The organism is Paraconexibacter sp. AEG42_29, assembly GCF_040581415.1.
Classification (GTDB): Bacteria; Actinomycetota; Thermoleophilia; order Solirubrobacterales; family Solirubrobacteraceae; genus Paraconexibacter.
Window position 1 is genome coordinate 1,729,430 of sequence record NZ_CP114014.1, and the last position, 56,217, is coordinate 1,785,646.

Consider the following 56,217-nt stretch of genomic DNA (forward strand, 5'->3'; position numbering starts at 1 on the left):
GTCAAGACATGGCAGGGAGAACGAGGATGAGGCGCCGGTTCGGCGTACTCACCGCGGTGGCCGCGGGCATAGCGCTCAGCGCCACGTCGCTGGGCGGCAGCGCCGCGCTGGCGCAGAGCGATCCGAGCGGGCTGGGCGATCTGCCCATCAACCCGGAGTGGCTCGTCAACACGCTGAGCCGGGCGACGACGACGACGTCGGTCAAGAACAACACGTCGCCGGAGTCGATCGCGAACCGCGACAGGGCCAAGGCGGAGTGGAACGCGGCGCAGGCGGCGTTCAAGGCGAAGAAGGGCAAGCAGCCCGATCCGCGCGCCAAGCCGGAGTACTCGGTGGTCTGGTCCTCGAAGAACAACATCGCCGACGTGCACGCCGACGTCATCTCGAAGTTCGTGCAGGCCTCCACGGTGAACCCGCAGGGGCTCGCGGACCTGCTGAACCCGCAGTTCCTGCCCGGCCTGGACGGCTTCCAGGTCATCGACCAGCGCAAGCTGAACATCGACGGCACGCCGAACATCGAGTACGGCAAGGTCGTCAACCTCGTGCAGCTGCCGCTCCCCTGGGGCATCGAGAACGAGGCGCACCACATGCAGTACCAGTGGGAGGACGGCGACCTGATCTACGCCGGCTCGCTGTTCCTCGGCACCACGTTCGTCCTCGATCCGGCGGACGTCCCGAACCTCACGCTGAAGAACATCATCGCCCCGACGGAGTACCCGCAGGGCACGATCGCCGACGCGTACGAGAAGAACGCCGACGGCCGGTTCGTGCTGACGCTGATGGGTGGTCCGCTCGCGAACTTCGGTGGTTCGCCGGGTGCCCTTGCGACGTTCAAGCCGGACGCCAAGAAGGGCGCGGTCCTCGAGTCCGTCGTCCAGGCCGGCAACATCGGCGGCGTCCTGACGGGCAACGAGGGCGGCATCAAGGAGCCGTGCTCCGTCCGCGAGGGTCGCCCGCTGGGCACCTGCGCGAACCCGCACGGCATCGAGTTCCGCCCCGACCTGGGCGTCGGCTTCACCTCCGACTACGCCGAGCCGCGCGAGATCGTGCTCGACCCGGTCAAGACGATCGACAAGTACGCGTTCCGCCCGACGGTGCGCTCGTGGGACATCACCAACAGCTCCAAGCCGAAGCTCCAGGGCGTGGCGCACGTCCCGAACGGCCCGCTCGAGCCCGCCCAGCGCGCGCATGAGCAGTACGGGATGATGGAGGCCGCGAAGACGTGGCCCGACGCCGCCAAGAAGTACAACGGCATCGACTCCAAGGGCGTCTTCACCGGCTCCATGTGCGGCGGCGGCGTCTTCTTCGTCCCCGACATGACGAAGATGAAGGGCGACTTCTCCGACCAGATCCACCAGGTCTGGAACGACGGCCTGTCGCAGATCCTGCTGACCGGCCAGGCCGGCAAGTTCGCCGACGAGCCGGGTGGCTGCGCCGGCGGTGCGTGGCACCAGGTCGCGCCGAACAACAAGTTGTTCTTCCGGGCGGTCCAGGGCCGCAACGCCGGCGGGGACAACTACTTCGACCAGGGTCAGAAGAAGATGATCTACGACCTGGACATCTCGCCGCTGACGAAGTCCGCGCAGGACGGGAAGATCACGTGCGACATCTCGCGCGGGATCGACACGAACGGCGACGGCAAGAAGGACCTGACGGGCATCCAGCTGTTCAACAAGCTGGCCAAGGGCGAGAAGGTCGCCGACTGCCCGTTCCTGGTGGACACGCTCGAGGTGCACGACATCACCTCCGGCGGCCCGCACTGGGCGGCGCTGGACAACCACTCGTTCGACCAGAACGGCGTGCCGTGGCGTCTGTCCTTCTCGAACTACTTCGTGTCCCGCACCGGAGTGGACGGCGATCACCGCTTCTACGACGTGGACGTCACGCCGGAGGGCAAGCTCTCCTACGACGACGACTTCCGCGATGAGAAGACCGGTGCGCTCGGCGTGAACTTCAACCGCCGCAACTGGCCCGGGAGCCCGGACGTCGGGTTCTACAAGCCGCACTCGATGGTCTGGGTGTGCCCGCCCGGCATCTGCGCCGACAGCGAGCCGCGGGCGATCCGCAGCGCCAAGGCGACGGCGAGCAGCGCGAGCACGAAGTCGTGCAAGGGCGCCCGCCGGTTCACGGTGACGTCGGACACGTTCCCGAAGGCCACGAAGATCAAGAAGGTCACGTTCACGCTGGCCGGCAAGGTGCTGAAGGCGAAGAAGGCCAAGAACGGTCGCTTCCAGTCCACGGTCGACCTGCGCGGCTCGAAGAAGACCGCGGTGAAGCTCGTGCTCAAGTTCACGACGACCAAGGGCAAGACCATCACCAAGACCCGCACGTACCACCCGTGCACGGCGGCCAAGAAGGCCGCCACGACGAAGAAGTCGTAGTCCCGTAGTGCTCCGTCGCACCCTCGCGGTTGCGGCCGTCGTGCTCGGCGCCCTGTGCGCCGGGCCGGCGGCCGCGGTCGCGCATCCGCTGCTGCTGCAGACGGCTCCCGCCGCGGAGCTCGTCGCTCCGCGGTCCCCGGGGGCCATCCGCCTGCAGCTGAGCGAGCCCGTGGTGGCTCGAGGGTCGCGCATGGAGGTGACCGGTCCCCGTGGCGTGAAGATCGCCACGGGTCCGGTTGTCCGCTCCGACGACGACAAGGGCCTCTCGGTCAAGCCGAAGCGCCCGCTCAGGTCGGCGGTCTATCGCGTCCGCTGGACGGCCTACGGCGACGACGGCCACCTCGTCCGCGGCGACTTCTCCTTCGGTGTCGCCGGCAAGAACGGCGTTCCCCCGGCCGGCGCCGAGCGCCTCGGCGGGATCGGCGCGAGCGGCCTCGGCGGCGAGCAGACCGACCAGGACGGCTTCGTCGGCACCCTTGCCCGCTGGCTCGGCATCGCTGCCGCCTCGTTCCTCTTCGGCGCCGTCGCGCTGCTCGTCGCCTTGCGACGCCGCGACCGCGCCCCGGCGGCCGACGCCGCCGAGCCGTCGACCGTCGACGCGGCCGCCGGCCAGTTGCGGCCGCTGCTGCCCCTCACCTTCCTGCTGGCCGCCGTCGCCGCCAGCGAGTCGATCATCGCCCGCATCGTCAACACCGCCGACGGCAGCGTCGACATCGGGCTGCTGACCTCCGGCGCGACCGGGCTCGCCGAGTCCGCGCGCGGTCTGGTCATCGTCCTCGCCGCGGTCGCGCTGGTGCTCGTCTCACGGCGCGGGCGCGAGAAGCACCCCGACGCGGCCGCCACCGACGACGATGACGCCCGGCCGGTCGACGACGGGCGCCGCGACCGGATCTACGGCGTCGCGGGCGTCGCGCTGCTGCTCACCTACGCCTACTCGGGCCACGCGCTCGCCGGCGTCGGGGCGTTCGGGCTCGTCGCCCAGGGCTTCCACGTCATCGCCGCCGGGCTCTGGCTCGGCGGACTGCTCGCGGTGCTGGCCGCCACCCGGGACGGTGCGCTGCGGCCGCTGGCCGGCGCGCGCGCGTTCGCCCCGCTCGCCGCCGGCGGGCTCGGCCTCGCGATCGTGACCGGCGTGATCGCGGCAGTCCGCGAGGTCGATCGCTGGTCGCTGCTGCGGTGGTCGGACTACGGCCGCGTCGTCATCGTCAAGAGCGTGCTGGTCGGGCTGGTGACGCTCGCCGGCGCGTGGGCCGCGTGGCGCTCGCGGCGGCCCGACAGCCCCGGCCCCGCGGTCCGCGGCCTGAAGTTCGAGGCGGTCGGCGTGCTGGCGGTCGTGGCGCTGGCCGCGACGCTGGCCGGGCTCGCGCAGGGACGCGGCCGCCCGCTGCCGGCGCAGTCCGGCGTGCTCGCGCCCGGCCCGGCGTTCGCGACGGCGCTCCTGGGGACCGGCAGCGGCAAGGTCACGCTGACCCCGGGCCGCAAGGGGCCCAGCCGGTTCGTCGTCAGCCTCGACGGTGCGAAGAGCGCGCCCGCACGTGTCTCGGTGCGGCTCGCGTGCGCCTGCGCGCCCGGCAAGGACATCCGCGCCGACCTCACCCGCAGCGCGGGGACGACGTGGAAGGCGGACGTCGACCTTCCGGCCGAGGGCCAGTGGTTCGCGTACCTGACGGTCGACAAGGACACCTCGGCGTCGCCGGTGTCGCTCGCCGTCGGCCTGCCGCGGACAGACGGCTCCACGCCGAGGGACCTGCTCGTCGTCGCGGACCTCAGCGGCACCGGCGCGGCGCGGTGCCGGTCGCACCTGCTCGGCCTGCAGCTCGCGGTGGCGCGCATCAACGCGGAGGGCGGGGTCGACGGCGGGCACAAGCTGCAGCCGCTGGTCATCGACGACGGCGGTGACCGGGCCACCTCGACCCGCCTCACGACCGCAGCGTTCAGGGATAGTTCCCCGGTGGCGCTGGCGGGCGCCTGCGGTGACGGCGCGGACGGCGCGGTGGCCGCAGCGACCAAGGGCGGCATCCCCGTCCTGGCCGGCGACCCCGGCACCTCGCCGACGACCACGCCCGGCGTCTTCCGTGTGGCCGCCGATCCCTTCGCGCAGGGCTACGGGCTCGTCCAGTACGTGGGCCTGCGGGTCGTCCCGATCAGCGCCCCGGGGGTGCGCCGCGTGGAGGTCGTCGCCGGCGACGACGCGATCGGCCGCCGGTTCGTCGCGGGCGTCAAGGCCCAGGCGGCCACCGCCGGCGTCACGGTCGAGGTCCTGCCCGCCGGGTCGCTGGCGAAGCGCTCGACCGCGGAGCTGAAGGCGCTCCTGGACCGCGAGCGCGTCGCCGCGCTGTTGTTCGACGGCCCGCGGGGCGGCGGCCCCGACGCCGACGCGCTCATCCGCCTCGGCCGCGGCAAGTACGACTTCCCGCCCGCGCCGATCCTGGTGTCCGAGCGGGTGCTGAGCGAGGGGTTCGTCGTCCGCGCCGGCACGCTCGGCCGCATCGGGGTCATCCAGGGCGCGAGCGAGGTCTCGACGCAGACCGCAGACGCCGTCGCCTACTCGCGGGCGATCCGCACGCTGCACGTCGGCGAGACCCCCACGTTCGACGGGATCCGCGGGTACGTGACCGGGCTGGCGCTGCGATCGGTCGTGGAGGACGACCAGCCGCTCGACGCCGGGAACCTGGAGCGCAAGTTGGTGTCGCCGTCGGTCTTCACCGACGCGCTGCTCGCGCCCTGGAGCCCGAAGGCCACCGGACGCGGCACGCTCGCCGTGATCGTCGTGTCGCCGCAGTTCCTGGCGTCGGGGATCACGCCCGTGGCGCAGGGCGGCCAGCGGTTCGACGGGACGTACTTCCCCGACGGCGCATGGATCAACGCGAGCGTGACCGCCTACGGGCCGGGGGCGCCGGTCCCCAGCCAGAACCCGACGGCGCCGGTACCCCCGCAGACCCCGCCGGCGGCACCGGCGGCACCCGGCACTCCCTGAACGCGGCGCGCAGCCTTCCGTGCAGGCGCGCGGGAGGCCGCCGAATACCCTGGACGGTCCCGTGTCCGTCGTCGGTCGCAGCCTCCGAGCGCTCGCGCGCAGCTGGCAACAGCGCTCTGTCCAGATCGCCTCGCTGGGCGCGCTCGCGCTCGTCCTCGCGTTCTCGGCGGTGGTGCCCTTCGAGCGCAGCCCGGAGCGCTCGGCCCGGGCGGAGCGCGCCCCGCAGCGGACGCTCAGCGAACCGCCCGCCCGGCGCATCGTCGGCCCCGAGAAGCTGCCCGCGCCGAGCCCGGCCGACGCGGAGACGACCGCCGTCCTCGCCGTGGGCAAGGCGGTCGGGCCGATCCGCCACGGCGGCGGCGCGCGGCACATGGTCGCCCTCACCTTCGACGACGGGCCCGGCCCGTTCACCGGGCCGCTGCTGGCGGTCCTGCGGCGGACCAACACCCCGGCGACCTTCTTCCAGGTCGGCCGCAACCTCGACGAGAACCCGCTGCCTGCCCGGGCCACCACGCTCCTGGACGAGGTCGAGCTCGCGGATCACACGTACACGCACAACTCGCTGGTGACGATGGACTTCGGCAAGCAGCAGGACGAGATCGTCTCGAGCGCCGCGACGATGCAGGCCCACGGCGAGGCCGCGCCGCGCCTGTTCCGGCCGCCGTACGGGGCGTACAACCAGGACACGCTGCGGCTCATGAACGAGCGCGGGATGGCGATGATCCTGTGGTCCGTCGACAGCGAGGACTACACGCGGCCCGGGGTCGACCGGATCGTCGACAACGTCATGAAGGCGGTGAAGCCCGGCTCGATCATCCTCATGCACGACGGGGGCGGCGAGCGCAGCCAGACCGTCGCGGCCGTCGCCAAGATCATCAAGCGCCTGCGGGGGCGCGGCTACGGCCTCGTGACGGTGCCGGAGCTGCTCCTGAAGGACCCGCCGCAGAAGGCGGACCAAGAGGTGGCCGTGGTCCCGCCCGGTGCCGGCGAGGGCGCGGGCTGACGAGGACGGGGCGGGCGGGTCCGTCCTTCGCGCAGAAGGGGCCGTTGCGGTCGGGGTGTTGGCGCCGAGGGCCTGGTGGTCGGGGGTCGGTGGCGCTGGCGCCGAGGACCTGGTGCTCGCGTGCTGGTGGCGCTGACGCCGAGGACCGCCCCGGTCGCGGCGGCTGTGGGAACTGCGGGCTGCAGACGGTGGTATGCGCTGGGCGGTCGCGGCGGCCTGGGTGCGGGGCTGTGGGCGGGGTGGCCGGCTGTGCGAACCGCGGAGATCGGGGACCTTGTCCCTCAGCGCATGCCATGCATGCTTCAGCGCGCAAGGTCGACTCCGCACCCGCGACATCGGGGTCCTCGGAGGATGTGACGGGGCTTGCCCCCTAAACCCTCCACGCGTCCTGGCCACGTCTGGGCGGCAGTGCGTCCTCGGAGGATTCGGCGGGGCATGCCCCCCAAACCCTCCACGCGTGGTACGACGCCCAGCCTAGGAGCTCCGCTCCCGCTTGGCTGCCACCGCGGCCCGCCCGCGGAGCCACGGCACACGCCGTCGCCAAAGCCGGTCGCGACGTCGTTGAGGCTGTTTCGCGTCCTACGAGAGTGCTTGCTTCTTCGCGGCAACCGGAACATCTGATTGCCCCGAGGCAGCGGGCGCGCTCAGGCGTTCCGGCTGTCCCAGGAGAAGCCGCGGATGGCGAAGAAGACGCCCGCGGCCGCCCACAGCCCGATCACGCCGAGGCCACCCGCGTTGTCCCCCAGCGAACGGCCCGTGACCATCGCGCCCGAGAGCCCGTCGATGATGTGGGTCAGCGGGAGGGCCCGGGCGATGTCGCGCAGGAACGCGGGGGCGTCCTCCGCGTCGTAGAAGACCCCGGAGATGAAGATCACCGGCAGGAAGACGAAGTTCACGAACGCCGGTGCGGCGTCGAAGTTCGGGATGACGTGCGAGTAGGCGACGCCGAGCGCGGCCAGGCACGCGACCCCGGCCGCCACGTAGACGACGAGCTCGAGGTAGTCCTTGGGCCAGTCGACCCCGAAGAACAGCTTGCCGGCCACGACCACGATCGCGACCTGGATCGCCGCGTTCGTCACGGCGTGCGCCGCGATCGCGCCGAGGTAGCTGCCCGAGGGCAGCGGCGTCCCGCGCATCCGCTTCAGCACGCCCTGCTCGCGCAGGAAGGTCAGGTTCATGGCCAGGGCGCTGAACGTCGTCGACATGACGGACATCCCCGCGATGCCGGGCACGATGACGTCGAGGTCGTCCTGGTTGCCGCTGAGGATCGCGCCGAACAGGCCGAGGAACAGCAGCGGCAGGAAGAAGTTGAAGAAGGCGGCGGTCGGGTTGCGCCAGAACATGCGGCGCTCGAGGCGGTACTGGCGCCAGGTCAGGGCGAGCGCGTCAGACATTGGCGGCCTCGGTGCGGACGGGTGGCTGGTCGGCCGGGCCCGAGTCGTCCGCGGCGGTGAGCTCGAGGTAGACGTCCTCGAGCGACGGCCGGACGACGGTGAGGTCCGTGACCGCGCCGCCGCGCGCGAGGGCCTCGCCCGTGAGCTCGTGGACGAGCGCCGTGGGGTCCGCCACCTCGCGGGTCTGGGCCTCGCCGCTGCCGTCGCGCCAGCTGACCCGGACGCGGGTGGCCGAGCCGACGCCGAGCTCCGACGGGGTGCCGATCGCCAGGATGCGGCCGTCCTTGATGATCGCGACGCGGTCGGCCAGCGCCTGCGCCTCGTCGAGGTAGTGCGTCGTGAGCAGGACGGTCTTGCCGAGGTCCCGCAGCGAGCGGATCGTGTCCCACGCCTGCCGCCGGGCCGCCGGGTCGAAGCCGGTGGTCGGCTCGTCCAGGAAGATCAGCTCGGGGTCGCCGATCAGGGCGAGGGCGAAGTCCAGGCGCCGCGCCTGACCACCGGAGAGCTTGCGGACGTAGGTGTCGCGCTTCTCCTGCAGGCCGGCCAGCGCGATGACCTCGTCCACGTCGCGGGGGTTCGGGTACATCGCCGCCCAGTGCGCGACGGCCTCGCGGGCGGTCACGAACCGGTACATCCCACTGCTCTGGAGCACGATGCCGACCCGCTCGCGCAGGGCGCGGGGGCGCTCGCCGGGGTCCATGCCCAGGACGCTCACGGTGCCGGAGGTCCGCTCGCGATAGCCCTCGAGGATCTCGACCGTCGTGGTCTTGCCGGCGCCGTTGGGGCCGAGCAGGCCGAAGACCTCGCCGCGCTCGACCGCGAAGTCGATACCGCGGACGGCCTCGTGTCCGGCGTACGACTTGTGCAGGTCAGAGACCTCGATGGCTCGGGGGACCGTGCTCACGACCGCCAATGATGGCAGTGTTCCCCCTGATGACGCCCGCGCGTATCGCCTGCATCGACGTCGGATCGAACACCACGCGTCTGCTGGTGGTCGAACGCGAGGACGGTCAGCTGACCGAGGTGGGTGGCCTGAAGGTCTTCACCTCGCTCGGTGCGGGCCGTGCCGCAGGGGAGCCGCTGCACGCCGAGCGGATCGCCGCGGTGGTCGAAGCCGTGGGGGAGCAGCTGGCGCACGCGGAGGCCCTGGGGGCCGGTTCGGTCGACCTGGTGGCGACCTCCGCCGTGCGCAGCGCACCCAACGGGGACGCCGTCGTCGCCGCGATCCAGGCGGCTCACGGCGTCGAGCTGCGGGTCCTCGACGGCGAGACCGAGGCGGCCTACGCGTTCGCCGGGGCGACGATCGGCCTGGCCGGCGTGGAGCCGGACACGCTGCTCGCGGTGGTCGACGTGGGTGGCGGCTCGACCGAGCTCGTCCTCGGGACCCTCGCGGGCGGCCCGTCGTGGTCGGTGTCGCTGCCGATCGGGTCCGCGCGGCTGCCGCAGTGCGCCAACCCGCCGTGCCCGGACGACCTGGCGTCCCTGCGGGCGCGTGTGCACGAGGCGTTCGCGGCGATCCAGCCGCCCGGCGTGCCGCTGCTGGCGCTGGCGGTCGGCGGCAGCGCGACGTCCGTCCGGCGGCTCGTGGGGGAGGAGCTGTCGGCGACATCGCTCGTCGCCGCGCTGGGCGTGCTCTGCAGCGGGACCGTCGCCGAGATCGCCGCGCAGCACCTGATGGAGGAACGGCGGGTCACGCTGCTGCCGGCGGGCCTGGTGCTGCTGGGCGCGGCCGCGGCGACGCTGGGCGCCCCGCTGCGGGTGGCGAGCGGCGGCCTCCGCGAGGGCGTGCTGCTCGCGGTCCGCTGACCTGAAGCGCCCGCGGGGGCGGCCGCTTGCCCCGCACGGAAAATGACGAGCGGTGGGCAGGCCGTCTGAAACACTGGGCCGACCATGGCCAAGGCACGTCCCGTCGAGGGTCTCCACGCCGACCTGCCGTTCGCCGAAGCCGCGGCGCTGACCGTCCAGGTCCGCGCCGCCGAGGTCTTCGCGCACGCGGACGGGGCGCTGGACACCGGCAACATCAAGCCCGTCCACGACATGCGCGTCGCCACCCGGCGCCTGCGCGCCGTGCTCGAGATCTACGCCGCGTGCTTCCCGGAGGCCGAGCTGAAGGGCGTCATCAAGGACGTCAAGGCGCTCGCAGACGCGCTCGGCGCGCGCCGCGACCCCGACGTCCAGCTCGAGGACCTCGCGGTGTTCGCGGCCGCCATGGACCCGGCCGACTCGCCGGGCATCGACCTCTTCGCCGAGCGGCTCCGCGAGCAGCAGGCCGTCGGCAACGCCGTCCTCGCCGCGGGCCTCCAGCAGGCCGCCGAGTGCGACCTCGCCGGCCGTCTGGACGCGCTGGTCGGCGCTGCACGAGCGGCGGCCGGAGCGGAGGCGGCAGCATGAAGGCCGCACGCGTCAAGGGCCTGAAGCCGCAGGACGGCCTCGCCGACTCGATCCAGCGGATTGTCGCGACCCGCCTGGGCGAGCTGTGCGCCTTCATGCCGGTGGCCGAGGACCCCGAGCGGGTCACCGAGCTGCACGACATGCGCATCGCCGCCAAGCGGCTGCGCTACGTCCTCGAGATCTCCGCGGACCTGTTCGGGCCGTACGCGGCGCCCGCGGTCCTGCGGACCAAGGAGCTGCAGAGCGTCCTTGGCGACATCCACGACTGCGACGTCACGCTGCCGCTGGTCGTCGAGCTGATCGAGCGCGCCCGGGCGGACGACGTGGCGGCGGTCGTGGCCGCGCAGCTGTCCGCGGCCGCGATCGACCTGGACCCGTCGGCCGTCGCGGACGCAGCGCCACACGCCTCGGCGCACCGCGGGCTGGCCTCGATGGCCGTCTACCTGCAGGCCCGCCGCGAGGTGCTGTTCGCCCGCTTCCTGGAGCTCTGGCTCGAGCTCGAGCGCGAGGGCTTCCGGGCCCGCCTGCTGTTCGCGATCGGCGAACGGCCGATCGCTCCCATCGAGCCCGCGACCCCGGTGGCCCCCGCCCCGGTGGCGCCGCCGTCCGAGCCCGACCCGGAGGCCGACCCGGTCCTGGACGGTGTGCTTTCACACGACAGCAACATGGACGGACCCGCGACGCCCCTACCCTCGAACGAGGTATGACTGACCAGAGCCTCGAGACCACCGTCGGCGACTCCGGTGGAGCGCCGCCCGATCTCGACGCTCCTGCGCTCTACGACAACCGCGAGCTCAGCTGGCTGGACTTCAACGACCGCGTCCTGCAGCTCGCCGAGGACCCCGGCGTCCCGCTCCTGGAGCGGCTGAAGTTCACGGCGATCTTCACGTCCAACCTGGACGAGTACTTCATGATCCGCGTGGCCGGCCTGCACGACCAGGTCGACGCCGGGCTCAACGACCGGGGCCGCGACGGCCGCCGCCCGACCGAGGCCATCGACGCGATCCGCGAGCGGGCGCTCGGGCTGCTCGCCCGCCAGGCGGCGTGCCTGGGCCACCTGCGGCCGGCGCTCGAGGAGCACGGGATCCGCATCGTCTCGGTGGACGACCTCGACGAGGCTCAGCGTGCCGACGTGCAGGCGCGCTTCCGCCGCCAGATCTTCCCGGTGCTCACGCCCCTGGCGGTCGGGCTCGGACGGCCGTTCCCGTACATCTCGAACCTGTCGCTGAGCCTTGCCGTCCTGGTCCGCGACCCCGTCACGCAGACGGTGCTGTTCGCCCGGGTCAAGGTCCCGAAGGAGATGCTCCCGCGGTTCGTGACCGTCGGCGATGCCAGCGGCGACGAGGCGACGTTCGTGCCGCTCGAGGAGGTCATCGCCGCGAACCTCGACGCGCTGTTCCCCGGGATGGAGATCCTGGAGCACGGCTACTTCCGGGTCACCCGCGACGCTGACTTCGAGGTCAGCGACGAGGCGGACGACCTGCTGCGCGCCGTCGAGGCCGAGCTGCGCCGCCGCCGCTTCGGCGAGGTCGTCCGCGTGGAGGTGGACGCCCGCATGCCGATCCCGCTCCGCGACGAGCTGACCGCCGCGCTCGGGGTCGAGGACCGCCAGGTCTACGTCGACGACGGGCTGCTGGACTGCAACGACCTCTGGCAGATCGTCAAGGTGCCGGGCTTCCCGGAGCTGCGCGACAAGCCGTTCGTCTCGGTGACGCAGCCGCGGCTGCAGGGGGAGGACGGCGCCCGCGGCGACATCTTCGCCGCCATGCGCCAGGGCGACGTGCTCGTCCACCACCCCTACGACAGCTTCTCCACGTCGGTCGAGCGCTTCGTGGAGCAGGCCGTCGCCGACCCGGACGTCCTGGCCATCAAGCAGACGGTGTACCGGACCAGCGACGACTCGCCGCTGGTGCCGGCGCTCGTCGCCGCGACCGAGCGCGGCAAGCAGGCCGTGGCCCTGGTCGAGCTGAAGGCCCGCTTCGACGAGCGCGCGAACATCACGTGGGCCCGCAAGCTGGAGGAGGCCGGCGTCCACGTCGTCTACGGCCACCCCGCGCTGAAGACCCACGCCAAGTGCGTGCTGGTCGTCCGCCGCGAGGGGGACGGGGTGCGCCACTACATCCACGTCGGCACGGGCAACTACCACGCGACGACCGCCCGGCTCTACACCGACTTCGGGCTCTTCACCTGCGACCCGCAGATCGCGGCCGACGTCGCGGACATGTTCAACTTCCTGACCGGGTTCGCGCGGCCGCGGCGCTACCGCAAGGTCCTCGTCGCCCCGGCGCACATGCGCGAAGGCATCCTGCGGGAGATCGAGCGCACCATCGCCGCGCACGAACGCGGCGAGCACGCGCGGATCGTCATGAAGATGAACGCGCTCGTGGACAAGCGCTGCATCCGCGGGCTCTACGAGGCGTCGATGGCCGGCGTCCAGGTCGACCTCAACATCCGCGGCGTCTGCTGCCTCGTGCCGGGCGTCCCTGGCGTCTCGGAGACGATCAACGTGACCTCGGTCGTCGGGCGCTTCCTCGAGCACTCGCGCATCTTCGCCTTCGAGCGCGGGGAGGACCGGACGGTCTACATCGGGTCGGCCGACATGATGCCGCGCAACCTCGACACCCGGGTCGAGCTGCTGACCCCGATCGAGGACCCGGCGCTGAAAGCCGACGTCATGGACGCCGTCGAGCGCTGCCTCGTCGACGACGTCAACCGCTGGACGCTCGGGTCGGACTCGACCTGGACGCGTGTCGCCCCGGACCCCGCGAACCCTGAGCCGCGCTCGGTGCACCGCGAGATGATGCTGGGCCATACGAGCCGGGCCGCGGAGACGCAGCAGGGCTGACGTCGCCGCCCCGGGCCAGGCCCGGAGCGCGGTAGGACATCCGTCCAGTTGGCGCGTCAGCGCGCTCTTGCGCCCGGGTCGGGACGCCGAAAAGCAACAGGACACCGGGAGGCGCAGGGCAGCCCGGACGTCCCACCCACCCCACTCGTTCGTCCGGCTCAGGAGGCACAGGCATGTCCCATTTCCGTCGTACCGCGCTTGTCAGCGCGACCGCTGCACTCATCTTCACGGCGGCTGCACCGTCGGCCATGGCGGCCGACAGCGCGGCCCCCGGCTCCGAGGCCGCGGCGACCGACGGCCTGCTGGGCCTGCCCGACCTGCCGATCGTCTCGACGCTTCCGATCGTCGGCGGCCTGCTCGGCGGCGGCACCACCGGCACCCCCGCTGCGGGCCTGCCCGCGCTGCCGACGCTGCCCGGCCTCGAGATCCTCAACACGGTGCTGCAGGCGGTTCCGGTGCTCGGGTCCGACCCGGCCGCCGCGCTGGGCACGCTGCCCTCGATCCCCGTCGCGTCCGACCTGCTCGCCGCCCTCACGGGTGCCGCGGGTGGCAGCGGCGGCGACCCGCTCTCGTCGCTCGTGTCGGCGCTGACCGGCCTGACGGGCGCGCTGCCCGCCGGCGGGCTGCCGACGGACACCGTCCCGCTCGGGTCGGCCCTCAAGCCCGCCACGGACCTGCTCCGCCAGGTCGCCGCCGTGGTCCCGGAGCCCACGTTCGCCGCCGCGCTGAAGAGCCTGGCCGACCAGATCGACGCTGTCGGCGACGCCGGCATCTCGCCGGAGCTGCTGACCGTCCTCGCCTCGACGCTTGGGTCGATCTCCCAGACCGACGGCGTCCCCGCCCCCGTCCAGGGCGCGGCCGGCGGCCTCGCTGCGGCCCTCTCGCCGGCAGCCAGCCAGACGACCACCCCGAAGCCGGGCACGACCACGCCGACCACGGGCACCACGAAGCCGGTCGTCACGACCACGACGACCACCAAGCCCGGAACGACGACGACCCCGGGCACGACCGGTGGCACGACCGCCGCGAAGCCCCCCGTCAAGCTCGGCCGCGTCAGCGTCAGCAGCGTGAAGATCGACCGCGCCAAGGGCACGCTCGCCGTGACCCTGAAGTGCCCCGCGACCGGCCCGGCCTGCCTGACGATCGTCACCGCCTACCGCGGCAGCGCGCTCGCCGGCTCGCTCCCGCTGACCTACATCGCCTCGGGCGGCTCGGTCACCAAGAAGCTGAAGCTGAACAGCGCATCCCGCAAGGCGCTGAAGGCGAAGACCACCAAGTTCAAGGTCGGCGCACTGCTCCAGGGTGGGAGCGTCGCGTCCAAGTCGCTGACGACGAAGGCCCCGGCCAAGAAGAAGGCCGCCCGCAAGGCCGCCAAGCGGTAGCCGTCCGGTGTGCGGCCGGCTCGTCCGGCCGCCGCTCCGATGTTGGCTGTGCCCGAGGGCGCGACTCAGGTCGCGCCCTTCGCGCATTCCGGCAGGCCGTACCGGGTCGCGAAGGCGGCGTTCTGCGAGGCGAGCGCGTCGATCTCCTGCGAGAGCGTGGAGATCCGCGTGTCGCTCTGGGCGACGAACGCGGCGGCGAGCTGCAGCGTGAGGTCCTGCTGGCGCCGGCGGTCGGCGAGCCAGGACTTCAGCCGGTCGCGGTCGTCGTCCGGCACCGTCAGCGTGTCGAGGCGGTTCAGGTACCGCTGGGCCGTGGCTGCCCGCCGGCGCACGAGCGCGGCGACGTCGCTGTAGACGGCGGCCGGGTCGTTCCCGCGCTGGGCGATGCCGATGCGCGCCGCGATGGCACCGTCGGCCAGCGCTGCCTGGCGACACACGGGGCCGGCATCGCGGAGGAACGCTGTGCGCAGCTTGTCGTCCTCGCCGCAGGCCGAGACGGCCAGCACGCAGCCGGCGAGGACCGCGAGCGCCCCGCGACGGGACGCCCGGGGAGGCGGTGCTACCAGCCGCCCTTCCAGACGGCGTTCTTGCCGCGGGCCTTGGCGGCCGCCTTGCGGGCGTCCTTGCGCTTCTCCAGGTGCCCCTGGAGCATCGACATCAGGAAGATGAAGAGGGGGAAGAACGCGATCAGGATGAAGCCGGCGTTCGTGACGACCTTGTCGTCCGCCTCGCCGATGGCGCCCTGGCCGGAGTTCTGGGCCATCGCCGTCGGCGCCGCGAGGGCGCAGAAGACGAGCAATGAGCAGGAAGTCAGGAGGAGTCGGCGCATCCCCGCAATCGTATAGAACGCATCAAGCATGAGCCTCCTCGAGTACGAGCGCCCGGATGCCCGGATCGCAGTCCTGCGACTGAACCGGCCGGAGGTGCGCAACGCGATGGACCGGGCGCTGCTCGCCGCGCTGGAGGAGAGGCTGGCCGAGCTGGCCGCGGACGAGGCGCTGGGGGTGCTCGTCATCTCGACCACGAACACCCGCGCGCTGTGTGCCGGGGCGGACGTGGGGGAGGCCCTCAGCGCGGAGGAGGGCGTGGAGCGGATGGAGGCGTTCGCGCGCTTCTACAGCGCGATCGAGGCGTTCCCGGCGGTGACGATCGCCGTCGCGACGGGCAACTGCGTGGGGGCCGGGGCCGAGCTCGTGGCCGGGTGCGACCTGCGGGTCGGCGCCGACAACCTGAAGCTCGCGTGGGCCGGTGCCCGACTCGGTGTCCCGGTCGGCCCCGCGCGGCTGCTGCCGCTGGTGGGGATGAGCGTCGCGAAGGACCTGGTCTTCACCGGGCGCGTGGTCGGAGCCGACGAGGCCCTCAGGCTGGCGCTTCTGCACCGCCTGACGCCCGAGGCCGAGGTCGAAGCCGCTGCGCTCGAGCTCGCGCAGGCCGTCGCGGCGAACAACGGCCCCGGCCTGCGTCACCTCAAGCGGCGCTTCCACGCCTACGCTGATCTGGCGGCCTGCGTGGACGACGAGAACGGCGAGCTGGTCGCGTTCCAGCGCGAGGGCGGCGGGCTCCCGCAGGGCGGCGGCCGGGGCTGAGGCGGCCGCGCGCGTCCCTCGTCGGGGCGAGCAAACTCCGCCGCAGGACCCATACGCGGGGCGCTTCGGAGCTGCGAGAGTGGTGCCATGAGCACCGTTCCGTCCGTCCCCGTCGCCTCGCCGCCGCGCACGCAGGACCGCATGTGGCACGACATGTTCCTGCCGGCGGACGTCGAGCACGTGCGCCCGATGGCCCGCGCGGCCGTCGCCAAGCACCTCGCGCCGCACGCGCGGGAGATCGGCCAGCGCGAGGAGTCGCGGGACTCGTTCCCATGGGAGGCGTTCAAGGGACTGGCGTCCGACGGCTGCTACGCCGTCCCGTTCCCGGCGCCGCACGGCGCGGGCCTGGACCACCCGATGCTCGCGACGTGCCTCGTCACCGAGGAGATCGCGTACGAGTCCTCGTCGATGGCCGGCGTCTACGACGGGCAGTGCATCCTCAACGGCAAGTGCCTGTCGTTCGCCCAGCCGCACGTGCAGGACAAGGTCCTGCCCGCGCTGATCAGCGGCGAGTCGGCGTTCTCGTTCGCCACGACCGAGCCCGACGCGTCCTCCGACCTGTCGCCGACCGCGCTGAAGACGGTCGCCACCCGCACCGACGACGGCTTCATCGTCAACGGCCGCAAGCGCTGGATCACGAACTCGATCGTCGCCGACTGGGTCTGCTGCCTGTGCCGCGACGGCGAGGAGCTCGCGATGACGATGCTGCTCATCGACATGAACGCCGACGGCGTCACGGTCGGCGAGCCGGACCTGAAGATGGGCCACCGCGGCCAGATCACCGCGGACATCGTGTTCGAGGACGTCTTCGTCCCGGCCGACCACGTGCTCGGCGAGGCCGGTCGCGGCCTCGGGGTCGCGCTGGCGACCCTGGCCGCGGGCCGCGTCGGCATCGGCGCCGCCGGCGTCGGCGTCGCGCAGGTGGCCCTCGACTTCGCCGTCGAGCGCCTGCGCACGCGCACGCTGTTCGGCAAGAAGCTCGGGGAGATGCAGCACTGGCAGTTCCGGCTCGCCGAGCACGCGACGAACCTCGAGGCCGCGCGGTCGATGTACCAGAAGGCCGCCGTGCGGATGGACCAGGGCGACCCCTCCGGCGAGCCGGTGGCGTCGATGGCCAAGGCGTTCGGGACGAAGCTCGCCAACGACGTCGCCCGCGACGCGATCCAGGTCCACGGGGGCTACGGCTTCGCTCGCCAGATCGCGGCGACGGGGGAGACGTTCCGCCTCGAGGAGATCTACCGCGACGCGAAGATCCTGGAGATCTTCGAGGGCGCGAACGAGGTCCTGCAGTGGGTGATCGCCCGGCACCTGATCGGGCGGGACGTGACGGGCTGAGGAGTGGTTTGGTGCCGGGGGTGGCGGGCGATCGGTCATGGCCCTCCGCGGCTGGGGCGCCGGAGCGCTTTCGGCAGGGGCTGCTGCCATTCGGCGCCGGACGCCGCTGCGCGCCACGACCGTCAGCCCACCACCCCCGGTGCGAGCTGGTGTTGCTCGTTCGGCGGTACGCAGGCGCCTTCGAGCCGCCGGCCGTGCGCCTGGCGGCAGGGTGCTTGGTCCTATGTGGCCCCATGTGAAGACATGGGGCCCAAGGTTCCTCGGCCCTAGGCCCGGGCCAGGCCGCGCGCGATGACCATGCGCTGGATCTGGTTCGTCCCCTCGAAGATCTGCATGACCTTCGCCTCGCGCATGTAGCGCTCGACCGGGAAGTCCTTCGTGTAGCCGTAGCCGCCCAGGACCTGGACCGCGTCGGTGGTGACCTTCATCGCGGCGTCGGTGGCGACGAGCTTGGCGATCGACGCCTGCTGGCCGAACGGCAGGCCGCGGTCGCGGCGCCGGGCCGCCTCGAGCATCGTCGCCCGCGCGGACACGACCGCGGCGGCCATGTCCGCCAGCAGGAAGCCGAGGCCCTGGTGCTCGATGATCGGCCGGCCGAACGTCTCGCGTTCCGCCGCGTAGGCGACCGACGCGTCCAGCGCCGCCTGCGCGACGCCGACAGCCACCGCGGCGATGCCGAGCCGCCCGGAGTCCAGCGCCTGCAGCGCGATGCCGAGGCCTGCGCCCTCCTCGCCGACCAGGCGGTCCGGCTCCAGCGCGACCGCGTCCCAGTCCAGCGTCGCGGTCGTCGAACCGGTCAGGCCCATCTTGTGCTCGGGCGGCTGCGCGACGAGGCCGTCGGCCTGTCCCGGGGTGAGGAAGCAGGAGATCCCGCGTGAGCGCTCGTCCGACGTGCGGGCGAACAGCGTGTAGAAGTCGGCCTCGCCGCCGTGGGTCACCCACGCCTTGCTGCCGCTGACGTGGTAGCCGCCGTCGTCCTGGCGGACGGCGCGGGCGCGCATCGCGCCCGGGTCCGATCCCGCGTCGGCCTCCGAGAGGCAGTAGCCACCGAGCGTCTCGCCGGCCAGCATGTCCGGCAGGAAGCGCTCCTGCTGCGCCGCCGTCCCGCGGAGGACCAGGGGGTAGCAGGACATCACGTGGACCGACATGCCGACGCCGACGCTCGCCCAGGCGCCGCCGATCTCCTCCAGCGCCTGCAGGTAGACCTCGTACGGCTGCCCGCCACCGCCGAGGTCCTCGGCGTACGGCATCGACAGGAAGCCGAGGCGGCCGAGTGTTCGGAAGACCTCGCGCGGGAACGCGGCGTCGGCTTCGGCCTGGGCGGCCTTCGGCGCGAGCTCGCGCTGGGCGACCTCACGCGCCAGCGCGACGATCTCCTCGGCGTCGGTGTTCGGCAACAGGCGCTCGGCGGGCATGGGCCGAAAGGTACCACGTCCAGTACTGCGGGACATCATCGAGTACTGTCTGGTGCGGCGAGCCGGCCAGTTGGGCGTACCGTCGTCGGTACCACGGTACTGGTAGGTTGCTCGGGTGGACTCCGGCCCGACCGCGACAGCGCGACACCAGGAGCTCCTCGACCAACTCGTCGAGCTGTTCCTGGCCGAGGGCTTCGCCACCTTCACGCTCGCCGACCTGACCGTCCGCCTGCGGTGCTCGAAGAGCACGCTCTACGCGCTCGGGCACAGCAAGGAGACCGTCACCGTCAACGTGCTCAAGCGGTTCTTTCAGACCGCGACGAGCCGCATCGAGGCGCGCGTCGCCGAGCCCGCCGCGCCCGGCGACCAGATCGCCGGCTACCTGCGCGCCGTCGCGGACGAGCTCCGCGTCGCGAGCCCGCGGTTCATGCAGGACGTCGCCGCGCACCCCGCGGCCCGCGCCGTCTACGAGAAGAACACCCGCATCGCCGCGCGGCGGGTCGACGAGCTGATTGCCGCCGGCGTCGCCCGAGGCGAGTTCCGCGCCGTCAACGGTGCCTTCGTCGCCGACGTCGTCGCCTCGGTCATGGTCCGCATCCAGAGCGGGGACGTCGAGCGTGCCGTCGGCCTGCACGACGCCGACGCCTACGACGAGCTCGCGCGGCTCGTCATCTCCGGGATCGTCCGATGACGCCCGGCCACCACCTTCAGACCGCAACAGACCCCAGGAGCCCGACCCCATGAGCACCACCTCCAGCGCCGTCATCTCCGGCGGCGCCTCCGGCCTCGGCGAGGCCACCGCCCGGCGCCTGTCCGCCGACGGCTGGCACGTCACGATCCTCGACCGCGACGGCGACCGGGCCCGGTCCCTCGCCGGTGAGCTGAACGGCGCCGCCATCGAGCTCGACGTCACCGATGCCGACGCCGTCGACGCCGCGGTCGCCGCGGTCGTCGCCGACGGCCACACCGTGCGCCTCGCCGTCTCCTGCGCCGGGATCGGCCCCCCGGAGCGCCTGCTCTCCAAGCGCGGCCCGCACAAGACCGAGAGCTTCGCCGCCATCCTGCACGTGAACCTGTTCGGCACGTTCAACGTCCTGCGCGCCGCAGCGGTCGCCATGGCCGAGAACGAGCCGGACGAGCACGGCCAGCGCGGCGTGATCGTGAACACCGCCTCGATCGCGGCCTACGACGGGCAGATCGGGCAGATCGCCTACGCGGCCTCCAAGGGCGGCATCGTCGGCATGACCCTGCCGGCGGCCCGCGACCTGGCCGACAAGTTCATCCGTGTCGTGACGATCGCTCCCGGCCTCTTCAAGACGCCGCTGCTGGCGTCGCTCCCGCAGGCCGCGCAGGACGCGCTGGGCGCCTCCGTCCCGAACCCGGCCCGCCTCGGCGACCCGGCCGAGTACGCGGCGCTCGTCGCGCACATCGAGTCCAACGTGATGCTCAACGGCGAGGTCATCCGCCTCGACGGCGCGCTGCGCATGGCCCCGCGCTGATCATGGCCGCCACCGAGCCGCTGGTCCTCCTCGAGGTCGACGACGCCGTCGCGACGCTGACCCTGAACCGGCCGGACGCGGGCAACGCGCTCGACCTGCCGCTGATGGTCGAGTTCCGCGAGCGCGCGCAGGACCTCGCCGAGCGCACCGATGTGCGGGTCGTCGTCCTGCGCGCCGCCGGCCGCATGTTCTGCGTGGGCGGCGACCTCGGCTGGATGGCCGAGCACGCCGACCGCCAGGCGGCGCTGCGCAGCCTCGCCGACGAGCTCCACGCCGGGCTGCTCATCCTGCGCGGCCTCGACGCGCCGATCGTGGCGGTCGTGCACTCGACTGCTGCGGGCGCCGGCCTCAGCCTGGCGGCGGGCTCCGACATCGCCATCGCCGTCGACACCGCGAAGTTCACCATGGCGTACACGAAGGTCGGGCTCAGCCCGGACGGGGGCAGCACGTGGCTGCTGCCGCGCCTGATCGGCACCCGCCGCGCGACGGAGCTGATGCTCATGAACCCGACGCTGACGGCCGCGCAGGCGGTCGAGGTCGGCCTCATCACGCGCGCCGTGCCGGCGGACGAGCTGGAAGGCGCCGTCGCCACGGTCGTCGACACGCTCCGGGACGCCTCGCTCGCCTCCAGCAGCGCGGTCAAGCGGCTGCTCGACGCATCCGCAACCTCGACGTTCGAGGACCAGATGCAGCTGGAGGCCGAGTCGATCGCCGGTCTGGCGGCAGGACCCGAAGGCCGTGAGGGCGTCGGCGCCTTCCTGGAGCGTCGCCCGGCGGATTTCCGCGGGGCTGCGGGCTGACCGCCTGACCGCCTGACCGCCTGACCGCGGCGGATCGGTCGTTCGGGTCGCGAAATACCTCCCCCGGGGTGGTGAACTCGCCCGAACGACCGATACCACCGGCCCCGTCGGACCTGGCAGGATCATCCGATGTCGACTCAGATTCCCACTCGTCCCAGCCTCGACGGCGAGCGCTACGACATCTCGGCCCGGTCCTTCTGGACCCAGGACTTCTGGAAGCGGCAGGAGGTCTTCGCCGAGTTCCGCCGCGACTGCCCGGTCTCCTACCACCGGCCCTACGAGTCGACGCTGCTGCCGCCCGACGAGGACACCCCCGGCTTCTGGTCGATCTGGAAGCACGAGGACATCAAGTACGTCTCGCGCAACGCGAAGCTGTTCGACTCCGGTCGCGGGATGCTGATGGAGGACTTCCCGGAGGTCGTGGCGCAGGCGTCGCAGTCGTTCCTCTGCATGGACGACCCCGAGCACGCGCAGCTCCGCGCGATCGTCTCGCAGGCGTTCACGCCGCGGCGCATGCGCAAGATCGAGGACTGGATCAAGGCCGAGGTCGTCGCCGCGGTCGACGACGTCATCGAGCTCGGCGAGGCCGACGTCTCCGAGGCGCTGGCCAAGCAGATCCCCGGCCGCATCTTCGCCGACTTCTTCGGCCTGCGCGACGAGAAGGACCGCAAGTACGTCATGGACGCCGCCGAGGCGATGCTGGCCTGGGACGACCCGCACATCGCCCAGGGCCGCGACGCGCTCGAGGTCTACGGCGACGAGTCGATGAAGCTGCTCGACCTGTGCTTCGACCTGGTCGAAGAGCGCCGCAAGAAGCCGGGCGAGGACCTGCTCAGCTGGTGCGTGCAGGCCGAGGTCGACGGGCGCCAGCTCGAGGACTGGGAGATCGGCGCGTTCTTCACGCTGCTCGCAGCCGCCGGCAACGACACGACCCGCCACTCGATCGCGCACGGGCTCAACGCCTTCTCGCAGAACCCGGATCAGCGCGCGCTGCTGCTCGAGGACCTGCCGGGCCGGTTGGACGGCGCGGTCGAGGAGATCCTGCGCTACGCGGCGCCCGTGCAGCAGTTCCGCCGCAACGCGACCGAGGACACCGAGATCCGCGGGGTCAAGATCGCGAAGGACGACAAGCTCGTCATCTGGTACTGCTCGGGCTCCTATGACGAGGACGTCTTCACGGACCCGATGACGTTCGACATCACCCGGACGGACAACAAGCACCTCGGCTTCGGCGGCGGCGGCCCGCACTTCTGCCTCGGCTCGGCCCTGGGCCGCATGATGGTGAAGTACACGTTCGACGAGGTCTACACGCGGATGCCCGACATCGAGACCGGCACCCCCGAATACCAGGTGAACAACTTCATCCACGGCGTCCACCGCCTGCCGGCGACCTGGACCCCGTCCTAGCGCACAGTCCGTCGGGTACCGTCGTGGGCGCGCATGCGTGCCCACGACGCGACTCCCACCGAGACAGCCCGCTCGCCCGGCGCGCTCCGCGATCCGGACACATCGGAGTGGCTGGTCGCCGGGCAGCCGCTGCAGGACGCCGGCCTGCGCGACCAGATCACCGCGGTCCTTGGCAACGTCGCGGAGCTCGTCCCGACGCTGCCGGCGCCGCAGCCGCGGGACGTCCTCTCGCAGGACGCCGCGGAGGCGGCGCTCGACCAGGCGCTGGAGCACGTCAGCGCCGCGATGGGCGCGACGCTCCCTGCAGAGCAACTGCGGATGCTGGCCGACCACGCCGGCGTGCTGCACGAGCTGCACCGCGCGCTGGGGGAGGTCCGGCTCGACCACCGCTCGCGGGCGTTCACGCGGGTGCAGGAGGCCCTCGGCCGGCTGCGCGAGATGGGGACGGTCGACCAGGCGATCAAGGCCGTGGCCGGCGAGGTCGTCTCGCTCGGGTTCCCCCGGGTCATCGTGTCGCGCGTGACCGACGGCACGTGGATGCCGGAGGCGGTGATCGTCGACGGCGACCAGGATTGGGCGGACGCGATCCTCGCCGCGGGCCGCGCGCAGCCGCAGCCGCTGGACCACATGATCCTGGAGGCGGAGATGGTCCGCCGGCGCGCACCGATGATCGTGCACGACGTCCAGAACGACCCGCGTGCCCACCGCCCGATCGCGGACACCTCGCATTCGCGGTCCTACGTCACGGCGCCGCTCATGCCCGAGGGACGGGTCATCGGCTTCATCCACGCCGACTGCTACTCGATCCGCCGCGACGTCGACGAGTTCGACCGCGACGTGCTGTGGATGTTCGCCGAGGGTGCCGGCTACGCGATCGAGCGCACCGTCCTGCAGGAGCGGCTCCGCGACCTGCGCGACCGGGTCCGCGGGCTCACCGACTCGATCAGCGCGGCGATGGACGAGGTTGTCAACGCCGAGGTCGAGATGGCCCGGCTGGACCGCGCGACCACGGCGGTGACCCAGGCCGCCGCGTCGGCGGTGGTCGTCCCCGGACCCCGGCTGCGGACGCTGCTGACGCGGCGGGAGATCGAGATCGCGCAGCTCATGGCCACCGGCAACACCAACGCCGAGATCGCGCGGCGGCTGGTGATCTCGGAGGGGACGGTGAAGACCCACGTGAGCAACGTGCTGCGCAAGCTGCGGGCGTCGAACCGGACGCAGGCGGTTGCGGCGGTGTCCCGGCTGATGCAGCTCGAGGCGCCGGACCGCTGAGAAAGTTTCCTGGGGCGGCGATGAGTTCCGCGGGAGGCGGCCGTCTTGGCTGCATCAACCACCTGCCGACTTCTGGAGAGCATCATGGCCGCCGAATCCCGTCTCATCTTCGTCAACCTCCCCGTCAAGGACGTCGCCGCCTCTGACGCGTTCTTCACGGCGCTCGGGTTCGAGTTCAACCAGCAGTTCTGCGATGACACCACCCGCTGCATGGTCGTCAGCGAGCAGGCGTTCGTGATGCTCCTGCAGCAGGACAAGTTCTCCGAGTTCATCACCAAGCCGCTCGGGGACCCGCAGGCGGCGACCAGCGGCCTGATCTGCGTCTCGGCGACCGACCGCGAGGGCGTCGACACGTTCGCTGACGCCGCGCTGGCCGCGGGCGGCACGCCGGCCAAGGAGCCGATGGACATGGGCTTCATGTACGGCCGCAGCTTCTACGACCTCGACGGCCATCACTGGGAGGTCATGTGGATGGACCTGGACCAGGCCGCGGCCGAGGCCGGCCCCCCGGCCGACCTCGCGGAGCAGCCCGCCTGACGCGGACGGCGGGTGCGGCGCTGCCGGTGCCCGCGGGCACCAGCTGCGCCGCACCGTCGCACGATGCCCCTACGATGTCGCGTGTGCTGACGAGCCCTGACGCCAGGCAGTTGATCGAGCATGAGCTCGAGGGTCATCGCCGTGCCCTGACCGGGTACTGCTACCGGATGCTGGGCTCCGGCTCGGAGGCCGAGGACGCGGTCCAGGAGACCATGATCCGCGCGTGGCAGGCGGTCGACCGCCTCAAGGAACGCGGTGCGCTGAAGTCGTGGCTCTACCGGATCGCCTCGAACGTGTGCCTCGACATGCTCGGGGGCACGCAGCGGCGTGCCCGCCCGATGGACCTGGGCCCGGCGTCCCCCGCCGACGGGGCGCTCGGCTCGGCGCTGCCCGAGCACGCCTGGGTGCAGCCGATCGCGGACTCCCGCGTCCTGCCGCTCGAGACCGACCCGGCCGCCCTGGCCGACTCGCGGGAGACGCTGCGCCTCGCCTTCGTGGCCGCCCTGCAGCACCTGCCGCCCAAGCAGCGCGCGGTGCTGATCCTGCGCGAGGTCCTGCGCTGGCAGGCGACGGAGGTCGCCGAGCTGCTCGACACCACGGTCGCCTCCGTCAACAGCGCGCTCCAGCGGGCGCGCGCGACGCTCGAGTCGCTCGACCTGGACTCGGGCGGCGGGAGCGGGCCATCCGCGGTCCCGGCTGAGCAGCGCGAGCTCCTGGGCAGGTACGTCGAGGCGTTCGAGGCGTACGACATCACGTCGCTCGTGAAGCTCCTGCACGAGGACGCATCGTTCTCGATGCCGCCGTACCCGCTGTGGGTGACCGGCCCGGCGGCGATCCACGACTTCATGCTCGGGACCGGCGCCAAGTGCGAGGGCTCGCGCGTCATCGTCACGTCGGCCAACGGCGGCCCGGCGATCGCGATCTACAACCCGGCCGGCGACGGGACCTACACGCCGTGGGCGATCGTCGTCCTGGAGTTCTCAGGCGCGCAGATCACGGGGCTGCACCACTTCATCTCGCCCGAGCTCTTCGACGACTTCGGCCTGCCCGCGCGGCTCGAGGACGAGCACGTCGCCCAGGCCGACGAGCTCCAGCAGCCCGCGTAGCTCGTCGCTCGCGCCGCGGACACCGACGCGCCAGCCACGCCGCTTGGCGGACAGCTGCAGGCGCATCAGCGCGTCGACGGTCGCGAGGTCCGGGCGACGGTCCTCCAGGTGGCCGCAGGCCACCTCGCTTCCGTCGTCCACGACCATGACCACGGTCGTCTGCGTGTCGCCCACTGCGGGCACGGGTCTCCTCGCTACGTCGCTTGCCGAACCCTGAGACGACGGGCCGCCGCGAAACTCATCGGTCGGCCGGTGTGGACGTGCACCGGTGGCGGCGCGGGTCCGTCCGGGGCCGGAGGGGCGGCTCAGTGGTGGTCGTGGGCGCGGAGCGCGCGGTACTCGTCCGGCGTGAGCGGCCGGCCGCGGACCGTCGACAGCGCCGGCTCGCCCGCGAGGTACTGCTCCTCGTTGCGGCGCCAGACCGCGATGTACTTGTAGAACGGGACGATCGGGTGCAGGTGGTGCACCAGGTGGTAGTTCTGGAACAGCAGCAGCGGTGACAGCAGCGACTCGTGCCCGACGCGGTTACGGGTCGTCTTGAGCTTGTCGCCCTTCGGCGTCTCGTGCAGCCCCGTGTGGGGCAGCCAGTCGAACGCGTAGGCGAGGAAGGTGATCGAGATGCGCTGCGGGATCAGGTAGACGACGAGGAAGTCGACGCCGTGCCCGGTCGCGACGCAGGCCGTCACGACGGAGCCGGTGAACAGCAGCTGGTAGGCCAGGCCGCGCTTCTCGGCCGCCGGCCGCTTGCCGATGTGCCGCGCGTAGAAGACGAGGTAGTAGATGTCGATCGTCATGAACCGCAGCGGCAGCTGCCAGCGCGGGCACTCGATGCAGTAATGGTCGGGGTCCGAGCCGTCGTCGTGGTTCGTGTGCCGGTGGTGCTGCATGTGGATGAAGCGCCACACGCGGTAGCTGGCGTGCGGGGCGAACATCGGGGTGGACAGCCGCCCGAGCCACGTGTTCAACTGCGTGTTCGACGACAGCGAGTGGTGCGCGGCGTCGTGGGCGACCGTGAACAGCACGAACGAGGCGATCGCGTTCAGCGGGATGCTCGCCCAGAACGGGATCGTCCCGGTTAGGTAGAGCGCCGCGGCCCCGAACCACAGCAGGTTGCCGCCGACGAAGATCGACAGCGTGGGCCAGGCGAGAACCGGGACCTGCTCACCGGGGTCGGGGATGCGCGTGATGCGGTCGGCGGCGACGGTGCTCATGGGCCTGACAGTGTGTCAAAGGTCGGATGGCGGTGCCAGAACCTACTCTGTAGATCAATGGCTGTCGTGATTGCGTCGGATCTGGGGAAGGACATGGCAGGGGAGCCCCTGCTGCGGGGGGTCTCGTTCAAGGTCGAGCGGCGCGAGCGGCTGACCATCGCCGGTCGCAACGGCGCCGGGAAGACGACGCTGCTGCGGATGCTCTCCGGGGAGACGGGCATCGACGTCGGCGAGCTGATCCTCGCCAAGGGCACCCGGATGGCGCTCCACGACCAGCGTCCGCCGCGCGAGCAGGAGCTGTCGCTGCGGGAGTACGTCCTGTCCGCCTGCAAGGAGCCGCTGGAGCTCGAGGCCGAGCTCAGCCGGCTGGAGCAGCGGATGGGGGAGGGCGACGAGAAGGTCTTCGACCGCTACGCCAAGGTGCAGGCGCAGTTCGACACGGTCGGCGGCTACGGCTGGCGGGACCGCGCCGGGGTGATGATCCACGGCCTCGGCTTCGTCGACGCCGACCTCGAGCGGCCCCTGTCCACCTTCTCCGGTGGGCAGCTGACGCGCGCCTCGCTGGCCCGCGCGCTGGCCGCCGAGCCGGACCTGCTGCTGCTGGACGAGCCGACGAACCACCTGGACATCGAGTCCCTCGAGTGGCTCGAGCAGACGCTCACCTCGCTCGACACCGCGATCATCATGGTCGCCCACGACCGCTGGTTCCTGGAGGCGGTGGGGACCCACGTCCTCGACCTCGAGGCCGGCCGGGCGAAGTACTTCAAGGGCACCTGGCACCAGTGGCGCCGCGAGCAGGCGATGCGCGAGATGGCGCTCGGTAAGGCGATCGAGAAGCAGCAGGCCGAGATCGCGCGGCTCGAGGGCTTCGTCGAGCGCTTCCGGGCAAAGGCCACGAAGGCCAAGCAGGCGCAGTCGCGGGTCAAGAAGCTCGAGAAGATCGACCGGATCGAGCGCGACCCGAAGGCGGGCGCCGCACTCGAGTTCGAGTTCAAGAAGGTGGCACGGTCCGGCCGCGTGATCTTCGAGCTGACGGACGGGCACCTGGCCGTCCCGTCCGATCCGCCGAAGACGCTGGTGGACAAGGCCGAGCTGTGGCTCGAGCGCGGCGAGCACGTCACGCTGGTCGGCCCGAACGGGGCCGGCAAGACGACGCTGATCGAGGCGCTGGCGGGCCGCCGGCCGTTCGACGAGGGCAAGCTGTCCCTCGGGCACAACGTCGAGCTGGCGTACCTGTCGCAGCACGGCGAGGAGCTCGGCTGGGGCGGGGCGCGGACCGTCGTCGAGGCGTGCGTGAAGCGGACGGGCCTGCCGCCGAACCAGGCGCGCGCGCTGCTGGGCCGCTTTCTGTTCAGCGGCGAGACCGCGGAGAAACCGCTGGAAGGGCTGTCCGGTGGCGAGCGCCAGCGCCTGTCGCTGGCGATCCTGGTGTCGTCCGGTGCGAACGTCCTGATCCTCGACGAGCCGACGAACCACCTGGACATCGAGTCCCGCGAGGCGCTGGAAGATGCCCTGAAGGGCTACGAGGGCGGGATCATCCTGGTCTCGCACGACCGGGCGCTGCTGGAGGCGGTCGGGACGCGGACGATCGCGGTCCAGGACTACGGCCTGCACTCCTACGTGGGCGGCTGGCCCGAGTACCTGCGCATCCGCGACGAGCGCCGCATCCTGGGCCTCGAGCCGCCGCCGATGCCGCCGCCGCGCCTGAACCCGCTGGGCGCCGGCCGCGAGGAGCGCGACGCCGACGGCCGCGCGATCCGCCGGTCGGACGGCGGTGACGCTGCCACGTCCGAGGCGCCGCCGGCCGGCAAGGCCCGCGCTGAGGCCGCGGCGGCCGCGAGTGCAGCGGCGGTGGTCGCCGCGAACGGGACGGCGAAGAACGGCAACGCCGCGAACGGGGCGGGCGGGAAGGCCGCGGGCGGCCCGTCGAAGAACGCGCTGAAGGAGCTGGCGAAGCTCGAGCGCGCGGTCGAGGCGGCCGAGGCGGCTCTGGTGGCGCTCGAGGAGGAGCTCGCAGGCCCGGAAGCGTGGGCGACCCCGTACGAGACGTCGAAGTCGACGGCCCGCCACACGGCGGCGAAGCGCGCGGTCGACGAGGCCTACGCGGCCCTCGAGTCCCACATGGAGCGCACAGGCACCTGACCTCTGCCGGCCCGCCCGGCGGCGGCGTGCGGCCCAAAGCTCGCTATGCCCGCTCTGAGCCTCACGCCGCGGCGATGGCCAGCATCTTGCGGACGCGATCGGCGGTCGCCGCGGCGCTGTCCCGGTGCAGGTCGTCCCACACGAGGCGCAGGATCAGGAAGCCCTCGACCTGGTAGTCGAAGTCCCGCCGGCGGTCCGCGCGCATCTGGTCGCGCCGCTCGTGGTAGGCGCGGCCGTCGAGCTCGACGATCAGCTGGCGGGGCGTGCGGTAGACGCAGTCGGCCTTGTGTCCGGCTCGCTTGACGTTCAGCTCGTCCGGTAGCGGGAGGCCATGGGCCCGCGAGAAGCGCAGGTAGCGGCGCTCGAACTCGGACTTCGTGTGGGCGTCGTCGGCTTCCGTCAGACGGCGGACGCGCCCCCGGCCGGACCGGTTCGGCGCGCGCTGCTGCGCGCCGCGGATCGCCCCGAGATGCAGGCTCGGCAGGCTGTCCGCCAGCGCGCGGTAGTCGGGCCAGGTCATCACGTCGGCGAGGTCGACCAGGGTGCGGGGGATCGTCGTGACGCGGTACGGATCGCTGCGGAAGACGTCCCGCCGGGGCAGCGTCTTGACGCGGTGGACCGCGAGGTCGGTGCGCGTCGTCGTCTCGGCAGTCGTGCTCACATGGACCCGTCCATCGCTCGCTTCGATCCGCCACCCGTGGTAGGCCGCTGCGGTGAAGTGGGAGAGCACGTCGTCCTCGCCGCAGCTCCAGAGTGCGGCCAGCCAGTAGGCCTCCTCCCGTAGCTGCCTGTGCCCGAACGCATAGACGCCGTCGAAGACCCGGTTCAGCCGGCAGCTCTCCCGGCGACTGCGGATGGCGTTGCGGTCGAGCCCGTGTGCGACGAGGTCGTCGTACCTGAGCAGTCCCTCCTGGTCGTCGGCGGTGGTCAGCAGCCGTTCTTCTGCTGGCTTGCGGCGTAGAGCTCCCATATACAGCTCTAGGCCACACGCCGACAGGTTCGCCCCCCTCAGATCATCGCGAACGACACCTCGCGTCCCTCCGGAGCCGACCAGCCCGACCGCGCCGACCACGTGATGCGCGTCCCGTCCACCAGGCGCGCCGTCGAGCGGCCGCACCGCGGCACTCCCCAGAGCGTCGCCTCCAAGGGGCGCTCGTGCTCCGGCGTGTCCCCCAGGCCGCGGGCCACGTGCGACGCCGGGTGGGTCACGATGATCGACCCCTCGCGCACCCACACCGGGATCGCGTGCAGCGGCGCGGGCGCCAGGACCTCACTGCCGCCGTCGACCGTGACCCCGTCCCAGGCCTGGATCCAGCGACCCCGCGGCAGGACGACCTCGCGCTCGCGGGCACCGTCCTCGACCACCGGCGCGACCCACAGCGACGGCCCGTAGCCGAACGCGTCCGCGACCGACCACGAGCCGTCGTCCGACGGGTCCAGCAGCGACAGCGACCGGACGATCGGCACGCCGCTCCGCGCGCACGACGCTGCCGCGGCCCGGACGTAGGGCACCAACTGCTCGTGCAGGAGGACGTACGCGCGGTAGAGCGCGAGCGTCTCCGGGTCGTAGGTCCACGGCTCCTGCTGGAGGCGGCCGTGGGCCTGCATCAACGGCGTGAAGCAGCCGAACTGCACCCAGCGCAGCAGCAGCTCCTTGGGGCAGCGCCGGATGCCGCCCTCGCCGAGGTAGCCGCCGACGTCGTGTGACAGGTTCGAGAAGCCGGACGACGCGGCGGAGATCGTGCACGCGAGCAGCGCGCGCAGCGACCAGAAGTCCGACGCCTGGTCGCCACCCCAGAGGAAGCCCGTGGCCTGCTGGCCCGTCCACCCCGATCGCCCGAACAGGACCCCCCGGTTCTCGCCGTGCGCCTCGTCGAGCGCGGCCTGCATCGAGTCGCGGTAGCCCCCGCCGACCCGCCAGGCCGACTGCGCGCCGGTCGTCCCGTCGGCGAAGCGCACGTCGTCCGGGAAGTAGTAGCCCTCGCCGTCGTCGGCCTTGATGCCCTCGACCCCGAGCCGCAGCGCGCTCACGGCCTGCGAGCGCCACCACGCCTCGGCGGCCGGCGACGTGAAGTCCACCGGGGATCCCGTCCCCATCCACCACCGCGCCACGTAGGGCTCGTCCGCCGACCCGTCGCGCACGAACGCCCCCGCGGCCACGCCGTCGTCGTAGTTCGAGGCCGGCGCCCGGTGCAGCCGCCGGGACCCGGGGTCGGGCGGGACCTGGCCGTCGAGCGACTCGATGTTCGTCCACGGCACGACCCACACGACGGTCCGCACGCCGTCCGCCCGCATGCGCGACACCATCCCGCCGAAGTCCGGGAACTGGTGCGGGTTCGGGATCCAGGTGTTGTACTGGGTCTCCCAGGGGGAGTCGAGGACGACGGCGTCCAGCGGGATCCCGTGCCAGCGGCAGCCGTCCACGTCCTCGAGCACGTCGTCCTGGTGCTCGTACACGTCGCGGGACTTCCAGAAGCCGTAGCCCCACTCGGCCAAGACGGGCGGGACACCGGTCCGCACGAGGTAGCGCCGCAGCCGCGCCGCGGGCGAGCGGTCGGTGAACACGTGCAGCCGCAAGGGACCGGACGCGGCGCGGACCGACACCGCCGTCCGGTCCCGCGCGCCGCCGATGTCGAAGCGCGTCCCGTTGCCGTGCGTGTCGCACCAGACGGCGTAGCCGCGCGAGGACTGCAGGAACGGGACGGGGGCGTAGTCGCCCTGCGGGATGCCGCCGAGCTCGAGCATGTCCGGCGGGCAGTCCGGCCCGGTGTAGCGGCGGCCGGTCCCGAGCTGCACCTCACGGCCGCGATGGTCGACCGTGTGCGCGTGGTGGGCGCCGAGCCCGGCGAAGCGCTCCTCGGAGCGCAGGTCCCACTCCGCCGCGAGCCGCAGCAGGTCGTCGTCCTCGTCGGCCTGCAACGTCAGCGTGAACTCGTGGGGACCGGGCAGCGCCAGGTGCAGCTCCGCGTGCCGGCCGCCCTGCAGCGTGAGCGCGAGGACGACGCCGTCGCTCAGCGACTCGGCGACCGACGCGTGCACCGCCCGCTCCGGGAAGCCGCGCGCCTCCTTGGCGATCACGCCCTCGGTCAGCTGGAGGAACCGGTCCTGGATCGTCCCGTCGCAGGCCCAGACGTGCAGGCCGCGTAGCAGCCGGCGCCCGTCGCGCCGCAGGTGGATCCGGAGGGGATGGAGCTTGACCTCGAGCTCGAGGTCCCCGCGGGTGAGGACGACGCGCTCGCGCGCCGCGACGACGGTGGCAGGCATCGCCCGCATGTTGGCGCTCGCAGCGCGGAATCCCCGCGGGCTTCACAACACCGTCACACCACCCGGAACGACACAGCGCCCTCGCGGCCGGGGCCGGGAGGGCGCTGCGCTGCGCGGCGGGACCCGATCGGGGTCAGCCGGCCATGCAGATGGCGTAGACCTTGAAGTCACGGGCGACCGTGGAGGTGTTCTTCCCCTCGCCGCGGAAGCCGGACCTGTTGGTGCCCGCGTCGGTGACCGGGATCATCGTGCTCACCGTGGCGCTGCCGACGGAGGTGTCGGTGCCGACGAAGAACCAGCCGGCGCCGCCGCCCACGGCGATCTCGCCCGGGTTGCAGAACGCCGTCGTCTCGGCCCCGTTGTTGATCGCGACGTTCGCGAAGGTGACGCTGCGGACGGTCCGGGCCGAGCGCAGGTACTCGGACGGCTCACGCCCGCCGAGCTTGTCGGCGTCCTTCGCCTTGTCGGCGACTAGCGCCGTGTCCGCCGTCTTGGCCGTGGTCGCGGTGTCCGCGGTCTTGGCCACGTCCGCCGCCTTGGCCGTGTCCGCGACCTTCGCGGTGTCGGCCGACGCGGCGCTCTCCGCGCTGAACGCGAACGTCGATCGGGGGACCAGGCCCAGGGAGGACTCCTTGATCTCCACGCCGGTCAAGGCGTTGGTGACGACCTTCTGGGCGGAGACCGAACGGGACTTGATGCTCGAGCCGCTGATCTGAGCAGCGGCGTAGCCGGTGCCGGCCATCGAGAAGACGAGGGCGACGAGGGCGAGGACGAAGGCGGGAGTGGGGCGGGAGGTCGTGAGGCGCATGGTGTGGACTCCTTGGAGGTGGTGAGCCGGGGCTCGGTTTCGGTGTGTGTCCAAGGTCCCGCACCGGCGCCGCCGCGTCCCGCACGGCCGTGACGGGCGCTCTGTCACCGGCGCGACAGTTCCGCCGCGGGTTCACGAGCGGGTCACAGGTTGTTGGCGTGAAAGACACATAAGGACCTGCGCAGAGGATCAATCTGCGTCGTGCACCCGACACGTTCCGACACCGGAGGACGCGCACCGATGACGCTCCAGAACCGCCGTACCAGCAGGGCCGACCTGCACTGCCACTCGACCGCCAGCGTGCTGTCCAAGCTGGGCGTCCAGCGTTCGCTCGGGCTGCCCGAGTGCGCGACGCCGCCGGAGGACGTCCTCGAGCTCGCGACCCGTCGCGGCATGGACTTCGTGACGATCACCGACCACGACACGATCCTCGGCGCGCAGCAGATCGCGGACGATCCGCGCGTCTTCCTGAGCGAGGAGCTGACGGTCTGGTTCAAGGGCGAGCCCCAAGCGGTTCACGTCCTCTGCTACGGCATCACGCCCGACGACCACGAGTGGCTGCAGGCCCACAACAACGACGTCGAGGCCTGCGCCGAATACCTGCACGAGAACGAGATCACGACCGCGCTCGCGCACCCGTTCTACGCGGTCGAGGCGCCCCTGACCCCGCGCCACCGCCGCCGCCTCGCGCAGCTCTTCCCCGTCTGGGAGACGCGCAACGGCGCGCGTGCCCGGGAGCTCAACATGCCGGCCGCGATCTACATCGAGACGCACGGCGGCACGGGCATCGGCGGCAGCGACGACCACGCCGGTGTCGACATCGGCCGTACGTTCACCGAGACCCCGGCCGCGGCCACGTGGCAGGAGTTCCTGGCGAACATCCGGGCCGGGCGCGCGTCCGCCCGCGGCGAGCAGGGCAGCGCCGAGAAGTGGACGCACGCGGCGATGGGCCTGGCCACCCGCGCGCTCGGTCCCGCGCCGGCGGGCACCGAGACCGCCCGACCGAACCCCGTCGCCGTCTTCACGATGGTCGACCGCATCATGAAGGAGGGCGACGTCCGCAGCGGCGCCATCGGCGCCGACCTCGGCCCGGACGACGCCCGCGCCATCCTGCGCGCGTGGATGGACTCGATCGACCTGGACCTGACCGAGCCGCAGCTGCTCGCCTACCTGCAGGACGAGGACTTCGGGCACGCCGACCTCTTCCGACGCGCCCGCCGCAAGCACGAGAAGAAGCTGGCGACCACGGTCCACGAGATCGTCGCGATGGCGGAGAACCCCGCCACGGCGAACTACCTGGGCGCCGCGTCCAGCCTCTTCGACGCCTGCGTCGCCGCGATCCCGTACGCGCCCGCTGCCGCGTTCCTGGGCAAGGAGAAGGGCAAGCTGGTCAGTCGCGAAGGCGAGCCGCTCCGGGTCGCGCTGGTGGCCGACGGCGTCGGCGGGATGCACGGCGTCACGCACACCCTGGACGAGATCCGCGAGCGCGGCGTCCCCGGCTTCGAGGTCGAGATCGTCGGGACCGACGCCAACGTCGACCGCCGCCTGTCCGCGGTGGCCGAGGTCGACATCCCGTTCTACGCCGGGCTGAAGGTCGGCGTCCCGTCGCTCCCGCAGGTGGTCGAGACGCTGGCCGAGGGCCGCTACGACGTCGTCCACCTCTGCTCGCCCGGTCCCGCCGGCGTGGCCGCCGCGGTCATCGCCCGGATCATGGACCTGCCGGTGCTGGGCAGCTACCACACCGAGCTGGCGGCCTACGCGGGACTGCGCAGCGCCGACCCGCAGCTCGAGGCGATGGTGCGGATGGCGATCGCCGCCTTCTACAAGCAGTGCGGCCAGGTCCTGACCCCGAGCCCGCAGAGCGACGAGGTGCTGCGGCAGATGGGCATCGCCGAGGACCGCATCGGGCGCTGGGACCGCGGTGTCGACATCGCCCGGTTCGACCCGGCCAAGCGCGACACCGACGTGTTCGCGACGCTGGACGCCACCGATCGCGTCAACGTGCTGTACGTGGGCCGTCAGACGAAGGAGAAGGGCGCGGAGCTGCTGGCCGACGCGTTCCTCACCGCCCGCGTCCGCGACGAGCGCCTGCACCTGGTGCTGGCCGGGGGCGGCCCCGAGGAGCAGCAGCTGCGCGAGCGCCTCGGGCCGCACGCGACGTTCCTCGGCTGGCAGGAGGGCGAGGACCTCGCGGTCACCTACGCGAGCGCCGACGCGTTCCTCTTCGCCAGCCGGACGGACACGTTCGGCCAGGTGCTGCTGGAGGCGCAGGCGTCCGGCCTGCCGGTGGTCGCGGTGAACGAGGGCGGACCGTGCTCGATCATCGAGCACGGGATCACCGGGCTGCTCGCCGAACCGGACAAGCACGCGCTCGCCGACGCGCTGATCGACGTGGTGTCCTCGCCGCTGCTGCGCGAGCGGCTCACCCGCGCAGGGCTCGCCGCGGTGCGCGAGCGGACATGGGAACGCGCCCTGGTCCGGCTGGCGGACGGCTACCACCGCACGCTCGGCCCCGCCGGCGCCGCGCGGGGCCGCCGTGTCGCCTGAGGCTGCTGCCGGTCTCGCCGTCCCGGCCCCCGGCGCGGCACCGGTCGACGGTGCGGGTGCCGCCGGTCGTCACCTGCGGGCCGTCCCGTCGCGGCCGCTGCGCGTCGTCGACGTGGCCATGTTCTACGGCGAGCGCAGTGGCGGGATCCGGACGTACCTCGACGCGAAGATCGCCGACCACGCACGGACCGGGGCCTACGAGCACCACGTCATCACGCCCGGCGCCGTCGAGTCCCACGAGGGCGGCCGTCACGTCCTGCCCGGCCTGCGTGTCCGCCGCGCGAACGGGTACCGGCTGCCACTCGGCGTCCGCCGCCTGCACCGGACGCTGCTGGACATCCGGCCCGAGGTCGTCCTCCTGCACGACCCGTTCTGGGGCCCGCGCGGCGTCGCGGCCACCGCGCAGTCGATCGACGCGCGGACCGTCGCGGTCTGCCACGGCTCGAGCGAGCTGGACGCCCGCGGCATCCCGGGTCCGCACGGGCTCTACGCGCCGCTGCTGCGCCTCTGGCTCAGGCGGGCGTACTCGCGGGTGGACGCGCTGATGTCCGTCGTGGACCCGCTGGCCGACTGCGGGCGGACGGCGAACATCCCGCTGCGTCTCGGGCTGCACGACGCGTTCCGTCCGCAGCCGGACGTCCCGCGCGGCGAGGACACGGTCTTCGTCGGCCGGCTCGCACGGCAGAAGGGCGTCTTCACGCTGCTCGAGGCCGCGGCCACGCCGGGCGCGACCTGGACGCTGCGCTTCGTCGGTAGCGGACCGGCCCAGGACGCGTTGCAGGCCCGCGCCGCCCGGCTCGGGATCGCGGACCGCGTGCGCTTCGAGGAGTTCGTCACCGATCGGCATGCGCTGGCGAAGGTCTACGCGGGCGCGCGCTGCGTCGTCATGCCGGGCGAGCACGAGACGTTCGGGCTCGTCGGGCTGGAGGCGGCGGCCAGCGGTGCGCGCACCGTCTGCTGCAACACCGCGCCGAGCGGCGCCGCAGTCGGCGAGCTCGCCCACGTGTTCGCCCCCGGGGACGTCGCCGGCCTGGCGGAGGCGATCGGGTACGCCCGTGCCGCCGCGCCCGATTACGACGCCGCCGCCGCGCTCGCCGTGCGCTACGCCTGGCCCCGCCTGTTCGCCGACGAGCTGGCCGCGATGCGCCACCTGGCGGGCTGACCCATGGCAGCGACGCCGAAGCGGATCGCGGTGGCGCTGCACGACATCGAGCCGGGCACCTTCGAGCGCTGCGCCCTGATCCGCGACTGGCTCGACGACCACGGTGTGGACCGCGTCACCCTGCTCGTGGTCCCGGCCGGCGACCTGCATCCGTTCCAGGACCGGTCGCCGGCGCTCGCGGACTGGGTCGCCGAACGCGTCGCGCTGGGGGACACGGTCGCGCAGCACGGGTTCCAGCACCGCCAGGTGCGGCCGCCGTCCGGCCTGCGGCGTGCGGTCAGCCCGCGGGCGCACGGCAGCGCGGCGGCAGAGTTCGTCGGCCTCGACGACGCCGAGGCGCGCCGTGCCGTCGCCGCCGGTCGGCGGGTGCTGAAGCTCGCGGGCATCACGCCGCGCGGCTTCGTCGCCCCGGCGTACGCCTACACTGCGAGCCTCGAGCAGGCCCTGGCCCCGACGTTCGACTGGTGGGCCTCGCTCAACCGGCTCTTCACCGACCACGGCCGCCGCTCCGACTACCTCCCCGCGATGAGCATCGGCGCGGGCGGCTCGCGCTCGATCGGGGGCCGGCTGACGTCGCCGTGGGGCGTTCGGGCCAGCGCCCTCCTGGGTGGGCCGCTGCTGCGCCTGGATCTGCACCCGTCCGACCTCGACCAGCCAGGCCGCATCGGCGCCGCCGAGCAGGTCCTGCGGCGGGCGGGCCGGCGCGAGGCCGTCACCTACGACGACCTGGCCGCGGACGCCGGGTCGTGGGCGCGCCCGCCGCGGCCGGACGTCCGCGTGCCCTCGCCGCTGGTGCGCGGACCCGGCGCCGGCCTTTGACCGCGACGGCCCCCGTCCCCGTCTCCGGCCGCGGTCCCGCGCCGGACACCGTCGCCCGGCTGCGGGACCAGGCGCGCCGGACATTGGACGGCAACTGGCGCGAGGGGGTCCGCCGGCGGGACGGCGTCCCGTTCGCCTACAGCTGCCCGTCGACGCCGCGGTACCGGCACATGTGGCATTGGGACTCGTGCTTCCACGCGATCGCCCGCAGCGCCCTCGGCGACCACGCCCGCGCCCGCGCGGAGCTGCGCACCGTGCTGCGCACCGCCGACCCCGACGGCTTCCTGCCGCACACGGTCTTCTGGAACCACCCGCCCGGGTGGCGCCGCGCGCCCTTCTACGCGACGCGGGGTGTCGTCGGCAACGTCCGGACCGAGACGATCGACCCGCCGCTGCTGGCGGTCGCGTGGGAGCGGGTGGCGGCGGCCGACGCCGCCGATCCGGCGTTCGCCGCCGAGGCGCTGCCCGTCCTGGGCCGGCACATGGACTGGCTCGCCCACCACCGCGACCCGGACGAGGACGGGCTGCTGACCATCGTGCTTCCCGACGAGTCCGGGGTGGACGACTCGCCGAAGTACGACCCGGTCTACGGCCGCTACGCCCACCACCGGATGGGCTCGTTCCTGCTGATCGAGAACTGCCGCCGGTACGGCTGGGACAGCCGCCGCATCATCCGCTCGACCGAACTGCACGTGGAGGACGTCCTCGTCAACACCGCGTACGCGCTGTCGCTGCAGGCCCTCGGTCGCATGACCGGGGACGCGCACTGGACACGGCGCGCCGCCCGCGTCGAGGACGCGCTGCTCGATCGCTGCCTGGACGCGGGCAGCGGGCTGTTCCTGGACCTGGCGGGCCGCCAGGAGAAACCGGTGCGCGTGTCGACGTGGACGGCGCTCGCGCCGCTCGCGCTGCCGGGGATACCGCGGGCGGTCAAGCATCGCCTGGTCGAGGAGCACCTCCTGGACCCGCGCCGCTACGGGGCCGCGGTCGGCATCCCGTCCGTCGCGATGGACGAGCCCGCCTTCAACCCGCGCTTCGACCGCTGGCGCTGCTGGCGCGGCCCGTCCTGGGTGAACACCGCCTGGCTGCTGGTCCCCGCGCTCCGTGATCTGGGCTACGGCGAGGCCGCCGACCGGATCGTCGGCGGCCTGGTCGACGCGGCGCTACGGGACGGCCTGCGCGAGTACTACGACCCGCACACGGGCGCCGGGATGGCGGCACGGGACTTCGGCTGGTCCGCGCTGCTCACGGATCTGGTCTGACCTTCGCCATCCGCCCCAGGTCTCCGAGTTGTGACCGGCTTCGACCCGGGTGTCGAACGGCGCAGCTCGGCCCCGATGAGGGCAGCGAAGGGGGCTCAGGCGTACTCGGAGACCGCGCGCGCCAGCGGACGCGCGTACGGCGCCAGGCTCAGCAGCTCGTCCTCGCTGTGCGCGACGGGACCGCGCCAGTCGTCGACGGGCGGACGGCGCTCTGCCTGCCAGTCGAGCTCCTCGTCCGGTTCGAAGCGGACGGCCCGGACCAGCACCGGGGCGGTCGTCGGCGTGACCGGCGGACCGACCAGCGACGGCGCGGTGACCATGCCCTCGGCGTCCGCCAGCTCCGGCGGCGCCTCGACGAGCGGCTCGGCCAACCTCAGATGCAGCTCGGCGTACGCCAGGATCGCCGCATCCTGGGCGAGGATCCGCTCGAGCGGCGGCATCAGGATCGGGATCAGGCGCATCGCGGTCCGCGGACCGTGGGCGAGGCGCAGCGACCGCCGCAGGCGGCGACGGTCGGTGGCCACGGTCCCGCTCGCGAGGTCGACGGTGGCGAGGTCGAGCAGCAACGAGTCCAGCGCACCGGACGGCGGAACGAGCCGGCCGCGCGCGCTGACGGTGTACTCGTCGGGACGGGCGCCCGGGGTGAGGTCGAGCGTGAGCGGACCGATGGGGGTCGCGACGATGAGGTGGCGGCTGGCGGCGGTCATGCGGGACCTTTCGGGGAGCGGGCCGGGCGATGGGGTGGACGGTCTTTTCCCGCCACGGGCGCGTTTCATACCCGCGCAGCCGCCAGCTTGCGGAACATCCCGCTCGCCTTACCGCGGCAGGGGCGGGCAGGGCTGCCGGCGGCTCACCGTCGCCGCAGGCTGATGCCCTCGAGCACGTGGGCGACCGTCTCGCAGGCGTCCACCGACGCCTCGAGCGCGCCGAAGATGTCCTTCCAGCGGATCACGACCATCGGGTCGATGCCGTTCATGAACAGCGACGCGACCGCGTCACGGGTGATGCGGTCGCCCTCGTTCTCGAGCCGGTGGATCTCCACGAGGTGCGGAGCCATGTCCGCGCCGCCGCGCAGGCAGACCAGGGCCCGGGCCACCTGCTCGCCGGCGCCGACGAGGACCTCGGCCAGCGCCGTGGCCTGCTCCATCGGGGCCTCGATGTGGTAGATCGCCATGGTGTCCGAGGCCTGCTCGGCGAAGTCGACGATGTCGTCCAGGGCGGTCGCGAGCGCGTGCCCGTCCGCCGTCTCGATGCAGCCGCGGCGCCGGGGGCCGGTCGCGTGCAGGCGGTGGATGATGTCGTGCGTGATGCGGTCGCCCTCGTGCTCGCACGCGACCAGGTCGGCGACGAGCTCGTGGCGCTCGGGGTAGTCCCGCACCAGGTCGTGGAGCAGCGCGGTGGTGCGCTGCACGTTGCGGCCTGACTCCTCCAGCAGCTCGAGCACGGCGTGATCGTCGGCCCGGCGGCCCGGCATCCTCATCGTCGTGACCCTAAGCCCCGCGGACGGGGTGTGACCGCCACGTTCACAGGTCTTTCACGGCGACTTCACCGGTCGGTAACCGGGGGCACCGGCCCGCTCGCCAGGCTCCCATGCCAGATGGAGGTGACGCGACAAGACGAGGTGCTGCGCCTGGGGCAGCTCGAGATCCGGACCGGTGACGGCCTGGTTCTCGCGGCCGGCCGAGCGCTCACGCTCTCGGTCCGGGAGTTCCAGTTGCTGTGTGCGCTGGTGCGCCGCGAGGGCGGCATCGTCGCGCGTCACGACCTCTATCGGACGGTCTGGGGCGGCGAGCTGCGGGATGGGGACCGCTCGATCGACGTCTACGTGCACAAGCTGCGCGTGAAGCTCGATACGGCGCTTCCGGGCTGGCACCACATCCACACCCACGTGGGCTTCGGCTACCGGTTCAACCCCGAGCCGCAGTCCACTTCACACCCTTTTCACACCAAAGAGACAGCGACGCAACAGGATCCCGGCACGACGCCGGGAGTCTGACGCCCGTCTGTCCAACCACGAAGGAGACGTTGTGAGGTCATCGAAGTTCATCGCAGTCCTGGGCGCTGGCGCCCTTGCCATGGGGGTCGCCGCGTGCGGAAGCGATGACGAGGGCTCCTCCGGGTCCACCGGCAGCTCGAACGCGTCGGCATCGTCCGGCAGCAGCGAGAAGGTCTCCGGCTCGATCAGCATCGACGGGTCCTCCACGGTCTTCCCGTTCGCGCAGGCTGCGGCCGAGCTCTTCCAAGAAGAGCAGCCGGACGTGAAGATCACGGTCGGCCAGTCGGGCACCGGCGGCGGCTTCGAGAAGTTCTGCGCCGGCGAGACCGACATCTCCAACGCCTCGCGTGCGATCAAGGACGACGAGGAGGTGCCGCTCTGCGAGAAGGGCGGCGTCAAGTACGGCGAGGTCCAGATCGCGAACGACGGCATCGCCGTCGTCAGCAACAAGGGCCTGACCGTCGACTGCCTCACCGTCGACCAGCTCAAGCAGGTCTGGAACAAGGGCTCCAAGGTCGCGTCCCTCAAGGACGTCGACGCCAAGTTCCCGGACACGAAGCTCTCGCTGTACGGCCCCGGCACCGACTCCGGCACGTTCGACTTCTTCACCAAGGAGATCAACGGCGAAGAGGGCGCCACGCGCGACGACTACCAGGCCTCGGAGGACGACAACCAGCTCCTCACCGGCGTCGAGGGCGACGGCGGCGGCTTCGGCTACTTCGGCTTCTCCTACTACGAGGGCGCGGCCGACAAGCTGAACCTCGTCGGCATCGACGCCGGCGACGGCTGCGTCAAGCCGTCGAACGAGACCATCCAGGACGGCACCTACAAGCCGCTCGGGCGTCCGCTCTACATGTACCCGTCCTCCAAGTCGATCGCCAAGCCCGAGGTGAAGGCGTTCATGGAGTTCGTGCTCGCGAACCAGGAGGCCATCGCCGAGGCCGCCAAGATCGTGCCGCTCACCGCCGAGCAGGCGACCAAGGCCCGGACGGACCTCACGTCCGCCGAGGCGCCGGCCTAAGCCGCGACCCGCATGGCGTCCTCATCCACATCCGGCGGGACGCCCACGGGCGGATCCGGAGCAGATCTGCTCCGGGTCCGCTCGACGCGGTCCGTATCCGAGGGCGCCATCCGCGTCGCCCTCATGGTGGCGGCCGGCATTTCGGTCCTGACCACCATCCTCATCGTGCTGTCGCTCGCGAAGGAGACGATCTCCTTCTTCAGTGACGTCTCGATCTTCGACTACCTCTTCGGCGGGAAGTGGACGCCGCAGCTCGCAGGCGACCAGGCCTCGTTCGGCGTGGTCCCGCTCGTCACCGCGACGCTCTACATCACGGGCATCGCGATGCTCGTGGCCGTCCCGCTGGGCCTGCTCGCCGCGATCTACCTGGCCGAGTACGCGCCGACGCGGGTCCGCAAGGTCGTCAAGCCGATCCTCGAGGTCCTGGCCGGCGTGCCGACCATCGTCTTCGGGTTCTTCGCGCTGACGTTCCTCACGCCCGAGGTGCTGCGACCGCTGTTCGGGACCGACGTCTCGCAGTCCAACCAGCTGGCCGGCGGCCTGCTGGTCGGCCTGCTGGTCCTGCCGACGATCGCCTCGATCGCGGAGGACGCGCTGACGTCCGTGCCGGCGTCGCTGCGCGAGGGCTCGTTCGGCCTCGGCGCGAGCCGCCTGACGACGTCGCTGCGGGTCGTCCTGCCGGCGGCGCTCTCCGGCGTCATCGCGGCACTCGTCCTCGGCGCCTCGCGCGCCATCGGCGAGACGCTCGTCATCCTGCTCGCGGCCGGCTCCGGGCAGCTGCTGCCGGGGACCGTCGGCAGCCCGACCGAGCCGTCCGGCTCGATGGCCGCGTTCATCGCGTCCACGGCGACCGGCGACGCCGCCACCGGCTCGATCGCCTACGAGACCATCTTCGCCGTCGGCACCACGCTGTTCGTGATCTGCCTGACGCTGAACCTGATCTCGATCAGCCTCGTCAACAAGTACCGCCAGGTCTACGAGTAGGAGCTCAGGATGTCGACTCCCGCTCAGATGGCCGGCAAGGCCATGCAGCAGACCACGGTGATCCCGCGGCGCAACCCGAACGATGCCCGCAAGGAGCGCGGCTTCGCGTTCCTGATGTACGCGGCGGTCGCAATCGCGTTCATCTCGCTCGCGGCACTGATGATCCAGATCGCCAGCGACGGGGCCGGCGCGCTCAGCTGGAACCTGCTGACGAACTTCCCGTCGAAGATCAACCCCGCGACGTCCGGCGTGAAGTCGGCGCTCTACGGCACCGTCTACCTGATGATCCTGACGGCGATCTTCGTGATCCCGATCGGTGTCGGAAGCGCGATCTACCTCGAGGAGTACGCCGACCGCCGCAGGTGGTTCAACCGCATCATCGAGGTCAACATCCAGAACCTCGCCTCGGTGCCGAGCGTCGTCTACGGTCTCCTCGGTCTGGCGTTCGTGGTCCGCGGTCCGCTGTCGCTCGAGCGGACGCTGCTGGCGGGTGCCATCACCCTCGGGCTGCTGGTCCTGCCCGTGGTGATCATCGTGGCCCGCGAGGCGATCCGTGCGGTGCCGCCGTCGATCCGGGACGGCTCGCTCGCCCTCGGCGCGACGAAGTGGCAGACGATCTGGAAGCAGGTCCTGCCGGGCTCGATGGCCGGCATCGCCACCGGCGTCATCCTCGCGCTCTCCCGCGCGATCGGTGAGACCGCGCCGCTGATCGTCATCGGGGCGGCCGTGTCGCCCCGGTTCCTGCCGGACGGGCTCAACAGCGAGTTCACCGCCCTGCCCGTCCAGATCTTCGCCTTCTCGAAGGACTCGGATCCCCAATTCCTACAGCTGGCATCGGCCACCATCATCGTGCTGATGGTCCTGCTGCTCGCCATGAACTCAGTCGCCATCTACCTGCGCAGCCGCTTCGAACAGAAGTGGTGAGGAGCCACCGTGAAGAACATGACCGAACCTGCTGAAACCGACCCGCTCGCCAAGAGCGCCTCCCCGGACGCCCGCGGCGTCGACCTCACCACTGCGCCCGACACGCCGACCATCACGGTCGACAAGAACGCGGAAAAGATCTTCGACTGCAAGGACGTCAACGTCCTGTACGGCGGCAAGCTGGCCGTCGAGGGCGTCGAGATCCCGCTGCTCAAGGGCGATGTGACCGCGCTCATCGGCCCGTCCGGCTGCGGCAAGTCGACGTTCCTGCGCTGCCTGAACCGCATGAACGACCTGATCCCCGGGGCCGAGGTCCAGGGCTCGATCGTGTACCACGGGCAGGACCTGTACGCCAAGGAGGTCGACGCCGTCCAGGTGCGCAAGCGCATCGGCATGGTCTTCCAGAAGCCGAACCCGTTCCCCAAGTCGATCTACGACAACATCGCCTTCGGGCCGCGGCTGCGCGGCGTCGCCAAGAAGGAGATGGATGAGGTCGTCGAGACGGCGCTCAAGCGTGCCGCGCTGTGGGACGACGTCAAGGACCGCCTGAAGGACAACGCCTTCGGCATGTCTGGCGGTCAGCAGCAGCGCCTCTGCATCGCGCGCGCCCTGGCCACCGAGCCCGACGTCCTGCTCATGGACGAGCCGTGCTCGGCCCTGGATCCGATCTCGACCGGCAAGATCGAGGACCTGATGACGGAGCTGAAAGAGCGCGTGTCGATCGTGATCGTCACGCACAACATGCAGCAGGCCGCGCGCGTGTCCGACAAGACCGCGTTCTTCATCGTCGACCTGTCGGCCGGCGAGAACAAGCGCATCGGCAAGCTCGTGGAGTTCGCGCCGACCGAGCAGATCTTCTCGAACCCCAAGGACGAGCGGACGGAGCAGTACGTCACGGGTAAGTTCGGCTGATGGCCTCCAACCCGCGACAGCAGTTCGTCGACCAGCTGATCCTGCTCGAGGCCCAGACCATGGGCGGGATCAACATGGTGGTGGAGCAGCTCGACCGGGTCATGGAGGCACTCAAGCACCAGGACGTCGAGCTCGCAGCGCTGGTCATCGCCGACGACGACCGGCTCGATGGCCGCTACCTGGAGGTCCACCAGGGCGTCCTCTCGATGCTCGCGCTGCAGGCACCGGTCGCCGGCGACCTGCGCACCATCGCCGCGCTGCTCCATGTGATCAAGCACATGGAGCGCATGGGCGACCAGTGCGTGAACGTGTGCAAGCTGATCCCGTTGCTCGGCCACGAGCCCCCGGTCCAGCCGGAGATCATGGAGCGCATCCAGCGCATGGGGGCGGCGGCACGCGACGAGTGCGTCCTTGCGCGGCGGTCGTTCGAGGAGCGGGACGTGGGCCTCGCGGAGGACCTCGTCCGCCAGGACCGGGAGATCAACCGCCTGAACCGGGAGATCTTCCAGCTCGCCGTCCAGCTCGGCACGGACGCGGACGTCCGCGAGTGGGCGATGACCATGGTCATGACCGCCCGCGCGCTCGAGCGCATCGGCGACAACGCGGTGGACATCGGCGAGCAGACGGCCTTCGTCGTCACCGGGCTGTTCCGGGAGTTCTCGGACTCCTCGCACGCGGCCAAGCGCTGAACGGTCACGCCGGGTTCCGGTAGAACCTTGTTCGCCGGCTTCGGGTGCCTTTATGGGGCGCCGGCGCGCTGTGATTTTCCTGTGACTTTATGCCGGGCTGATGTTGCCAAAAGGCGTCCCCGGCGTACACTCGAGACACATGACGGAACGGGTCTACACCGGCATGGACGTCGATCGTCCTGCCAACAACCCGGGCGCCGCACCGCTGCGGATTGCCGTGATCGACACAGATTCCGGCTTCCTGCAAGTGCTGTCCAAGCGCCTGGAACGTCTCGGCTGGGAACACCGCGTGCTGGCCAGCGGCGTCCCGACCGACACGATGGTCGCCATGCGCCTCAGCGCAGTGGTCATCGATCTCACCGTGCTCGGGCCGCAGGCCTGGGAGTACCTCGAGAAGCTCTGCGCTGAACTCCCCGGGCTGGCGGTCATCGTCTGCACCGGGCAGTCGACGGTCGCGCAGCGCGTCCGCGGGTTGCGGATGGGGGCGGACGACTGGCTGCAGAAGCCGTGCCACCCCGAGGAGCTCATCGCGCGGATCGAGGCGGTCGTGCGCCGTCGTCGCCAGGCCGAGAGCCGTGCCGAGGCCGGCCCGATCGCCGCCGGCGAGATCGAGATCCGGTCGGACCGCTTCCAGGCGTTCGTGGACGGGCTGTCGATCGATCTCACCCGCCGCGAGTTCGAGCTCATCGAGCTGCTCGCCTCCGCGGAGGGTCGCGTCCTCGAGCGCGAGGAGATCTACCAGCGCGTGTGGGGCTACGCGATGGCCCGCGGCGACCGGTCCGTCGACGTGTTCGTGCGCAAGCTGCGCCAGAAGCTCGAGAAGGCATCGCCGGGCTGGCGGTACATCCACACCCACTTCGGCGTCGGCTACCGGTTCGCGCCGGAGCTCGCGTCCGACGCGGTGCCGGTCGACGGCGTCGGCGTCGGTGACGCCGGCGTGTCGGTGCCGGTCCCCGCGCGGGTCTGACGCGCGGTCGTCCCCGTCCTGCCGCGGGGCGGGACGGCGTAGACTTCAGCGCGTGAGCACGGGCGTACGCAACACGGGCATCATCCTGCTGCTGGCGCTGGGCGTGTACGCCCTGCCCGGCGGCGGCGACACCGCCGCGTTCCTCGGCGCGCTCTTCTCGACCCTGATCCTGGCGTCGTTCGTGTTCGCCGCCTGGCGGATGTACCGCGAGCACCGGGTGTCGCTCTACGGGCTGGGCGACCGCGACCGCGGGATGCTCTACGGCTCGGTGGCGGCGATCGTCCTGGCCGCGGCCGGGAGCAACAAGCTCCTCAACGGGACGGGGCCGGAGATCGTGCTCTGGCTGGGCCTGGTCGGCGGCGCGATCTACGGCTTCTACACCGTCTACACGAACTTCAGGGCGTACAACTTCTAGTCCGGGTCGTTCGCGGGTGGGTTGACGGTCGCCTGGGTGGCCGTCGGCCGTCGGTCGGCGCGTCGGGGTGGGGCGGTCGGGTGTCGGTTGCGGCCTGCGGAGTTCCGCCACAGCCGCCGAGCGCCCCGGTCACAGGTGTGCGGTAGCGCTGCAGCAGCCCCCTGATCGATCGTGTCCCCATGGCACGACACGAATCCGAGCGGGGGCAGGCGAGCGTCGAGTTTGTCGCCCTGCTCCCGCTGCTGGCGGCGATCGTGGTGCTGTTGTGGCAGGCGGTGGTGGCCGGGCAGGCGGTGTGGCTCGCCGGGACGGCTGCCCGCGCCGCCGCCAGGGCCGAGGCCGTCGGGGGCGACCCCGTGGCCGCGGCCCGCGCCACGTTGCCCGTCGCGCTGCACGAGGGCCTGAAGACCACGCGCGACGACGACGGCGGGGTGCGCGTGCGCATCCGCATCCCGGTCGTCGTCGACGGGGACCGCCGCGTTGCCACCGTCACGGCCCAGGCCCGCTTCCGGCCGCAGGGTGGCTGAGGTGACACGACGCAGACCGGATGACGGCGGCCAGAGCTCGGTCGAGCTGGTGGCGATCCTGCCGCTGGCGATCGTGACCGTGCTGGGTATCGCGCAGGTGCTCGCGGCCGGCATCGGTCACGAGCTGGCCGCGCACGCAGCGGAGAACGGGGCGATCGCGCTCGCCGACGGCGAGGATCCGCGGGACGCCGTGCGCGAGGCGCTCCCGGGCTGGGCGAAGGACCGCGTCCAGATCAAGGTCGACGGCCGCGAGGTGCGGGTGAGCCTGAAGCCGCTGACGGTGATCCCGGGGGCAGGGGAGGCGCTGGCCACCGACGCTTCAGCGGACGCAGGACCCGGCCCGGACGCGGGCGCCGCGATGCCGGCGGCGGTCAGCACCGGGCCAGGGCCGGGCCTCGGGGCGGTGACGGAACCGACCGTGGACCAGCCCGCGGAGCTCGGCCTCCCCGGGCCCGGGCCACTCGAGTTCGCCGAGCCTGCGCCCGTCATCCCGCCGGAGTGGCGCGAGCGATGAGCGCCGTCGTCGACCGCCTCTCGTCGTTCCTGCTGCTGCCGGCGGAGGCCGTGAGCTGTCCGAGGGGCGAGGCGGCGGCTGACGTCCTCGACGCCGGTCCGCCGGTGACCACGGCAGGCTCCGCCGGGCGCGACGCCTTCGTCCTGCCGGTGGAGGTGGTGACGCCGGCAGCAGGGTCTTCCACCGCCCGCGTCGCGTCCGCGAGTGCCGCCCCGGTCGTCCCGGAGCGCAGCGCCGATCCAGCGGACACGGGCGACCCGGCCGATTCCACGGGACCGACCGAGCCGGCCAGGCGGGCCGTCCGCCGCCGCCGCCGGCGATCGTCCGGCTCGCGGCACCCGGCCGCCGCCCCGCCTGCCGTGGCGATCGTGGGCGACGCCGCGACGACCGCCCTGGCCGTCGCCGTCGCGGGCGGCGTTGCGCGGCGGCACCGTTCCGCGGTTGCCCTGACGACCGTCTGGGGCGACGCCGCGCCGAGCCGCGAGGGGACCTCGTCGACCCGGGCCGCTGCGCTGCTCGCGTCCGATATCGAGGGCGCCACGGATCTCGCAGCGCGCGCGACCGGCAGCGGGGTCGTCGTGCAACTTCCGCAAGACGGTGACATCGCGGTGGCCCACCGCCTCGTGACGACGCTGGCAGGACAGCAGTGCGCACAGGTGCTGGTGGTCACCGGCCCACGGCCGCCGGCCCTCGATGCGGTGCTGGCGGGTTACGACGTCCTCGTCGCCCTGGTCGCCGCCGATGCCCCGGAAGCGCTCGTCGACGTCGCCGCCGCGTCCCTCCGGTCATTGGCGCCGGACGCACAAGCGGTCACGGTCTCGCGACCTGTGGGCGGGCTGCCGCGCCTACTCCGCCAGCGCGCGACTGTCCGGCAGATACTCCGAGTGCTCGATGCCTGAGCGCGCGGACAACGGGCAGTCGGTGCGCCTGCAGGGTTACTGGTCCTTGAGCAGCACGACGCGGTCGGCGCCGAGCGCAGCACGGGCGCGCTCGGCCAGGCCGCGGTCGCCGGTGACCAGGCTGGCTTGGAGGGTCTCTGCGGTTGCGAGGTAGGCGGCGTCGTAGGCCGAGAGTTGATCGCGACGTGCCCACACAGCCTCGATGAGCGGCTGGTGGTCCCAGAGGTCGACGGGCATCTCCGTGAGGGCTGCCGCGGCGCGCTCGGCCTGGCCTGCGTCGATCTGTCTGCTGCGCAGCAGGCCGCGTAGTGCGCTGAGTGTCTCGATGGGCAGCATCTGCGGCGCGTTGACGTGATCGTCGGAGGCGAAGACCTCAAGGGCGTCCTCGGCACCGAGTAGGACGCCGACGGCGACGCTCGCGTCGATGACGAGGGTCATGACGGTGGCCGGCCCTCGCGCACCGCCGCGGCGACAGCCGCCGTCGGCGGCGCGGAGGTGGTGCGCTGCCGCCGCATCTGGTCGGCGAACTGCTCGGGTGTCGGCCGCTGCGCGGTACGCCGGAGCGCGCGGACGATCACTTCGTTGACGCTCCGCCCCTCCGCTGCGGCTCGCGCTTTCAGCGCAGCGTGAACGTCGTCGGGGATGTCGCGAACGTGGACGTTTGCCATGACCCCGATGATATCAGCGCGGTATCAGCAGAGTGAACGGGTCGCGCGCGGTGATGAGGCGCAGCGAGCTGACCGCGGGTGCACGTGGGTTGCGAACGCGGTACGTGTCCGGCACAGGTGTGTCGTTGCGCCGCGACAGGGGCGTGGTCGATCGTGACCGCATGGCACGACACGGACCAAGTTGTCGCAGGCGAGCGTCAAGCTCGTCGCCGTCCACATGGCCAGGGACGCGTGAGCGCTCGGACAACGGGCAGATGACCGTGCTGCTGGTCGGCGTCCTGGTCGCCATCGCGATCGGCGCGCTCGTGCTCGGCGGGGTCGCCCGCGGGCTCGGCGAGCGCGGTGACCAGCAGCGCGCCGCCGATCTGGCCGCGCTCGCGGCCGGGCGTGCCCTGCAGGAGGTGTACCCGCGCGTCTTCGAGCCGGCGCAGGTCGATGGGCTCCAGAACGCGAACCACCTGGAGCGCGAGCAGTATCTGGACCGCGGTCGCCGCGCGGCGGAGACGACAGCGCGGCGCAACGGCGTCGAGCGGGTCGAGGTCAGCTTCCCGCAGGGCGGTGTCGCGCCGACTCGTGTCCGCGTCCGGGTCCTGGACGACGTTGCCGCAGCCGGGCGGCGCGTCGCGACGGGTGTCGTCGCCGAGGCCGAGCTGACACCCGTCGCGCCGCTCGGCTTCGCGACGGGCGACGCGGGACAGGGCGAGTACTCCGGTCCGCTGGCGATCCGGACGGGGAAGCCAATGCGGCCCGACGTCGCCGTCGCCTTCGATCGGCTGGCGGCGGCCGCCGCCGCTGACGGCCACACGATCTTCGTGGTCAGCGGCTTCCGCAGCAACGCCGAGCAGGCTGTGCTGTTCGCCGCCCACCCGGACCCGAAGTGGGTCGCGCCGCCGGGCAAGTCGATGCACCGGCTGGGCACCGAGCTCGACCTGGGCCCGGCGTCCGCGTACGGGTGGCTCGCGGCGAACGCGACGCGCTTCCACTTCGTTCAGCGATACAGCTGGGAGCCTTGGCACTACGGCTACACGCTGAACGCCGGGTCCAGCGGGGGCCTCGGGATCGCTGACCGGCGCACGGCGCTGCCCTCGTTCGTCCCGGCGAGGTACGCCCCGATCCTGGGGAAGACGGCGCAGCGGTGGAACGTGTCGGCTGCGCTCCTTGCCGCGCAGCTGTGGCAGGAGTCCGGGTTCAACCCGTTCGCGCGGTCGCCGGCGGGTGCGCAGGGGATCGCGCAGTTCATGCCGGGCACCGCGGCGCAGTACGGGTTGAGGAATCCGTTCGACGCGATGGCGGCGATCGACGCGCAGGGACACCTGATGCGTGACCTCTTACGCCAGTTCGGCTCGGTTCCGCTCGCGCTCGCGGCCTACAACGCGGGGCCGGGCGCCGTGCAGAAGTGCGGGTGCATCCCGCCCTACCCCGAGACGCAGGCGTACGTCGCAGCGATCCTGGGATTACTGCACGGAGCCGGGGACCCGGCGGGGGCGGGGGCGTCCACGCTGGCGGTCCGGCTGGTGCGGTAGGAGCACCGCGCGTCGAGCTAAGCCGAGGCTGAGTTCGATGGGGGCTCGCGAGAGTGGCTCGGTCCCAGCGCTTCTCGCCAGTGCCTGCGGTGCGCCGATCGCGGCGCGTACCAGCGGGACTGAGCGACGCGCCGGCGGCCTAGCCCTATGGGTTGCGTTAGGTTAGCCCTCGATGGGCTCCGGCGCCTTGCCCAGTTTGCGGGCCGCCGTGCGGCGCCCTCCGGACGGGCTCGGGTTGAAGACGGCAACCTCCTGCGGGAGCCATCTTGGAACCCAGCCCGGCTCACTCGGTGCGGGTAGCGCGTTTATTGGTCGCGCTGGTGGCGGCCGGGTGGTTCTCCGGTAGCGGCGGCGAGACGGGTGAGGATGCCCTGCGTGCTTTGTGTGATGTTGAGGCCGGCAGCGTGATCGGGGTAGGTGGCGGCGAGCTTGTGAAGCTCGGTTGTGAGGAAGATGAGGCCGCGATCGAGGTCGGCTTCGCTGGCGGCGGCGCGTGCCCGGACGCCCATGGCGCTGTTGACGCGGGCTTGGGCGTGCCGGTGGTCGTAGGTGGGGTCGATGGCGCGCCGGAGCTGACCCCAACGGCGGGCAAGCTGGTCGACGGCTGCGCGCTTGGCCTGCACGCGGCGGTGCGCGGGCACGGGTGGGGGGTGCGGCTCGGCGAGAGTCGTCGGCGGGCTCTCGGGCGTGCCGAGGCGCTGTCCGCGCACGAAGGTAAGGACCTTGCCGATCGCTCGTTCGGACTGGCCGAGTTCGCGTAGCAGTCCGCGCGCGGCGGCGACCTCGTCGCGGTCGTAGCGGACGCCGCCGACAATCATGCCGCCGGGCTCGACGTAGGCGTCGAGGGCCTCGAAAGCGACCCGACGCCCGCCGCCGGTGGGCGGCTCGACATCGAACGTGCCGCGAGATCCGTCGTCGTCGGTTGGGCGCCGGAGTTCGGCCTCGACGCGCTCTGCGGCGGCGGTGAGGATGTCGTCGGCGGGGAGGAACACCTGGGCGACGAGGTCGTCGGGGTCGCCGGACCTGCGGCGGACAATCCGTCCAACGGCTTGGCGGAAGAACAGGTCGGTGCGCTTAACGGTGGCGTACGCGGCGACGGTCAGGCGGGGAACGTCGACGCCCTCGCTCACCATGCTCACGGCCACGAGCCAGCGCGGCTCGGTCGCGGCGGCGAACGTCTCGAGCTTGCGGTGCGCCGTCGGGTCGTCGCTGAGCACGGTCGTGGGTCGCTCGCCGGTGATGGTGCGCAGGACGGCGGCGACATCCCGCGCGTGCTGTTGGGTGTCGGCGAGGAGCAGCCCGGCGGCATCGGGAACGACGGAGCGGGCCTTGACGAGTAAGTCGTCGGCGTCCTTGAGCATCTGCCCGAGCAGCGGGGTCCCGGGGTCGATGGCGGCTCGCAGACGGCGGGCGTCGCCGACGGGATCCAGGGGGTCCGCGAACGCAGCAACGGTCTCCTCACCGTCGGCCCGCCAGCGCAGCGTCGCGTCGAGGAGACGGAACGCGAGCGGCCGACACGCCCCATCCAAGACGGCGTCGGCGTACCCGTAGACGTGGTCAGGGACACAGCAGCGGTCCTCGTCGTAGGTGACGAACGGGATCGCGCGCGCGTCGGACCGAAACGGCGTGCCGGACAGCGCCAGGCGCAGCGCTGCCTCACCGAACGCCGTCTGCAGCGCCGAACCCCAAGCCGTCGCGTCACCGGCGTGATGCAGCTCATCCATGACGACGGCGGTCGGTCGCGCAAGGTGGTGGGCGAAGAGGTCCGGGGCGGTGGCAACCTGCTGGTAGGTGACAACGACGCCGTCCACTCCGGCGCGCCATGCCCCGTCGGCGTTGCGCCACCGCGGGTCCAGGTGCAACCCGACGCGGTCCGCAGCGTCGGCCCATTGCGCGCGTAACGCCGTCGTGGGGCAGACGACCACAACCTGCTCCGCGCGGCCGGCGGCACGCGCGTCCTGGACCGCGAGGCACGCTGCCAGCGTCTTGCCCGCCCCAGGCGTCGCCACGAGCAGGAAGTCACGGGACCGCGTCGCGGCGTGCTCGGTCAGGAACCGCCTCTGCCACCCGCGCGGGACCACCGACCCCGCAGCAGGGCGGTTCACCGTCCACCCTTGCGCATGTTGCAGGCCGGACACAACGCCTGCCCGTTCGCAGGGGTCGTCGACCCGCCGCTGCGCACCGGGTCGACGTGGTCGGCGTGCCAACCCGGGTCAAGGCGCACGCCGCACCCCGCACAGCGGCCAACGGCGGCCAGGAACAACGCCACGCGAGAGCGCGAAGGGAAGCGACGCGATGCCGGACCGGAAGCCATCGCGCGGGACGGTACCGGCGCCGCTGACGAGTCGCGGTCGCGGCCGCCGGGCCGGGCATCGCGGATGGCCCCCAGCGACGCGCCCGAGATTCGATTGTCGGGTCCTCTCCGGGCAGGCGGGAGGGTAAGCGGGACCGTGCCGCATAGAGGGTCTCGTCAGCAGCAGGTCGATGCGAGACAGGGGAGGCATACCACTTTGGGTTGCGTTTGCCCTCAATGACCGACCCGCCCTCCGAGGACAGGCTCGGCCTCAAACCGCGACTCGAGGGGTCCGTGAAAGCCAGCCTGGCTCAGTCCTGACGCGATGGGCTGCCTTGGCGCCGGCCCGCGCGGCTCAGGGCGCGAGGCGGATGCCGTGGAGCGCGTAGTTCGTCGCCGCCTGGACGAGCTCGTCCTCCTCGGCGTCCGGCTCGATCCACGGCCGCATGAGGACGAGGCCGGTCATCAACGTGAGCGTCATCGACACCGCGCGCTCGACGACGTCGCGGGAGAACCAGCCGGCGCGATCGGCCTCGTGGTCGCCGATCGGCTTCAGGCTGGCGATGACCTGGGTGAGGCCGTCGCGCAGGGCGTCGACGAGCTCGCCGTCGGTGAGGTCGGGCATGGAGATCAGGCGGACGAGGGTGAGGCGGTGCTCGTTGAGGTGGCGGTAGAGGTCGCGGATCAGGTCGGTCATGATCTCGTGCTCGCTGCGCTCGCTGGCGAGCTGCTGCTGCCAACTGGCCGCGAACTCCTCGACGGACGCGATGAACGGCGTCAGCGTGGTCGCGGCGAACAGCCGGTCCTTGCTCGGGAAGTGTCGGTGCAGGACAGACGGGCTGATGCCCGCGGCGTCCGCGACCGTCCGCATCGTCGTCTGCTCGAAGCCGCGGCCCCCGAACTCCTCGGCTGCCGCGCTGATGATCAGCGCACGGACCTGCTCGGTGCTCCGCCGCGTGGTGCGCTGCTCGCTCATCGGGCGCCGACATTACCCGTGAGCGCCCGGTCACCCGGAAGTTCCAGCTTCCGGGGGTGCTGGAACCCCTGACCGGGGGGTAGGCACGCACTCGTGTCGCGTGGGAAGGTCCTCTCGCGCTTAGAGAGACATCAACTCTCTAAGCCGCCCGGGGAGGGCATCGACGCGCACATGGCACTGACGGACGACAGAGCAGGACGGGACGCAGCGGCGGTGGCCGACCGGATCGCCGGCGGGCTCGTCCGGCAGCCCGGCGGGTCGGCCGTCCAGACGGCGTCCGAGACCGCAGGCCTGTTCCTGAAGGCCGGGCGCATGCTGTTCACCGGCCCGTACGGCTGGTGGCGCGACTGCGTCGTCGAGATGTCGCTGGCGCTGCGCCGCTGCCTGCTGCCGATGATGCTGTCGATCGCGGCGTTCTGCCTCGGCATCGCGATCGGGTTCGTCGGCATGATCATCAAGACGCTCGGGACGTCGGACCGCATCCCGGGCGGGATCTACACCGGCTTCATGCGGGAGCCGTCGATCTGGGTGATGAGCATGATCTTCGCCGGGGTCGCGGGCAGCGCGCTCGCCGCCGACCTCGGCGCACGCCGGATCCGCGAGGAGCTCGACGCGCTGTCGGTCCTCGGGGTGGACAACGTCCGGGCGATCGTCCTGCCGCGGATCGTCGCGATGACGCTCGTCGCCCCGATCCTCGGGCTGCTCACGCACCTGTGGTCGATGTTCGTGCTGCTGGTCTGCCTGCCGCTGTACTTCCCGTCGGTCGGCCACGCGACGTTCTTCGAAGTCGTCAACGCCTTCCTGATCCCGGGCGACCTGTTCGCGTTCCTCCTGAAGTGCGTCCTGATCGGCGCCCTTGTAGGGACCGTCTCCTGTTACAAGGGGCTCACGGCGAAGGGCGGCGCAGAGGGTGTCGGCCGGGCGGTCAACCAGGCCGTCGTGATCATGTTCCTCGGCCTCTGGATCCTGAACGGCGTCTTCAACAGCGCCTTCCTGGCCCTGTTCCCCGACGTGCAGACCCTCCGCGGCTGATGGCGTCCGTCGCGACCAACCCAGGGGGCAGCGCGGAGCGGCCCGCGTCCGTGCCCGCGCCCGCGGCTCCCGACGGGACGGTCAAGGCCCTCTTCCGCGAGGCCGGCGAGCTCGCCATCTTCACCTTCCGGACCTTCGGCGCCCTGCGCGGCGCGCTGCGCTACCCGGCCGAGATCTTCCGGCAGTCCTCGATCCTCGCCCGCGGGTCGACCGGCGTCATCGCGGCGATGTGCTTCCTGATCGGGTTCTCCGCGATCAACTTCGCCTACTACTTCCTGCGTGCCGCAGGCGCCGCGGACTACACCGGGCTGTTCAGCGGCCTGGCCACGGCGCGCGCCGCGTGTCCGGTGATGTTCGGGTACGTCTTCGCCGCGAAGGTCGGCTGCGGGCTGGTCGCGGAGATCGGGGCGATGCGGATCAGCCAGGAGATCGACGCGCTGGAGTCCGAGGCGATCGACCCGATGCGCTACGTCGTCGCCGTCCGACTGCTGGCCGCGATGATCTTCCTGCCGGGGGCCGTCTTCATCGGCCTGCTCGGGATGTCGGCCGGCTGCTACCTCACCGCGGTCGACGTCGTCCAGGGCCTCTCCTCGTCGGGCTTCAGCCGCTACCACTGGGCGATCCAGACGGTCCAGGACCAGCTCTACGCGCTGATCATGATGGGCACGATGGCGATCAGCATCGTCATCGTCTCGTGCTTCTACGGCTGGCGGACGAAGGGCGGCCCGGCCGAGGTCGGTGGCTCCGTCGCCCGCTCGCTCGTGGTGAACCTCGTCCTGATCCACGTGATCATCGGCGGCTTCATCTTCCTCTTCTACGGGCTCGATCCGAAGCTCCCGATCGGCGGCTGATCGCATGACCCCGGTCGCGCTCAGGCGCGCTCTCACCGCTGTTCTACTGCTCGCGGTCGTCGCGCTCGTCGCAATCGTGACCGGGGGCTCCGACAAGGGCCACCACCTGACCGTCACCGTCGACAAGGCGACGAACCTGTACGCGGGTGTCGACATCCGCGCGGCCGGCCAGAAGGTTGGCCGGATCGACTCCGTGGAGGCGACCGGCGACGGCCGCGCGCGCATCGGGCTGCGCATCGACGACGACCGCGTCTGGCCGATCTACGCCGGCGACCGGCTCCGCGTGCGCTACGGCGGGACGATCGCGTTCGCCGCGCGCTACGTCTCGATCGACCGCGGGACCCGCCGCATCAGGCCACTGGCCGACGGGGCGCAGCTGTCCCGCGCGCAGTTCGTGACCCCCGTCGAGTTCGACCAGGTCCTGAAGACGTTCGACGCGCCCACGCGCAAGGACCTGCGCCGGACCGTCGACGCGACCGGC

General features: G+C 72.0%; 53 protein-coding genes (1 of these 53 running past the window's edge). 37 read left to right on the forward strand and 16 right to left on the reverse strand.

Going from position 1 to position 56,217, the window contains the following annotated elements; translation table 11 throughout:
* The first annotated feature begins 26 nt into the window (after nt 1-26).
* The 3 genes from DSM112329_RS08355 (at nt 27) to DSM112329_RS08365 (ending at nt 6,361) form a co-directional block, all read left to right on the forward strand.
* Nucleotides 27-2,381 (forward strand): hypothetical protein, encoded by a 2,355-nt coding sequence (locus DSM112329_RS08355; protein ID WP_354701357.1) that lies wholly within the window; start codon nt 27-29, stop codon nt 2,379-2,381.
* A gap of 7 nt (nt 2,382-2,388) precedes the next feature.
* Nucleotides 2,389-5,358, forward strand: a complete 2,970-nt coding sequence (locus tag DSM112329_RS08360; RefSeq protein ID WP_354701358.1) for an ABC transporter substrate-binding protein — start codon at nt 2,389-2,391, stop codon at nt 5,356-5,358.
* Nucleotides 5,359-5,419: 61 nt separating this feature from the next.
* On the forward strand, nt 5,420-6,361 hold the full coding sequence (locus DSM112329_RS08365) for a polysaccharide deacetylase family protein (RefSeq protein WP_354701359.1): 942 nt from the start codon (nt 5,420-5,422) through the stop codon (nt 6,359-6,361).
* Between the two features lie 644 nt (nt 6,362-7,005).
* Here DSM112329_RS08365 and DSM112329_RS08370 read toward each other — a convergent pair.
* Together DSM112329_RS08370 and DSM112329_RS08375 are read right to left on the reverse strand one after the other, a co-directional pair.
* Nucleotides 7,006-7,755: an ABC transporter permease gene (locus DSM112329_RS08370; protein ID WP_354701360.1), complete on the reverse strand. Its 750-nt coding sequence runs from the start codon at nt 7,753-7,755 to the stop codon at nt 7,006-7,008.
* Entirely contained in the window at nt 7,748-8,659 is a 912-nt protein-coding gene (locus DSM112329_RS08375) for an ABC transporter ATP-binding protein (protein WP_354701361.1), read from the reverse strand. Before DSM112329_RS08375 ends, DSM112329_RS08370 begins: the two co-directional genes overlap by 8 nt.
* A 29-nt stretch (nt 8,660-8,688) precedes the next feature.
* Between DSM112329_RS08375 and DSM112329_RS08380 the strand changes: the two genes are divergently transcribed.
* The 5 genes from DSM112329_RS08380 to DSM112329_RS08400 all read left to right on the forward strand — a co-directional run bounded on the left by DSM112329_RS08380 (nt 8,689) and on the right by DSM112329_RS08400 (nt 14,373).
* Nucleotides 8,689-9,561, forward strand: a complete 873-nt coding sequence (locus DSM112329_RS08380; protein ID WP_354701362.1) for a hypothetical protein — start codon at nt 8,689-8,691, stop codon at nt 9,559-9,561.
* 84 nt (nt 9,562-9,645) lie between these two features.
* Nucleotides 9,646-10,146, forward strand: coding sequence for a CHAD domain-containing protein (locus DSM112329_RS08385; RefSeq protein WP_354701363.1), 501 nt, complete (start codon nt 9,646-9,648; stop codon nt 10,144-10,146).
* Nucleotides 10,143-10,853 (forward strand): CHAD domain-containing protein, encoded by a 711-nt coding sequence (locus tag DSM112329_RS08390; protein WP_354701364.1) that lies wholly within the window; start codon nt 10,143-10,145, stop codon nt 10,851-10,853. Before DSM112329_RS08385 ends, DSM112329_RS08390 begins: the two co-directional genes overlap by 4 nt.
* On the forward strand, nt 10,850-12,991 hold the full coding sequence (gene ppk1, locus DSM112329_RS08395) for a polyphosphate kinase 1 (RefSeq protein ID WP_354701365.1): 2,142 nt from the start codon (nt 10,850-10,852) through the stop codon (nt 12,989-12,991). Before DSM112329_RS08390 ends, ppk1 begins: the two co-directional genes overlap by 4 nt.
* A 173-nt stretch (nt 12,992-13,164) precedes the next feature.
* Nucleotides 13,165-14,373, forward strand: coding sequence for a hypothetical protein (locus tag DSM112329_RS08400; RefSeq protein ID WP_354701366.1), 1,209 nt, complete (start codon nt 13,165-13,167; stop codon nt 14,371-14,373).
* Between the two features lie 65 nt (nt 14,374-14,438).
* Here the strand turns inward: DSM112329_RS08400 and DSM112329_RS08405 are convergent, their stop codons facing one another.
* Together DSM112329_RS08405 and DSM112329_RS08410 are read right to left on the reverse strand one after the other, a co-directional pair.
* Nucleotides 14,439-14,810: a hypothetical protein gene (locus tag DSM112329_RS08405; protein WP_354701367.1), complete on the reverse strand. Its 372-nt coding sequence runs from the start codon at nt 14,808-14,810 to the stop codon at nt 14,439-14,441.
* A gap of 122 nt (nt 14,811-14,932) precedes the next feature.
* Nucleotides 14,933-15,202 (reverse strand): hypothetical protein, encoded by a 270-nt coding sequence (locus DSM112329_RS08410; protein WP_354701368.1) that lies wholly within the window; start codon nt 15,200-15,202, stop codon nt 14,933-14,935.
* Nucleotides 15,203-15,230: 28 nt separating this feature from the next.
* Here DSM112329_RS08410 and DSM112329_RS08415 point away from each other — a divergent pair, with 28 nt between their 5' ends.
* Both DSM112329_RS08415 and DSM112329_RS08420 read left to right on the forward strand, forming a co-directional pair.
* Nucleotides 15,231-15,959, forward strand: coding sequence for an enoyl-CoA hydratase/isomerase family protein (locus tag DSM112329_RS08415; protein WP_354701369.1), 729 nt, complete (start codon nt 15,231-15,233; stop codon nt 15,957-15,959).
* An 87-nt stretch (nt 15,960-16,046) separates the two neighbouring features.
* Nucleotides 16,047-17,294 carry an acyl-CoA dehydrogenase family protein gene (locus DSM112329_RS08420; protein ID WP_354701370.1) on the forward strand — a complete coding sequence of 416 codons (1,248 nt, stop codon included), beginning with the start codon at nt 16,047-16,049 and terminating at the stop codon, nt 17,292-17,294.
* 266 nt (nt 17,295-17,560) lie between these two features.
* Here the strand turns inward: DSM112329_RS08420 and DSM112329_RS08425 are convergent, their stop codons facing one another.
* Nucleotides 17,561-18,709 (reverse strand): acyl-CoA dehydrogenase family protein, encoded by a 1,149-nt coding sequence (locus DSM112329_RS08425; RefSeq protein ID WP_354701371.1) that lies wholly within the window; start codon nt 18,707-18,709, stop codon nt 17,561-17,563.
* Nucleotides 18,710-18,824: 115 nt separating this feature from the next.
* Here DSM112329_RS08425 and DSM112329_RS08430 point away from each other — a divergent pair, with 115 nt between their 5' ends.
* From DSM112329_RS08430 to DSM112329_RS08460, 7 genes are all read left to right on the forward strand, one after another.
* A complete protein-coding gene (locus DSM112329_RS08430; RefSeq protein WP_354701372.1) occupies nt 18,825-19,400 on the forward strand; it encodes a TetR/AcrR family transcriptional regulator in 576 nt (191 codons plus the stop codon).
* Between the two features lie 49 nt (nt 19,401-19,449).
* Nucleotides 19,450-20,208: an SDR family NAD(P)-dependent oxidoreductase gene (locus tag DSM112329_RS08435; RefSeq protein ID WP_354701373.1), complete on the forward strand. Its 759-nt coding sequence runs from the start codon at nt 19,450-19,452 to the stop codon at nt 20,206-20,208.
* A gap of 2 nt (nt 20,209-20,210) precedes the next feature.
* Nucleotides 20,211-21,008 carry an enoyl-CoA hydratase-related protein gene (locus tag DSM112329_RS08440; RefSeq protein ID WP_354701374.1) on the forward strand — a complete coding sequence of 266 codons (798 nt, stop codon included), beginning with the start codon at nt 20,211-20,213 and terminating at the stop codon, nt 21,006-21,008.
* 129 nt (nt 21,009-21,137) lie between these two features.
* Nucleotides 21,138-22,415, forward strand: coding sequence for a cytochrome P450 (locus DSM112329_RS08445; RefSeq protein WP_354701375.1), 1,278 nt, complete (start codon nt 21,138-21,140; stop codon nt 22,413-22,415).
* A 33-nt stretch (nt 22,416-22,448) separates the two neighbouring features.
* Complete coding sequence (locus DSM112329_RS08450; protein WP_354701376.1) at nt 22,449-23,687, forward strand: LuxR C-terminal-related transcriptional regulator; 1,239 nt, start codon at nt 22,449-22,451, stop codon at nt 23,685-23,687.
* 84 nt (nt 23,688-23,771) lie between these two features.
* Entirely contained in the window at nt 23,772-24,224 is a 453-nt protein-coding gene (locus DSM112329_RS08455; protein ID WP_354701377.1) for a VOC family protein, read from the forward strand.
* Nucleotides 24,225-24,307: 83 nt separating this feature from the next.
* A complete protein-coding gene (locus DSM112329_RS08460) occupies nt 24,308-25,330 on the forward strand; it encodes a sigma-70 family RNA polymerase sigma factor (protein ID WP_354701378.1) in 1,023 nt (340 codons plus the stop codon).
* A gap of 305 nt (nt 25,331-25,635) precedes the next feature.
* Here the strand turns inward: DSM112329_RS08460 and DSM112329_RS08465 are convergent, their stop codons facing one another.
* Nucleotides 25,636-26,541: a fatty acid desaturase gene (locus DSM112329_RS08465; RefSeq protein WP_354701379.1), complete on the reverse strand. Its 906-nt coding sequence runs from the start codon at nt 26,539-26,541 to the stop codon at nt 25,636-25,638.
* A 57-nt stretch (nt 26,542-26,598) separates the two neighbouring features.
* Here DSM112329_RS08465 and DSM112329_RS08470 point away from each other — a divergent pair, with 57 nt between their 5' ends.
* Entirely contained in the window at nt 26,599-28,683 is a 2,085-nt protein-coding gene (locus DSM112329_RS08470; protein ID WP_354701380.1) for an ABC-F family ATP-binding cassette domain-containing protein, read from the forward strand.
* Between the two features lie 61 nt (nt 28,684-28,744).
* Here DSM112329_RS08470 and DSM112329_RS08475 read toward each other — a convergent pair whose 3' ends face one another.
* The 3 genes from DSM112329_RS08475 to DSM112329_RS08485 form a co-directional block, all read right to left on the reverse strand.
* Nucleotides 28,745-29,653: a DUF559 domain-containing protein gene (locus tag DSM112329_RS08475; protein ID WP_354701381.1), complete on the reverse strand. Its 909-nt coding sequence runs from the start codon at nt 29,651-29,653 to the stop codon at nt 28,745-28,747.
* 38 nt (nt 29,654-29,691) lie between these two features.
* Nucleotides 29,692-31,947: a TIM-barrel domain-containing protein gene (locus DSM112329_RS08480; protein WP_354701382.1), complete on the reverse strand. Its 2,256-nt coding sequence runs from the start codon at nt 31,945-31,947 to the stop codon at nt 29,692-29,694.
* A gap of 133 nt (nt 31,948-32,080) precedes the next feature.
* Nucleotides 32,081-32,755: a hypothetical protein gene (locus tag DSM112329_RS08485; protein ID WP_354701383.1), complete on the reverse strand. Its 675-nt coding sequence runs from the start codon at nt 32,753-32,755 to the stop codon at nt 32,081-32,083.
* 240 nt (nt 32,756-32,995) lie between these two features.
* Between DSM112329_RS08485 and DSM112329_RS08490 the strand changes: the two genes are divergently transcribed.
* Genes DSM112329_RS08490 through DSM112329_RS08505 form a run of 4 tightly spaced genes read left to right on the forward strand, consistent with a single transcriptional unit; the run spans nt 32,996 to nt 38,545 of the window.
* Nucleotides 32,996-35,302, forward strand: a complete 2,307-nt coding sequence (locus DSM112329_RS08490; RefSeq protein WP_354701384.1) for a glycosyltransferase — start codon at nt 32,996-32,998, stop codon at nt 35,300-35,302.
* Nucleotides 35,292-36,464 (forward strand): glycosyltransferase, encoded by a 1,173-nt coding sequence (locus DSM112329_RS08495; RefSeq protein WP_354701385.1) that lies wholly within the window; start codon nt 35,292-35,294, stop codon nt 36,462-36,464. The genes DSM112329_RS08490 and DSM112329_RS08495 overlap by 11 nt, the downstream gene beginning before the upstream one ends.
* Before the next feature lie 3 nt (nt 36,465-36,467).
* Entirely contained in the window at nt 36,468-37,283 is an 816-nt protein-coding gene (locus DSM112329_RS08500) for a DUF2334 domain-containing protein (RefSeq protein WP_354701386.1), read from the forward strand.
* A complete protein-coding gene (locus DSM112329_RS08505) occupies nt 37,280-38,545 on the forward strand; it encodes a hypothetical protein (protein WP_354701387.1) in 1,266 nt (421 codons plus the stop codon). Before DSM112329_RS08500 ends, DSM112329_RS08505 begins: the two co-directional genes overlap by 4 nt.
* 95 nt (nt 38,546-38,640) lie before the next feature.
* On the opposite strand, the gene DSM112329_RS08510 is transcribed toward DSM112329_RS08505, so the two are convergent.
* Nucleotides 38,641-39,252 (reverse strand): hypothetical protein, encoded by a 612-nt coding sequence (locus tag DSM112329_RS08510; RefSeq protein WP_354701388.1) that lies wholly within the window; start codon nt 39,250-39,252, stop codon nt 38,641-38,643.
* 143 nt (nt 39,253-39,395) lie between these two features.
* Nucleotides 39,396-40,025: a DUF47 family protein gene (locus DSM112329_RS08515; protein WP_354701389.1), complete on the reverse strand. Its 630-nt coding sequence runs from the start codon at nt 40,023-40,025 to the stop codon at nt 39,396-39,398.
* 117 nt (nt 40,026-40,142) lie between these two features.
* Here DSM112329_RS08515 and DSM112329_RS08520 point away from each other — a divergent pair, with 117 nt between their 5' ends.
* The 11 genes from DSM112329_RS08520 (at nt 40,143) to DSM112329_RS08570 (ending at nt 48,393) form a co-directional block, all read left to right on the forward strand.
* Complete coding sequence (locus DSM112329_RS08520; RefSeq protein ID WP_354701390.1) at nt 40,143-40,541, forward strand: winged helix-turn-helix domain-containing protein; 399 nt, start codon at nt 40,143-40,145, stop codon at nt 40,539-40,541.
* Nucleotides 40,542-40,572: 31 nt separating this feature from the next.
* The gene (locus DSM112329_RS08525) at nt 40,573-41,562 is read left to right on the forward strand and encodes a phosphate ABC transporter substrate-binding protein PstS family protein (RefSeq protein ID WP_354701391.1); all 990 of its coding nucleotides are present in this window, start codon (nt 40,573-40,575) and stop codon (nt 41,560-41,562) included.
* 12 nt (nt 41,563-41,574) lie between these two features.
* Nucleotides 41,575-42,546, forward strand: a complete 972-nt coding sequence (gene pstC / locus DSM112329_RS08530; RefSeq protein WP_354701392.1) for a phosphate ABC transporter permease subunit PstC — start codon at nt 41,575-41,577, stop codon at nt 42,544-42,546.
* Between the two features lie 9 nt (nt 42,547-42,555).
* Nucleotides 42,556-43,470, forward strand: a complete 915-nt coding sequence (gene pstA / locus DSM112329_RS08535; RefSeq protein ID WP_354701393.1) for a phosphate ABC transporter permease PstA — start codon at nt 42,556-42,558, stop codon at nt 43,468-43,470.
* Between the two features lie 18 nt (nt 43,471-43,488).
* Nucleotides 43,489-44,382 carry a phosphate ABC transporter ATP-binding protein PstB gene (gene pstB, locus DSM112329_RS08540; RefSeq protein WP_354701394.1) on the forward strand — a complete coding sequence of 298 codons (894 nt, stop codon included), beginning with the start codon at nt 43,489-43,491 and terminating at the stop codon, nt 44,380-44,382.
* On the forward strand, nt 44,382-45,071 hold the full coding sequence (gene phoU / locus DSM112329_RS08545; protein ID WP_354701395.1) for a phosphate signaling complex protein PhoU: 690 nt from the start codon (nt 44,382-44,384) through the stop codon (nt 45,069-45,071). The genes pstB and phoU overlap by 1 nt, the downstream gene beginning before the upstream one ends.
* A gap of 139 nt (nt 45,072-45,210) precedes the next feature.
* Nucleotides 45,211-46,038 carry a response regulator transcription factor gene (locus tag DSM112329_RS08550; protein ID WP_354701396.1) on the forward strand — a complete coding sequence of 276 codons (828 nt, stop codon included), beginning with the start codon at nt 45,211-45,213 and terminating at the stop codon, nt 46,036-46,038.
* Between the two features lie 52 nt (nt 46,039-46,090).
* Nucleotides 46,091-46,453, forward strand: a complete 363-nt coding sequence (locus tag DSM112329_RS08555) for a hypothetical protein (protein ID WP_354701397.1) — start codon at nt 46,091-46,093, stop codon at nt 46,451-46,453.
* Nucleotides 46,454-46,632: 179 nt separating this feature from the next.
* The gene (locus DSM112329_RS08560) at nt 46,633-46,980 is read left to right on the forward strand and encodes a pilus assembly protein (RefSeq protein WP_354701398.1); all 348 of its coding nucleotides are present in this window, start codon (nt 46,633-46,635) and stop codon (nt 46,978-46,980) included.
* 1 nt (nt 46,981) lies between these two features.
* Nucleotides 46,982-47,494, forward strand: a complete 513-nt coding sequence (locus DSM112329_RS08565) for a hypothetical protein (RefSeq protein WP_354701399.1) — start codon at nt 46,982-46,984, stop codon at nt 47,492-47,494.
* Complete coding sequence (locus DSM112329_RS08570) at nt 47,491-48,393, forward strand: hypothetical protein (protein ID WP_354701400.1); 903 nt, start codon at nt 47,491-47,493, stop codon at nt 48,391-48,393. Before DSM112329_RS08565 ends, DSM112329_RS08570 begins: the two co-directional genes overlap by 4 nt.
* Nucleotides 48,394-48,429: 36 nt before the next feature.
* On the opposite strand, the gene DSM112329_RS08575 is transcribed toward DSM112329_RS08570, so the two are convergent.
* Nucleotides 48,430-48,831 (reverse strand): type II toxin-antitoxin system VapC family toxin, encoded by a 402-nt coding sequence (locus tag DSM112329_RS08575; protein ID WP_354701401.1) that lies wholly within the window; start codon nt 48,829-48,831, stop codon nt 48,430-48,432.
* Nucleotides 48,828-49,061 carry an antitoxin gene (locus tag DSM112329_RS08580; protein ID WP_354701402.1) on the reverse strand — a complete coding sequence of 78 codons (234 nt, stop codon included), beginning with the start codon at nt 49,059-49,061 and terminating at the stop codon, nt 48,828-48,830. The genes DSM112329_RS08575 and DSM112329_RS08580 overlap by 4 nt, the downstream gene beginning before the upstream one ends.
* Before the next feature lie 254 nt (nt 49,062-49,315).
* Here DSM112329_RS08580 and DSM112329_RS08585 point away from each other — a divergent pair, with 254 nt between their 5' ends.
* Entirely contained in the window at nt 49,316-50,584 is a 1,269-nt protein-coding gene (locus tag DSM112329_RS08585; protein WP_354701403.1) for a transglycosylase SLT domain-containing protein, read from the forward strand.
* Nucleotides 50,585-50,889: 305 nt separating this feature from the next.
* On the opposite strand, the gene DSM112329_RS08590 is transcribed toward DSM112329_RS08585, so the two are convergent.
* The 3 genes from DSM112329_RS08590 to DSM112329_RS08600 all read right to left on the reverse strand — a co-directional run bounded on the left by DSM112329_RS08590 (nt 50,890) and on the right by DSM112329_RS08600 (nt 53,853).
* A complete protein-coding gene (locus DSM112329_RS08590; protein WP_354701404.1) occupies nt 50,890-52,689 on the reverse strand; it encodes a DEAD/DEAH box helicase family protein in 1,800 nt (599 codons plus the stop codon).
* Complete coding sequence (locus tag DSM112329_RS08595; RefSeq protein WP_354701405.1) at nt 52,686-52,898, reverse strand: HNH endonuclease signature motif containing protein; 213 nt, start codon at nt 52,896-52,898, stop codon at nt 52,686-52,688. Before DSM112329_RS08595 ends, DSM112329_RS08590 begins: the two co-directional genes overlap by 4 nt.
* A 334-nt stretch (nt 52,899-53,232) precedes the next feature.
* Nucleotides 53,233-53,853 (reverse strand): helix-turn-helix domain-containing protein, encoded by a 621-nt coding sequence (locus tag DSM112329_RS08600; protein ID WP_354701406.1) that lies wholly within the window; start codon nt 53,851-53,853, stop codon nt 53,233-53,235.
* 213 nt (nt 53,854-54,066) lie between these two features.
* Here DSM112329_RS08600 and DSM112329_RS08605 point away from each other — a divergent pair, with 213 nt between their 5' ends.
* The 3 genes in view from DSM112329_RS08605 to DSM112329_RS08615 are tightly spaced (at most 4 nt apart) and all read left to right on the forward strand, a layout consistent with a single transcriptional unit that may run on beyond the window.
* Entirely contained in the window at nt 54,067-54,885 is an 819-nt protein-coding gene (locus DSM112329_RS08605; RefSeq protein WP_354701407.1) for an ABC transporter permease, read from the forward strand.
* A complete protein-coding gene (locus DSM112329_RS08610; protein WP_354701408.1) occupies nt 54,885-55,736 on the forward strand; it encodes an ABC transporter permease in 852 nt (283 codons plus the stop codon). The genes DSM112329_RS08605 and DSM112329_RS08610 overlap by 1 nt, the downstream gene beginning before the upstream one ends.
* A 4-nt stretch (nt 55,737-55,740) precedes the next feature.
* Nucleotides 55,741-56,217, forward strand: the beginning of a protein-coding gene (locus DSM112329_RS08615) for an MlaD family protein (protein ID WP_354701409.1). Its footprint extends 900 nt past the window's final position; 477 of the gene's 1,377 nt are visible here — the first part of the coding sequence; its start codon is at nt 55,741-55,743; its stop codon lies beyond the right edge, outside the window.

Coding starts and splice junctions, on each gene's coding strand:
- DSM112329_RS08585 (WP_354701403.1), top strand. CDS start 49,316: ATGACCGTGCTGCTGGTCGGCGTCCTGGTCGCCATCGCGATCGGCGCG.
- DSM112329_RS08455 (WP_354701377.1), top strand. CDS start 23,772: ATGGCCGCCGAATCCCGTCTCATCTTCGTCAACCTCCCCGTCAAGGAC.
- pstC (WP_354701392.1), top strand. CDS start 41,575: ATGGCGTCCTCATCCACATCCGGCGGGACGCCCACGGGCGGATCCGGA.
- DSM112329_RS08435 (WP_354701373.1), top strand. CDS start 19,450: ATGAGCACCACCTCCAGCGCCGTCATCTCCGGCGGCGCCTCCGGCCTC.
- phoU (WP_354701395.1), top strand. CDS start 44,382: ATGGCCTCCAACCCGCGACAGCAGTTCGTCGACCAGCTGATCCTGCTC.
- DSM112329_RS08440 (WP_354701374.1), top strand. CDS start 20,211: ATGGCCGCCACCGAGCCGCTGGTCCTCCTCGAGGTCGACGACGCCGTC.
- DSM112329_RS08475 (WP_354701381.1), bottom strand. CDS start 29,653: ATGGGAGCTCTACGCCGCAAGCCAGCAGAAGAACGGCTGCTGACCACC.
- DSM112329_RS08570 (WP_354701400.1), top strand. CDS start 47,491: ATGAGCGCCGTCGTCGACCGCCTCTCGTCGTTCCTGCTGCTGCCGGCG.
- DSM112329_RS08490 (WP_354701384.1), top strand. CDS start 32,996: ATGACGCTCCAGAACCGCCGTACCAGCAGGGCCGACCTGCACTGCCAC.
- DSM112329_RS08450 (WP_354701376.1), top strand. CDS start 22,449: ATGCGTGCCCACGACGCGACTCCCACCGAGACAGCCCGCTCGCCCGGC.
- DSM112329_RS08575 (WP_354701401.1), bottom strand. CDS start 48,831: ATGACCCTCGTCATCGACGCGAGCGTCGCCGTCGGCGTCCTACTCGGT.
- DSM112329_RS08600 (WP_354701406.1), bottom strand. CDS start 53,853: ATGAGCGAGCAGCGCACCACGCGGCGGAGCACCGAGCAGGTCCGTGCG.
- DSM112329_RS08400 (WP_354701366.1), top strand. CDS start 13,165: ATGTCCCATTTCCGTCGTACCGCGCTTGTCAGCGCGACCGCTGCACTC.
- pstA (WP_354701393.1), top strand. CDS start 42,556: ATGTCGACTCCCGCTCAGATGGCCGGCAAGGCCATGCAGCAGACCACG.
- DSM112329_RS08445 (WP_354701375.1), top strand. CDS start 21,138: ATGTCGACTCAGATTCCCACTCGTCCCAGCCTCGACGGCGAGCGCTAC.
- DSM112329_RS08385 (WP_354701363.1), top strand. CDS start 9,646: ATGGCCAAGGCACGTCCCGTCGAGGGTCTCCACGCCGACCTGCCGTTC.
- DSM112329_RS08390 (WP_354701364.1), top strand. CDS start 10,143: ATGAAGGCCGCACGCGTCAAGGGCCTGAAGCCGCAGGACGGCCTCGCC.
- DSM112329_RS08515 (WP_354701389.1), bottom strand. CDS start 40,025: ATGAGGATGCCGGGCCGCCGGGCCGACGATCACGCCGTGCTCGAGCTG.
- DSM112329_RS08470 (WP_354701380.1), top strand. CDS start 26,599: ATGGCTGTCGTGATTGCGTCGGATCTGGGGAAGGACATGGCAGGGGAG.
- ppk1 (WP_354701365.1), top strand. CDS start 10,850: ATGACTGACCAGAGCCTCGAGACCACCGTCGGCGACTCCGGTGGAGCG.
- DSM112329_RS08355 (WP_354701357.1), top strand. CDS start 27: ATGAGGCGCCGGTTCGGCGTACTCACCGCGGTGGCCGCGGGCATAGCG.
- DSM112329_RS08595 (WP_354701405.1), bottom strand. CDS start 52,898: ATGGCTTCCGGTCCGGCATCGCGTCGCTTCCCTTCGCGCTCTCGCGTG.
- DSM112329_RS08560 (WP_354701398.1), top strand. CDS start 46,633: ATGGCACGACACGAATCCGAGCGGGGGCAGGCGAGCGTCGAGTTTGTC.
- DSM112329_RS08550 (WP_354701396.1), top strand. CDS start 45,211: ATGACGGAACGGGTCTACACCGGCATGGACGTCGATCGTCCTGCCAAC.
- DSM112329_RS08465 (WP_354701379.1), bottom strand. CDS start 26,541: ATGAGCACCGTCGCCGCCGACCGCATCACGCGCATCCCCGACCCCGGT.
- DSM112329_RS08610 (WP_354701408.1), top strand. CDS start 54,885: ATGGCGTCCGTCGCGACCAACCCAGGGGGCAGCGCGGAGCGGCCCGCG.
- DSM112329_RS08415 (WP_354701369.1), top strand. CDS start 15,231: ATGAGCCTCCTCGAGTACGAGCGCCCGGATGCCCGGATCGCAGTCCTG.
- DSM112329_RS08500 (WP_354701386.1), top strand. CDS start 36,468: ATGGCAGCGACGCCGAAGCGGATCGCGGTGGCGCTGCACGACATCGAG.
- DSM112329_RS08370 (WP_354701360.1), bottom strand. CDS start 7,755: ATGTCTGACGCGCTCGCCCTGACCTGGCGCCAGTACCGCCTCGAGCGC.
- DSM112329_RS08425 (WP_354701371.1), bottom strand. CDS start 18,709: ATGCCCGCCGAGCGCCTGTTGCCGAACACCGACGCCGAGGAGATCGTC.
- DSM112329_RS08485 (WP_354701383.1), bottom strand. CDS start 32,755: ATGCGCCTCACGACCTCCCGCCCCACTCCCGCCTTCGTCCTCGCCCTC.
- DSM112329_RS08510 (WP_354701388.1), bottom strand. CDS start 39,252: ATGACCGCCGCCAGCCGCCACCTCATCGTCGCGACCCCCATCGGTCCG.
- DSM112329_RS08520 (WP_354701390.1), top strand. CDS start 40,143: ATGGAGGTGACGCGACAAGACGAGGTGCTGCGCCTGGGGCAGCTCGAG.
- pstB (WP_354701394.1), top strand. CDS start 43,489: ATGACCGAACCTGCTGAAACCGACCCGCTCGCCAAGAGCGCCTCCCCG.
- DSM112329_RS08480 (WP_354701382.1), bottom strand. CDS start 31,947: ATGCCTGCCACCGTCGTCGCGGCGCGCGAGCGCGTCGTCCTCACCCGC.
- DSM112329_RS08420 (WP_354701370.1), top strand. CDS start 16,047: ATGAGCACCGTTCCGTCCGTCCCCGTCGCCTCGCCGCCGCGCACGCAG.
- DSM112329_RS08580 (WP_354701402.1), bottom strand. CDS start 49,061: ATGGCAAACGTCCACGTTCGCGACATCCCCGACGACGTTCACGCTGCG.
- DSM112329_RS08410 (WP_354701368.1), bottom strand. CDS start 15,202: ATGCGCCGACTCCTCCTGACTTCCTGCTCATTGCTCGTCTTCTGCGCC.
- DSM112329_RS08380 (WP_354701362.1), top strand. CDS start 8,689: ATGACGCCCGCGCGTATCGCCTGCATCGACGTCGGATCGAACACCACG.